The organism is Natronococcus amylolyticus DSM 10524, from assembly GCF_000337675.1.
GTDB classification, from domain to species: domain Archaea; phylum Halobacteriota; class Halobacteria; order Halobacteriales; family Natrialbaceae; genus Natronococcus; species Natronococcus amylolyticus.
Genome location: NZ_AOIB01000031.1, coordinates 53218 through 107973 on the forward strand (window position 1 = coordinate 53218; position 54756 = coordinate 107973).

Annotated in this window: 62 protein-coding genes and 1 pseudogene (2 of these 63 cut by a window edge); 40 read left to right on the forward strand and 23 right to left on the reverse strand. The window is 65.7% G+C overall.

Annotated features, from left to right (window positions below; all coding sequences use genetic code 11):
• A protein-coding gene (locus C491_RS15495; RefSeq protein WP_005557971.1) for a hypothetical protein crosses the window boundary here: on the forward strand, positions 1-57 show its end. 378 nt of this gene lie to the left of the window's left edge; 57 of the gene's 435 nt are visible here — the last part of the coding sequence; its start codon lies beyond the left edge, outside the window; the stop codon is at positions 55-57.
• Here the strand turns inward: C491_RS15495 and moaA are convergent.
• Entirely contained in the window at positions 54-1025 is a 972-nt protein-coding gene (moaA, locus tag C491_RS15500) for a GTP 3',8-cyclase MoaA (protein ID WP_005557973.1), read from the reverse strand. The two genes, C491_RS15495 and moaA, sit on opposite strands and share 4 nt — an antisense overlap.
• Before the next feature lie 139 nt (positions 1026-1164).
• On the opposite strand from moaA, the gene C491_RS15505 reads away from it, so the two are divergent.
• Positions 1165-1824: a helix-turn-helix domain-containing protein gene (locus C491_RS15505; RefSeq protein WP_005557975.1), complete on the forward strand. Its 660-nt coding sequence runs from the start codon at positions 1165-1167 to the stop codon at positions 1822-1824.
• A 46-nt stretch (positions 1825-1870) separates the two neighbouring features.
• Positions 1871-2098 (forward strand): hypothetical protein, encoded by a 228-nt coding sequence (locus tag C491_RS15510; RefSeq protein ID WP_005557977.1) that lies wholly within the window; start codon positions 1871-1873, stop codon positions 2096-2098.
• Here the strand turns inward: C491_RS15510 and C491_RS15515 are convergent.
• The 3 genes from C491_RS15515 to C491_RS15525 form a co-directional block, all read right to left on the reverse strand.
• On the reverse strand, positions 2095-3555 hold the full coding sequence (locus C491_RS15515; RefSeq protein WP_005557979.1) for an RtcB family protein: 1461 nt from the start codon (positions 3553-3555) through the stop codon (positions 2095-2097). The two genes, C491_RS15510 and C491_RS15515, sit on opposite strands and share 4 nt — an antisense overlap.
• A 48-nt stretch (positions 3556-3603) precedes the next feature.
• A complete protein-coding gene (locus C491_RS15520; protein WP_005557981.1) occupies positions 3604-4668 on the reverse strand; it encodes a DoxX family protein in 1065 nt (354 codons plus the stop codon).
• Positions 4669-4807: 139 nt separating this feature from the next.
• Positions 4808-5227, reverse strand: a complete 420-nt coding sequence (locus C491_RS15525) for an archease (protein WP_005557983.1) — start codon at positions 5225-5227, stop codon at positions 4808-4810.
• A gap of 153 nt (positions 5228-5380) precedes the next feature.
• Between C491_RS15525 and C491_RS15530 the strand changes: the two genes are divergently transcribed.
• The 5 genes from C491_RS15530 to C491_RS23340 all read left to right on the forward strand — a co-directional run bounded on the left by C491_RS15530 (position 5381) and on the right by C491_RS23340 (position 8952).
• On the forward strand, positions 5381-5857 hold the full coding sequence (locus tag C491_RS15530; protein WP_005557985.1) for a GNAT family N-acetyltransferase: 477 nt from the start codon (positions 5381-5383) through the stop codon (positions 5855-5857).
• A gap of 111 nt (positions 5858-5968) precedes the next feature.
• Complete coding sequence (gene priS / locus C491_RS15535) at positions 5969-7144, forward strand: DNA primase small subunit PriS (RefSeq protein ID WP_005557987.1); 1176 nt, start codon at positions 5969-5971, stop codon at positions 7142-7144.
• A complete protein-coding gene (locus C491_RS15540; RefSeq protein ID WP_005557990.1) occupies positions 7141-8142 on the forward strand; it encodes a DNA replication complex subunit Gins51 in 1002 nt (333 codons plus the stop codon). The genes priS and C491_RS15540 overlap by 4 nt, the downstream gene beginning before the upstream one ends.
• A gap of 58 nt (positions 8143-8200) precedes the next feature.
• On the forward strand, positions 8201-8686 hold the full coding sequence (locus C491_RS15545; protein WP_005557992.1) for a peroxiredoxin: 486 nt from the start codon (positions 8201-8203) through the stop codon (positions 8684-8686).
• Positions 8687-8814: 128 nt separating this feature from the next.
• Entirely contained in the window at positions 8815-8952 is a 138-nt protein-coding gene (locus C491_RS23340) for a hypothetical protein (protein WP_169331743.1), read from the forward strand.
• A 56-nt stretch (positions 8953-9008) separates the two neighbouring features.
• On the opposite strand, the gene C491_RS15550 is transcribed toward C491_RS23340, so the two are convergent.
• Both C491_RS15550 and C491_RS15555 read right to left on the reverse strand, forming a co-directional pair.
• On the reverse strand, positions 9009-11270 hold the full coding sequence (locus C491_RS15550; RefSeq protein WP_005557993.1) for a CDC48 family AAA ATPase: 2262 nt from the start codon (positions 11268-11270) through the stop codon (positions 9009-9011).
• Positions 11267-11515 (reverse strand): DUF7127 family protein, encoded by a 249-nt coding sequence (locus C491_RS15555; RefSeq protein ID WP_005557994.1) that lies wholly within the window; start codon positions 11513-11515, stop codon positions 11267-11269. The genes C491_RS15550 and C491_RS15555 overlap by 4 nt, the downstream gene beginning before the upstream one ends.
• Before the next feature lie 206 nt (positions 11516-11721).
• Here C491_RS15555 and C491_RS15560 point away from each other — a divergent pair, with 206 nt between their 5' ends.
• Positions 11722-12498, forward strand: coding sequence for an alpha/beta fold hydrolase (locus C491_RS15560; RefSeq protein ID WP_005557995.1), 777 nt, complete (start codon positions 11722-11724; stop codon positions 12496-12498).
• A 13-nt stretch (positions 12499-12511) separates the two neighbouring features.
• Here C491_RS15560 and panB read toward each other — a convergent pair whose 3' ends face one another.
• Positions 12512-13324: a 3-methyl-2-oxobutanoate hydroxymethyltransferase gene (gene panB, locus C491_RS15565; RefSeq protein WP_005557996.1), complete on the reverse strand. Its 813-nt coding sequence runs from the start codon at positions 13322-13324 to the stop codon at positions 12512-12514.
• A 96-nt stretch (positions 13325-13420) separates the two neighbouring features.
• Here panB and C491_RS15570 point away from each other — a divergent pair, with 96 nt between their 5' ends.
• Positions 13421-13654 (forward strand): DUF5822 domain-containing protein, encoded by a 234-nt coding sequence (locus C491_RS15570; protein WP_005557997.1) that lies wholly within the window; start codon positions 13421-13423, stop codon positions 13652-13654.
• On the opposite strand, the gene C491_RS15575 is transcribed toward C491_RS15570, so the two are convergent.
• The 3 genes from C491_RS15575 to C491_RS15585 all read right to left on the reverse strand — a co-directional run bounded on the left by C491_RS15575 (position 13655) and on the right by C491_RS15585 (position 16751).
• A complete protein-coding gene (locus tag C491_RS15575; protein WP_005557998.1) occupies positions 13655-14185 on the reverse strand; it encodes an HAD family hydrolase in 531 nt (176 codons plus the stop codon).
• 42 nt (positions 14186-14227) lie between these two features.
• Positions 14228-15352, reverse strand: a complete 1125-nt coding sequence (locus C491_RS15580) for an acyl-CoA dehydrogenase family protein (protein WP_005558003.1) — start codon at positions 15350-15352, stop codon at positions 14228-14230.
• A gap of 154 nt (positions 15353-15506) precedes the next feature.
• On the reverse strand, positions 15507-16751 hold the full coding sequence (locus C491_RS15585) for an HAD family hydrolase (RefSeq protein WP_005558004.1): 1245 nt from the start codon (positions 16749-16751) through the stop codon (positions 15507-15509).
• Positions 16752-16871: 120 nt separating this feature from the next.
• On the opposite strand from C491_RS15585, the gene gfcR reads away from it, so the two are divergent.
• Both gfcR and C491_RS15595 read left to right on the forward strand, forming a co-directional pair.
• Positions 16872-17522: a transcriptional regulator GfcR gene (gene gfcR / locus C491_RS15590; RefSeq protein ID WP_005558005.1), complete on the forward strand. Its 651-nt coding sequence runs from the start codon at positions 16872-16874 to the stop codon at positions 17520-17522.
• Positions 17523-17791: 269 nt separating this feature from the next.
• A complete protein-coding gene (locus tag C491_RS15595; protein WP_005558006.1) occupies positions 17792-18235 on the forward strand; it encodes a hypothetical protein in 444 nt (147 codons plus the stop codon).
• Positions 18236-18385: 150 nt separating this feature from the next.
• Here the strand turns inward: C491_RS15595 and C491_RS15600 are convergent, their stop codons facing one another.
• A complete protein-coding gene (locus tag C491_RS15600) occupies positions 18386-19348 on the reverse strand; it encodes a transcription initiation factor IIB (RefSeq protein ID WP_049892140.1) in 963 nt (320 codons plus the stop codon).
• Positions 19349-19510: 162 nt separating this feature from the next.
• On the opposite strand from C491_RS15600, the gene rnhA reads away from it, so the two are divergent.
• Both rnhA and C491_RS15610 read left to right on the forward strand, forming a co-directional pair.
• Positions 19511-20104 (forward strand): ribonuclease HI, encoded by a 594-nt coding sequence (rnhA, locus tag C491_RS15605; protein WP_005558008.1) that lies wholly within the window; start codon positions 19511-19513, stop codon positions 20102-20104.
• A 46-nt stretch (positions 20105-20150) separates the two neighbouring features.
• A complete protein-coding gene (locus C491_RS15610) occupies positions 20151-20924 on the forward strand; it encodes a DUF7108 family protein (RefSeq protein ID WP_005558009.1) in 774 nt (257 codons plus the stop codon).
• Between the two features lie 77 nt (positions 20925-21001).
• On the opposite strand, the gene C491_RS15615 is transcribed toward C491_RS15610, so the two are convergent.
• Positions 21002-21361 (reverse strand): PadR family transcriptional regulator, encoded by a 360-nt coding sequence (locus C491_RS15615; protein ID WP_005558010.1) that lies wholly within the window; start codon positions 21359-21361, stop codon positions 21002-21004.
• Positions 21362-21562: 201 nt separating this feature from the next.
• On the opposite strand from C491_RS15615, the gene C491_RS15620 reads away from it, so the two are divergent.
• From C491_RS15620 to C491_RS15680, 13 genes are all read left to right on the forward strand, one after another.
• Complete coding sequence (locus C491_RS15620) at positions 21563-22093, forward strand: inorganic diphosphatase (protein ID WP_005558011.1); 531 nt, start codon at positions 21563-21565, stop codon at positions 22091-22093.
• Positions 22094-22219: 126 nt separating this feature from the next.
• Positions 22220-22354, forward strand: a complete 135-nt coding sequence (locus tag C491_RS24020; protein ID WP_005558012.1) for a hypothetical protein — start codon at positions 22220-22222, stop codon at positions 22352-22354.
• Positions 22355-22561: 207 nt separating this feature from the next.
• Entirely contained in the window at positions 22562-23905 is a 1344-nt protein-coding gene (locus tag C491_RS15630) for an alkaline phosphatase family protein (RefSeq protein WP_005558014.1), read from the forward strand.
• Positions 23906-23995: 90 nt separating this feature from the next.
• Positions 23996-24703, forward strand: a complete 708-nt coding sequence (locus C491_RS15635; RefSeq protein ID WP_005558016.1) for a DUF6498-containing protein — start codon at positions 23996-23998, stop codon at positions 24701-24703.
• Positions 24704-24745: 42 nt separating this feature from the next.
• Complete coding sequence (locus C491_RS15640; protein WP_005558024.1) at positions 24746-25114, forward strand: hypothetical protein; 369 nt, start codon at positions 24746-24748, stop codon at positions 25112-25114.
• A gap of 45 nt (positions 25115-25159) precedes the next feature.
• A complete protein-coding gene (locus C491_RS15645; protein ID WP_005558026.1) occupies positions 25160-25573 on the forward strand; it encodes a DUF371 domain-containing protein in 414 nt (137 codons plus the stop codon).
• A gap of 133 nt (positions 25574-25706) precedes the next feature.
• Positions 25707-26012: a hypothetical protein gene (locus C491_RS15650; protein WP_005558029.1), complete on the forward strand. Its 306-nt coding sequence runs from the start codon at positions 25707-25709 to the stop codon at positions 26010-26012.
• Between the two features lie 120 nt (positions 26013-26132).
• Positions 26133-26945 carry an endonuclease III domain-containing protein gene (locus C491_RS15655; protein WP_005558037.1) on the forward strand — a complete coding sequence of 271 codons (813 nt, stop codon included), beginning with the start codon at positions 26133-26135 and terminating at the stop codon, positions 26943-26945.
• Between the two features lie 66 nt (positions 26946-27011).
• Complete coding sequence (locus tag C491_RS15660) at positions 27012-28688, forward strand: potassium channel family protein (protein ID WP_005558039.1); 1677 nt, start codon at positions 27012-27014, stop codon at positions 28686-28688.
• A gap of 404 nt (positions 28689-29092) precedes the next feature.
• A complete protein-coding gene (locus C491_RS15665) occupies positions 29093-30325 on the forward strand; it encodes an ABC transporter substrate-binding protein (protein ID WP_005558041.1) in 1233 nt (410 codons plus the stop codon).
• Between the two features lie 49 nt (positions 30326-30374).
• Positions 30375-31514, forward strand: a complete 1140-nt coding sequence (locus C491_RS15670; RefSeq protein ID WP_005558043.1) for an ABC transporter ATP-binding protein — start codon at positions 30375-30377, stop codon at positions 31512-31514.
• Positions 31515-31516: 2 nt separating this feature from the next.
• Positions 31517-32434 (forward strand): ABC transporter permease, encoded by a 918-nt coding sequence (locus C491_RS15675; RefSeq protein ID WP_005558046.1) that lies wholly within the window; start codon positions 31517-31519, stop codon positions 32432-32434.
• Complete coding sequence (locus C491_RS15680; protein ID WP_005558048.1) at positions 32427-33230, forward strand: ABC transporter permease; 804 nt, start codon at positions 32427-32429, stop codon at positions 33228-33230. The genes C491_RS15675 and C491_RS15680 overlap by 8 nt, the downstream gene beginning before the upstream one ends.
• Before the next feature lie 291 nt (positions 33231-33521).
• Here the strand turns inward: C491_RS15680 and C491_RS15685 are convergent, their stop codons facing one another.
• On the reverse strand, positions 33522-34496 hold the full coding sequence (locus tag C491_RS15685) for an EamA family transporter (RefSeq protein WP_005558049.1): 975 nt from the start codon (positions 34494-34496) through the stop codon (positions 33522-33524).
• A gap of 254 nt (positions 34497-34750) precedes the next feature.
• Between C491_RS15685 and C491_RS15690 the strand changes: the two genes are divergently transcribed.
• Complete coding sequence (locus C491_RS15690) at positions 34751-35746, forward strand: hypothetical protein (RefSeq protein ID WP_005558050.1); 996 nt, start codon at positions 34751-34753, stop codon at positions 35744-35746.
• Positions 35747-35851: 105 nt separating this feature from the next.
• Here C491_RS15690 and C491_RS15695 read toward each other — a convergent pair whose 3' ends face one another.
• Positions 35852-37786, reverse strand: coding sequence for a beta-CASP ribonuclease aCPSF1 (locus C491_RS15695; protein ID WP_005558051.1), 1935 nt, complete (start codon positions 37784-37786; stop codon positions 35852-35854).
• Between the two features lie 344 nt (positions 37787-38130).
• Here C491_RS15695 and C491_RS15700 point away from each other — a divergent pair, with 344 nt between their 5' ends.
• A complete protein-coding gene (locus C491_RS15700; RefSeq protein ID WP_005558054.1) occupies positions 38131-38613 on the forward strand; it encodes a hypothetical protein in 483 nt (160 codons plus the stop codon).
• 15 nt (positions 38614-38628) lie between these two features.
• On the opposite strand, the gene C491_RS15705 is transcribed toward C491_RS15700, so the two are convergent.
• Positions 38629-39321, reverse strand: a complete 693-nt coding sequence (locus tag C491_RS15705) for a hypothetical protein (protein ID WP_005558056.1) — start codon at positions 39319-39321, stop codon at positions 38629-38631.
• Positions 39322-39421: 100 nt separating this feature from the next.
• On the opposite strand from C491_RS15705, the gene nucS reads away from it, so the two are divergent.
• Positions 39422-40162, forward strand: coding sequence for an endonuclease NucS (nucS, locus tag C491_RS15710; RefSeq protein WP_005558058.1), 741 nt, complete (start codon positions 39422-39424; stop codon positions 40160-40162).
• A 31-nt stretch (positions 40163-40193) separates the two neighbouring features.
• Here the strand turns inward: nucS and C491_RS15715 are convergent, their stop codons facing one another.
• Positions 40194-40652 (reverse strand): YbhB/YbcL family Raf kinase inhibitor-like protein, encoded by a 459-nt coding sequence (locus C491_RS15715; protein ID WP_005558060.1) that lies wholly within the window; start codon positions 40650-40652, stop codon positions 40194-40196.
• A 101-nt stretch (positions 40653-40753) separates the two neighbouring features.
• Here C491_RS15715 and C491_RS15720 point away from each other — a divergent pair, with 101 nt between their 5' ends.
• Complete coding sequence (locus tag C491_RS15720; protein ID WP_005558062.1) at positions 40754-41230, forward strand: DoxX family protein; 477 nt, start codon at positions 40754-40756, stop codon at positions 41228-41230.
• Positions 41231-41264: 34 nt separating this feature from the next.
• Here the strand turns inward: C491_RS15720 and mutS are convergent, their stop codons facing one another.
• The 5 genes from mutS to gvpA form a co-directional block, all read right to left on the reverse strand.
• Positions 41265-43958, reverse strand: coding sequence for a DNA mismatch repair protein MutS (mutS, locus tag C491_RS15725; protein WP_005558069.1), 2694 nt, complete (start codon positions 43956-43958; stop codon positions 41265-41267).
• Between the two features lie 62 nt (positions 43959-44020).
• Positions 44021-44353, reverse strand: coding sequence for a CHY zinc finger protein (locus C491_RS15730; protein ID WP_005558073.1), 333 nt, complete (start codon positions 44351-44353; stop codon positions 44021-44023).
• Positions 44354-44460: 107 nt separating this feature from the next.
• A complete protein-coding gene (gene gvpO / locus C491_RS23800; RefSeq protein ID WP_005558075.1) occupies positions 44461-45000 on the reverse strand; it encodes a gas vesicle protein GvpO, halophile-type in 540 nt (179 codons plus the stop codon).
• A 4-nt stretch (positions 45001-45004) separates the two neighbouring features.
• The gene (gvpN, locus tag C491_RS15740) at positions 45005-46057 is read right to left on the reverse strand and encodes a gas vesicle protein GvpN (protein WP_049892144.1); all 1053 of its coding nucleotides are present in this window, start codon (positions 46055-46057) and stop codon (positions 45005-45007) included.
• A gap of 5 nt (positions 46058-46062) precedes the next feature.
• Positions 46063-46347 carry a gas vesicle protein GvpA gene (gene gvpA / locus C491_RS15745; protein ID WP_005558079.1) on the reverse strand — a complete coding sequence of 95 codons (285 nt, stop codon included), beginning with the start codon at positions 46345-46347 and terminating at the stop codon, positions 46063-46065.
• 232 nt (positions 46348-46579) lie between these two features.
• On the opposite strand from gvpA, the gene C491_RS15750 reads away from it, so the two are divergent.
• The 8 genes and pseudogenes from C491_RS15750 to gvpM all read left to right on the forward strand — a co-directional run bounded on the left by C491_RS15750 (position 46580) and on the right by gvpM (position 51180).
• A complete protein-coding gene (locus C491_RS15750; protein WP_005558081.1) occupies positions 46580-47206 on the forward strand; it encodes a GvpL/GvpF family gas vesicle protein in 627 nt (208 codons plus the stop codon).
• 2 nt (positions 47207-47208) lie between these two features.
• The gene (gene gvpF / locus C491_RS15755; protein WP_005558084.1) at positions 47209-47463 is read left to right on the forward strand and encodes a gas vesicle protein GvpF; all 255 of its coding nucleotides are present in this window, start codon (positions 47209-47211) and stop codon (positions 47461-47463) included.
• The gene (locus C491_RS15760; RefSeq protein ID WP_005558085.1) at positions 47463-47966 is read left to right on the forward strand and encodes an Hsp20/alpha crystallin family protein; all 504 of its coding nucleotides are present in this window, start codon (positions 47463-47465) and stop codon (positions 47964-47966) included. Before gvpF ends, C491_RS15760 begins: the two co-directional genes overlap by 1 nt.
• Before the next feature lie 613 nt (positions 47967-48579).
• Positions 48580-49005 (forward strand): annotated as a pseudogene (locus tag C491_RS24405) (hypothetical protein); the annotation flags it as partial.
• A gap of 134 nt (positions 49006-49139) precedes the next feature.
• Positions 49140-49646, forward strand: coding sequence for a gas vesicle protein GvpJ (gvpJ, locus tag C491_RS15770; protein WP_005558086.1), 507 nt, complete (start codon positions 49140-49142; stop codon positions 49644-49646).
• Positions 49647-49649: 3 nt separating this feature from the next.
• Positions 49650-49994: a gas vesicle protein K gene (locus C491_RS15775; protein ID WP_005558087.1), complete on the forward strand. Its 345-nt coding sequence runs from the start codon at positions 49650-49652 to the stop codon at positions 49992-49994.
• On the forward strand, positions 49991-50890 hold the full coding sequence (gene gvpL, locus C491_RS15780; RefSeq protein ID WP_005558088.1) for a gas vesicle protein GvpL: 900 nt from the start codon (positions 49991-49993) through the stop codon (positions 50888-50890). Before C491_RS15775 ends, gvpL begins: the two co-directional genes overlap by 4 nt.
• Complete coding sequence (gene gvpM / locus C491_RS15785) at positions 50887-51180, forward strand: gas vesicle protein GvpM (RefSeq protein ID WP_005558090.1); 294 nt, start codon at positions 50887-50889, stop codon at positions 51178-51180. Before gvpL ends, gvpM begins: the two co-directional genes overlap by 4 nt.
• A gap of 33 nt (positions 51181-51213) precedes the next feature.
• Here gvpM and C491_RS15790 read toward each other — a convergent pair whose 3' ends face one another.
• Both C491_RS15790 and C491_RS15795 read right to left on the reverse strand, forming a co-directional pair.
• On the reverse strand, positions 51214-51429 hold the full coding sequence (locus C491_RS15790; RefSeq protein WP_005558092.1) for a hypothetical protein: 216 nt from the start codon (positions 51427-51429) through the stop codon (positions 51214-51216).
• 842 nt (positions 51430-52271) lie between these two features.
• Positions 52272-53333 carry a zinc-dependent alcohol dehydrogenase family protein gene (locus C491_RS15795; protein ID WP_049892147.1) on the reverse strand — a complete coding sequence of 354 codons (1062 nt, stop codon included), beginning with the start codon at positions 53331-53333 and terminating at the stop codon, positions 52272-52274.
• 204 nt (positions 53334-53537) lie between these two features.
• Here C491_RS15795 and C491_RS15800 point away from each other — a divergent pair, with 204 nt between their 5' ends.
• Positions 53538-54756, forward strand: the 5' portion of a protein-coding gene (locus tag C491_RS15800) for an ATPase domain-containing protein (RefSeq protein ID WP_005558096.1). 230 nt of this gene lie beyond the right edge of the window; only the first 1219 of its 1449 coding nucleotides appear in the window; it begins with the start codon at positions 53538-53540; the stop codon falls past the right edge of the window.

Here is a 54756-nt window from a genome sequence, read left to right on the forward strand (position 1 = left end):
ACCGAGCATCACGTGTTCGGGGAGACGTCCTCGACGACCGTCGACGGACTGGATTAGACCTCCGCGTACCCCTCGACGTACTTGTCGTTGATCTCCCACTCATCGTCGTCGTTTTTGACCATGTACTCGCCGTAGTAGGGGACGCGGTTCGCGACGACCTCGCGGTAGGCCTCGCGTATCTCCGGTTTGGTCATCTCGCCCATCGGGCGAAGGTCGTCGCTGCGGTTGAGACAGCCCTTCAGGTACCCCTCGTGGGTCACCCGAACGCGGTGGCAGTTTGCACAGAAGGTCGGGTTCTCGACGGGGTCGACGATCTCGACCATTCCTCCGTCGACCCAGTAGCGCTTGCGGTCGTGCATCTCCCGGTGTTCGATCTCGTCGGCCTGCTCGGCGAGCCAGTCGTGGACCCGCTGGATGTCGATGTTCCACTCGGGGCGTCCCGTCAGTTCGGGCATGTACTCGATTAGCTGGAGCTGGAGCCCGTCGTTCTCGGCGACGTGGTCGACCATTTCCGGGACGTACCCGGCAGTGTGTTCGAAGACGACCATGTTGAGTTTGACCGGGTCCAGGCCGGCGTCGACGGCCGCCCGCACGCCCTCGAGGACCTTCTCGTAGGCGCCGCTTTTCGTGACCGCGGCGAAGTCCTCGGGGTCGAGCGCGTCCTGGGAGACGTTGACCCGCTCGAGGCCGGCATCGACGAGGTCCTCGGCCCGACCGGGGAGGAAGGTGCCGTTTGTCGTCAGCGAGACCTCCATCGAGTCGGGCGTGCGCCGGATGATCTCCTCGAGATCCTGGCGGAGCATCGGTTCGCCGCCCGTGAACTTCACCGAGTCGACGCCGAACTCCTCGACGACCTCGAGGAAGCGCACGACGTCGTCGGCGCTCATCTCGTCGTCCTGGGGGTCCATCGGTCCCCGCGTGTCGCCGAGCCCCTCGTTGTGACAGTAGATGCAGTCGAAGTTACACCGGTCGGTGAGCGAGATCCGAACCCCCGTGACCTCGCGCCCGAACTCGTCGGTCAACATACCACCCAGTTTCAGGTGAAACCGCTTAAGTTCGCCGGACGAAATCAACCTTCGTAACCAATTTCGGTTTCGTAAGCGGCGGTGCAGTTCCACCTCACGTGGTGTATGACTCTTGCAGCAGGCCGTCGTGTGACTCGGCATGAGCACGATCGCCGAGTTCACGATCCCCGCCGAGGCGTTCGCGCTCGGGCAGACGCTCGAGCGCGTTTCCGACCTCGAGGTCGAGGTCGAACGGGTCGTCGCGGCGGGTCCCGAGACGGTGATACCTTGCGTCCGATTCCTCGGCGACGAGGAGACCCTCGAGCGCGCCGACCACGCGCTTGCCGGAGATCCGACGGTCGAAATCGCGACGCCGATCCTCGATCTCGAGGGCGAGCGGTGTTACCGGATCCGATGGAACGAGGCGGTTGTCGACGCCGTTGACCTGCTTACCAGGGAGCACGCGACGGTGCTCGAGGCAGGTCTCGAGGACGATCAGTGGCGGTTTCGCGTCCTCTTTCCGGACCGGGAGGCGCTGGCCCGAAGCTACGAGTTCGCGACCGATCAGGGGGTTCCGATCGACCTCCGGAAAATAAACCGCCTCGAGGAGACCCGCCACGGTCGGTTCGACCTGACCGACCCCCAGTACGAGACGCTCGTCGCGGCCCTCGAGTACGGCTACTACGACATCCCTCGGGGGATCGACATGGAGGCGCTGTCGGACGAACTCGAGATCTCCCACCAGGCCTTATCCGAACGGCTGCGGCGGGCCCACCTGACGCTTGTCAGAGAGGCGGTCGGCACCGACGAGACGCGGTGAACGCGCCGGCAGAACACCTACCTCCGTCGACGGGCAACGGGCCTCCATGGACCGAGAGATGCTCGCGGATCAGCAGCGGCTCGTCGAACTCGTCGAGGAGGAGGGGTGGGACGTCACCGACCTCGAGATCTCGGCCTACGACAGCCCGTGGTCCGACGAGGACGATCCCGAGGCGACCGTGACGATCACGGCCCGAAAACCGTACGAGAGCGAGGACGACGGAAGCGACTCGGATCGCGACGGCGACGACGAGAACCCGTTCCGCGTGAACTAACCCTTGATGTTACAGACGGGGAAGGTTCGCGCGACCTTATCGCCGATGCCCAGCCCGTCGGAGACGCGGACGACCTCGTCGACGTCCTTGTAGACGCCCGGTGCTTCCTCGGCGACCGTCGCGCCCGACTGGGCCTTCACGTAGATCTGTTGCTGGTCCTGTAGTTCCTGCTGGACGTCCCCGCCCCAGTACTCGTTTTTGGCCTGGGTCCGGCTCATCAGCCGACCCGCGCCGTGGGCGGTCGACCCGAACGTGAGATCCATCGAGTGCTCGCCCCCGCGCAGGACGAAGCTACCCGCGCCCATGCTGCCGGGGATGATGACCGGCTGGCCGACGTCGCGGTACGCCTTCGGCACCTCGGGGTGGCCCGCGGGGAAGGCTCGAGTCGCACCCTTGCGATGGACGTAGAGTTCGCGTTCCTCCCCGTCGACGGTGTGGAGTTCCTTCTTCGCGATGTTGTGTGCCACGTCGTACAGCAGCTCCATCTCCATCTCCTCCCACGAGCGGTCGAAGACGCGCTCGAAGACCTGCCGGGTCCGGTGCATGATCAGCTGGCGGTTGACCCACGCGAAGTTGATCGCCGCGTTCATCGCCCCGTAGTAGTCCTCGGCGAGCTGCGATCCCGCGGGTGCGGCCGCGAGTTCCTTGTCCGGCAGCCGATCGAGCAGCCCCTTGTGCTGTTGCTCGATCTTCCGCAGGTAGTCGTTACAGGTCTGGTGACCCAGCCCCCGCGAACCACAGTGGATGAGGACGACGATTTGATCCTCCTCGAGTCCGAACGCCTCGCCCACGTCGCCGTCGAAGACGTCCGTCACGCGCTGGACCTCGAGGAAGTGATTCCCCGAGCCCAGCGAGCCGATCTGGTTCTTGCCGCGGTCCTTGGCCTTCTGGCTCACCTTGTCGGGGTCGGCGCCCTCGCGCATCCCCTCGTCCTCACAGTGCAGGAGGTCGTCCTCGACGGCGTGACCGTGCTCGAGCGCCCAGTCGACGCCTCGAGCGAGGATCTCGTCGACGGCGTCGATGTCAGCCTCGACGATCCCACCGCCGCCGAGCCCCGAGGGAACGTTGGCAAAGAGGGAGTCGACGAGCTCCTCCTCGCGGCCCTGGAGTTCGTCGTAAGTGAGGTTTGTCCGCATCATTCTTACGCCGCAATTGATATCGTAACCAACTGCTCCAGGGGAGATACAGCCGTTCTCGGCGTCGAGCGCGCCGACTCCCCCGACGGGGAAGCCATATCCCTGGTGGCCGTCGGGCATACAGATCGCGTTCGTCGTGATCCCCGGCAGGTGGGTCGTGTTCTTGAGCTGCTGGAGGGTCTTGTCCTCGCTGATCTCCTCGAGTAAGGCCTCGCTGGCGAGCACTCGCGCGGGGACGTTCATCTCCCCTTCCTGCGGGATCTCCCAGACGTAGTCGCGTACCTTCTCGAGGGTGATGCCGTCGGCGTCGAAGGTGGTCATACGCGATACTCCGACGGCGACGATGAAAGAACGTTCGCCTCGACGCCGTCAGTCGACCTCGGTGAGCCGGCCGTCGGCGGCGAGGGGGCCGCCGCCGGTGATCAGCAGCACCGATGCCATTCCGAACAGCGCGACGTGGGCCAGCACGGGGTCGTCGGGCAGCGCGAACAGCGTCAGGGTAAACATCGCAATCGCCGACAGCGCCGTCGCGCGGGTAAAGAGGCCGAGGATCAGGGCGATCCCGAGGGCGATCTCGGCCAGCCCCGCGCCCATCACCCACAGCTCCGGGCTGACCGGGACGACGCTCGTCAGGTCGTACTGGTTGACGACCGCCAGCGCGATCCCCGGCCGGAGGATCTTCTGGGTCAGCCCGAGGTAGATGAACGTCGCGCCAAGGCCGACTCGGACCACCGTCGGCAGGTACCGCTTGTGCGGCTCGTTCCACTCCTGGAACCGACGGGCGTGATCGTAGACGACGTCGATCCGGCCGTAGAGCGTTCCGTGCATCCCGGCCATCCGCTGGAGGACGTGATCCGCGCTCGGTTTGCCGCTCCCGACGAGCGCGACCGCGAGCAGTCCGCCGACGAACTCGAGCTGTAACAGCAACAGCGGGCGAAACGCCAGTCCGACGAGGTACGACGCGAGTGCCGCCAGCGCGACGACTCGAGTGCCGAGGCCGAACAGCAACAGGAAGCCCAGGCCGACCTGCAGGAGCCGGAGTTCGACTTCGACTGCGGGACTGATGAAGTAGCCGCCAAAGCCGGCGCCGATCAGCGGGATCCCGAACGAGATCCGCAACAGCCACGGGACGTACCTGGTGTACTCCCCCATCGCGTCCCTGAACGCGGCCACGTCCCGCGGTGCGGGCCGAACGTACAGGTAGCCGCCCAGGACGGCCAGGGCGGCCAGACCGCCGGCGACGAGCGGCCCGACGACGAAGGGATCGGTCAGCGCGTCGGTCAGAAACTCCGCGACGGGAACGTCGTACTCCTCGTCGGCGACGTACTCCTCGTGGGCGCCGGCCGACCCGGTTGCGAGCGCGGCGAGCGCGAGCAGCGAGCCGACGGTCGCGGCGACGGCCGCGACGGGTCGCGAGCGACGATAGTCGTCCATCGCGTAGTGTATCGCGGAGGCGACTGAAAAACATCCACCTGGCGGTTCCCAAACTCCCTCGGACGAACTCCTGTATATCGATTCCGGAGCGACCCAGGGCGGCTCGTGATCGCCCGGGACAGCGGTACAGCGGCCCGTCTCAGACGTCGAAGACCACGTACGCCTCCCAGCCGTCGCCGACCGCCTCGAGTCGCATCTCCGAGTAGGTGACGGCCTTGATCTCGCGGGCGGTGATCGCTTCGAGAGGAATCCCGCGAGCGCTGCCCTCGAGACGCCACTCCTCCACGCCCGGCTCGTCGATCCGTTCGACGCGGTGATCGACGGGCAGAGCGTTGCGAACGTCCCGCAGATAGATCAGTTCGTCCAGAAAGTCGAACAGCAGCGCCTCGCGGCTTTCGGCCGTCACCGACACCGAGAAGCGCTCTCCGGTTCCGTCCGGAATCGACTCACAGGAGGCGGCCGCGAGCCCGTCGGCGATAGCCGCGAAGACCGCCTCGAGGCTCTCTCCGGTCGCTTCGACCCCGATGTCGGCGGTGTGATCGCGAAGCTGGAATCCCATACTCTCCCGTTCTCGAGCCCGCGAGGTATGTCCGTCGCTTCGAGCCGCCGCCGTCGCGTCCCCGGCAGCACCGACGGCGGGTCGACAGGCGGTTCCCGGCGAACGACCGCGCTGCCGGTGGAATTATATTGGCGAGCCTGCTACACTGTGGTAGTGAGCGTCAACATCGACAGTCGCGTCGTCGCCCCGGGGAGCGACGAGTACGTCGACGAGGCCTGGCGGCTCAAGGAGCGCATCAACAGCCAGGAGGGCGTGCTGAAGCAGCGCCACGACTTCTTTACCGACGCGTACCGTCGCTCGACGGTCCACTGCTACCTGCAGGAGGACGATCTCGTGGGTTTTGCCGCGGTTCGCCGCGACGGCTACATTCTCTTTCTGGCGGTCTCGACGGAGTTTCGCGGCCAGGGGATCGGCAAGCGACTCGTCGCACGGGTCGCCGACGACAACGAGTCGATCACCTGTCACGCTCGAACCAGCAACGAGAACGCCCTCGAGTTCTACGAACATCTCGGCTTCGAGATCAAACGGCGGATTAACGGCTACTACGAGGACGGCGGCGACGCCTACTACCTCAAACTCGGCTCAGACTCCGGGCTGGCCGACCGAATTTCGGAGTTCGTTCGCCGGTAGACCGCCGTTATTTCGCACTCGCTGCCCCGTGAGCGGCCGCTCGGGAGGGGTCCCCACGGGCCGGGGTTTTCGGCAGGATTATACCGCCACGACGACGAGCACACGAGGCGCATGGAGGAGCGAACGAGGGCCTACCTTCGGGGTCGATTCCGCGATCACTACCGCCGCACGGAGCTGACGCTCCCACCTGCGGCCAACGAGCGCGAGTGGGGATACATCCCCTGGACCGACGGACCCGATACGACGATGGTCCGTCACCGTTCGCTGCTCGAACTCGGCGACCTCGAGGAGTTCCTCGTTCGCAAGCGGCCCCGCCACGTCTACTTCTCGGCGGGGCGGTTTCGCGACCCCGGCGCGAGCTCGATGCACGAGAAGGACTGGCAGTCCGCGGATCTCGTCTTCGACCTCGACGCCGACCACCTGCCGAACGTAACCCTCGGCGAGGACTCCTACGCCGAGATGCTCGCGACGTGTAAGGACGCCCTGCTCCGCCTGCTCGATTTTCTCGAGGACGACTTCGCGTTCGAAGAGCTGGAGATCGTCTTCTCGGGCGGGCGGGGGTACCACGTCCACGTCCGCGACGAGTCGATCCGACACTTCGATCGGGAGCACCGCCGCGAGGTCGTCGACTACGTCCGCGGAATCGGCCTCGAGTTCGAGGAGCTGATCGAGACCGAGACCGTCGCCGGCCTCGGCCGCAAGACCCCGACCGAGCGCCGCACCCTGCGAACCGAGGGCGGCTGGGGCGCCCGCACCCACGACAGATTCATGGCCTTCGTCGACGAGCTGCTCGCCCTCGAGGAGGAGGCAGCCCTCGAGCGGCTCCGAGAGTTCGACGGGATCGGCGAGGGGAAGGCGACGGCAACTCTCAACGCCGCCCGGAACAACCGCGAGCAACTGGAAGCGGGCAACGTCACGGTCCACACCGCCGTTTCCCAGCTGGCCGAACGGTTCGCTCACCGGGCCGTCGAAGCCGACAACGCCCCGATCGATGAACCTGTAACGACCGACACGAATCGACTCATCCGCCTGCCCGGGAGTCTCCACGGCGGCAGCGGGCTCGAGACGGTTCGCCTCGAGCGCGACGAGATCGACGCCTTCGACCCGCTGGTCGACGCCGTTCCGGAGACGTTTACGGGCCACGAGATCCGGGTCGACGTCACCGACGGCGGCGAGGTCGAGCTCGGAGGAGATAGCTTTACGGTTCCGGAGGGTGACCAGTCACTTCCGGAGTACGTTGCCGTGTTCCTCATGGCCCGCGGCCGAGCCGAGAAGGAGAAAGAATGAATCTCGACGAGCTACGATCCGTCCAGAGCAAGGAGCGCCAGAAAGACAGCCTCCAGAACCTGCGCCCCTCGTTCTACCAGGAGGTCGGCGAGTACATCGCCGAACTCGAGGGCGAACGCGATCGGGCGGCCGAACGGGCCGACGACCCCTTTTCGTCGCCCGAGGTGAGCCGACTCACCGACGAGATCGAGACGGCCAAGGACGTCGTCGAGGCGATCTACGAGCGACGAATGGGCAAACTCGTCAAGCAGGCCAGCCTCGCTGCGGCCGGGATGGCGGCCAACGACGAGGGCCTCACCGCCGAGGAGGCCGACCTCTTCGACGACCTCGTCGACCGTATCGACGCGAACAAGACCCGCGTGCTCGACGTCCTCGAGGGCCTCGAGGCCGATCCCGACCCAGAACCGGAGTCGGGGCCGGCGTCCGAACCACCAACCGACTCGACGAGGGACGCCTCGAGATCGGCCGTCGACCCCGACGCGTCGACCGACGACGCGCCGCCTGCGCCGCCGATGAAACCCGATCCGGCAGACGGTGACGCGGACGTCGACCCGACGACCCTCGAGCCCGACGACGCTTCTCAAGCGGCGGAGGCGAGCGAAGGCGAGAGCGAGGTCACAGCCGCCGACGTCATGGGCGGTGCCGGCCCGTCGACCGGCGACGCAAACGAGGAGGCGCCGCGACCCGACGGAGAGCCGACGTCACCGGTCGACGCTGCGGATGACGGAGTCGCCGAATCAGATCCGAGCGACGCGACGCCCGGCGAGTCCGTCGATCCCGGCCTCGAGGACGGAACGTCCGCCGACCCCGAGGCAGCCGCTGGAGCCCCCACCGAGGACACTGTCGATCGCGTTACCGTTCGGATGACCCGCGACGTCGGGTCGATCCTCGGCGTCGACGACCGGGAATACACGCTCTCCTCCGACGACGTCGTCACGCTCCCCGAACAGAACGCCTCGCCGCTGCTCGAGCGCGACGCGGCCGAACGGCTCGACTGACGGTCGGACCCGTCGGACGCAACCGGAAGGCATACGACGCCTCCGTCGAAGGAACGGTATGCTCGAAACCGGCGACGACGCACCCGAGTTCGCACTGCAAAACCAACACGGCGAGACGGTTCGCCGTTCGGATTTCGACGGCCGACTCGTCGTCTACTTCTATCCGCGGGCGGGCACCGACGGCTGTACGACGGAGGCGCAGGAGTTCGAGGCAGCTCGCGATGAGTTCGAGAATCGCGGCGTCGGGATCGTCGGGATCAGCGACGACTCGGTCGAGGACCTCGAATCGTTCGCTACCGACCACGACCTCGAGTTCGACCTGCTGTCCGATCCCGAAGGAGAGGTCGCAACGCTGTACGATTCCTACGGCGAGAAGCAGATGTTCGGCAACACCTTCGACGGCGTCTTCCGGACCACGTACGTCGTCGGTTCCGACGGCACGATCGAGGCGGCCTACGAGGACGTCGCGGTCGACGGCCACGTCGACCGCGTCCTCGAGGACCTCGACGAGCGACGGACCGGAAAAGCCGTTCCGGAGCGGTAGGCTTTCGGCGGCCTGCTCTTGGGAGGCGGCGACCGCGAGGCGAATCGGTTCGGCCGGCGGTTCCGATCTCGGTACCGTCTCGATATTTCTGGACAAAGAGTTTTGCACCGATAGCCGGACGCACCAGTATGGAGTTACAACGGCTCGTCGATGTGCTCGAGGGCGAGGAGCTGACCGGTCGACAGGCCGCGATCATCGTCGCCGTCTGGATGGCGCTCACGGCTGCCTTCGGGATCGTCATCTTCGTTGCCGTCTTCGTCTTCTGAAATAGCCGTTCTCTCGACCTTTCGACACCAAACCGGTGAGAACGAGGGCGCTTCCGTTACTGGAAGGTGCGGCCGAGCTGTTCTTCGCCCTCGGGTTCGGTGGCCTGGAACTGCTGTTCGATCTCCTCGTAGCGCTCGCGGGTCTCGGGGGTCACGCTCGGCTGGACCTCCTCGAGTGCCTGCTCGAAGTGTTCCTTGCTGATGCGGACGTTCTCGATCGTGTCCGGCATGTCGTCGGGGTCGACCGAGTTGATGAACTCGCGGCTGGCGGCCATCGAGGCCTCACGGGTGACGGCCTCGATGTCGGCGCCGACGTAGCCCTCCGTTTCGGCGGCGAGCCACTCGAGGTCGATCGCGTCGGCCAGGGGTTTGTCGCGGGTGTGGACCTCGAAGATCCGCTTGCGGCCCTCCTCGTCGGGGACCGGCACGTGGACGTGGCGGTCGAGGCGGCCGGGCCGCAGCAGCGCCGAGTCGATCAGGTCCGGGCGGTTGGTCGTCGCGATCACGACGACGTCCTCGAGCTCCTCGAGGCCGTCGAGCTCCGTGAGCAGCTGGGAGACGACACGCTCGCCGACACCCGAATCACCCTGGCGCTGGCCGCGTTCGCCCGCGATCGAGTCGATCTCGTCGAAGAAGATCACGGTCGGAGCGTTCGAACGGGCCTTCTCGAAGACCTCGCGGACGCCCTTCTCGGACTCGCCGACGTACTTGTTCAGCAGTTCGGGGCCCTTGATCGAGATGAAGTTCGACTGGGACTCGTTGGCCACCGCCTTGGCGAGCAGGGTCTTCCCCGTGCCGGGCGGGCCGTACATGAGGACGCCCCTGGCGGCCTCCATGTCCATCTGTTCGAACACCTCGGGGTAGTCGAGCGGCCACTGGATCGTCTCGCGAAGCCGTTCTTTGGTGTCTCCGAGGCCGCCGACGTGGTCCCACGTGACGTCCGGCACCTCGACGAAGACCTCCCGGAGCGCCGAGGGCTGGATCCCCTTCATCGCCTCCTTGACGTCGGTTTCGGTCACCTCGAGCGATTCGAGGATCTCGGCGTCGATCTCGTCGGATTCCAGGTCGAGGTCGGGACGGATCCGTCGCAGGGCGTTCATCGCACCCTCGCGGGCGAGGCTCTCGAGGTCGGCGCCGACGAAGCCGTGGGTGTTCTCGGCGTAGTGATCGAGGTCGATATCTTCGCTGAGGGGCATCCCGCGGGTGTGGACCTGCAGGATCTCCTTGCGGCCGCCCTTGTCGGGGACGCCGATCTCGATCTCGCGGTCGAATCGGCCGCCCCGGCGCAGGGCGGGGTCGATCGCGTCGACGCGGTTGGTCGCGGCGATGACCGTGACTCGGACCCGCTCCTCGAGCCCGTCCATCAGGCTCAGGAGCTGGGCGACGACGCGTCGTTCGACGTCGCCGCCGGCTTCCTCTCGTTTGGCGGCGATGGAGTCGAGCTCGTCGATGAAGATGATCGCGGGGGCGTTCTCCTCTGCCTCCTCGAACACCTCCCGGAGCTGCTCCTCCGATTCGCCGTAGTACTTCGACATGATCTCCGGGCCGGAGATCGTCTCGAAGTGAGCGTCGATCTCGTTGGCGACGGCTTTCGCCATCAGGGTCTTCCCGGTGCCGGGTGGGCCGTGCAGCAGGACTCCCTTCGGCGGTTCGATGCCGAGTTGCTGGAACAGCTCGGGGTGGCGCATCGGCAGCTCGATCATCTCGCGGACCTGATCGAGCTCGTCGTCGAGTCCGCCGATGTCCTCGTAGGTGATGTTCGGCACGCCCTCGGGGGACTCGCCGGCCTCGGAGCTGACCTGCTCGGCCGGCGTCTCGGAGATCTCGATGTTCGTCGAGTCGGTGATGACGACCGTCCCGGAGGGATCGGCGCTGGCGATCTTCAGCGGCACCGACTGGCCGGAGCTGGCCATCGGACCGAACGACAGCGAGAACGGCACCGTCTGCCCCTCGGCGACGGCCTGTCCGGACAGCTTGTCGCGCACGAGCGGGCCGATGTCGCCGCGAATGCGGAGGTTCTGCGGGAGTGCGACCGTAACCGAGTTCGCGGGCTTGACGTCGGCCGGCTCGACGCTGACGTTGTCGTCGATCCCGACGTCGGCCTCCTGGCGCAGGCGGCCGTCGATACGAACGATGCCACGACCCTCGTCCTCGGGGTAGCCGGGCCAGACGCGCGCGACGGCCTGGCTGTCGTCCTTGCCCTCGATGACGATGTAGTCGCCGTTCTCGAGGTCGAGCTCGCGCATCGAGACGCGGTCGATTGCGGCGAGTCCGCGGCCCGCGTCCTTCTGTTTTAGGGGTTTGACGGTGAGTTTCATTGGTTGCCCTCCAGTTCGACAGTGAGCACGCCGTTTCTGATAAACGTGTGCGCGTCAGCTGCGCCGTCGGGCAGCTCGAACTCGTACTGGTCGTCGCCGTCGACGACGATGACCGTGCCGTCGGCGATATCGGCGGCGGCGTCGGTACTCGCCGTGCCGAAGTCGACGGCCAGCACCGATCCGTCCTCGTACTCGTAGCGACGAGCGATCTGCTCGTCTTCACGAGTGAATTGATCGAGTGTCATGGTGATACTAACTATGGGTAAGTGCTACTAGTATATAAGTATTCCCCCATAAAACCACGGTACTGAATCGGGGTGCCATAGAAGAGGCTTGTTCGCAGTTCAACGTATGGACTCCGGATGCAGGACCCTATCGGATCCGTCCGTTCCTGCCGGTTGTATCGGCGCCGGCTCGAGCCTTTATACCGGTTCCCCGCGTCCGGAGGAGTATGGAAACGGTTCGACACCACGGCCGGGAGACGGCCTACGAGGTCGCCGATCGAGGGGGAACTGGGCCGACGATCTGTTTTGTCCACGGGAGTGGGGGCTCGCGAGCAGCCTGGAAGGCACAGCACCGCCTCGCCGACCGATACCCGGTCGTCGCCGTCGACCTCAGCGGGCACGGCGACTCCGGGGACGTCGACGCCAGCGCGGGGTACACGGCGCTGTCGGCGTACGCCGACGATGTCGCGGCCGTCCTCGAGGCGACGGATGCGAGTGTACTGGCGGGTAGCTCCCTTGGCGGAGCCGTCACTATGCAGCTTCTGCTCGAGCGGGAGCCCGACATCGACGGTGTCGTGCTTGCCGGGACAGGCGCCAAGCTGGGCGTGCTCCAGGACCTGCTCGAGTGGCTCGACACTGACTTCGATCGGGCCCTCGAGTTCCTCCATGGGTCGGATCGGCTCTTTCACGATCCCGACCCCGAACTGCGCGACGAGTCGATCGAACGGATGCGCGAGTGCGGACAAGCGACCGTGCGCCGGGACTTCCGAACCTGCCACCGCTTCGACGTCCGCGACGACGTCCACCGGATCGACGTTCCCGCACTCGCGGTCTACGGCGAGCACGACCAGCTGACGCCCCCGCAGTACCACGAGTACCTCGCCGACGAGATCGGCGAGGGCGACCTCGTCGAGATTGAGGGCGCAGCTCACCTGGCGATGCTCGAGCAGCCTGTGGCGTTCAACGAGGCCGTCGCGGAGTTCGTCGGCGGACTCGAGGAGTAACCCGTCTCGAGGATCAGTACAGGTCGTCGAGATCCCGCTCCTCGTGGCTGTGTTCCTCGGCCGGGAACTCGCCGGACTCGACGGCCTCGACGTAGCCCTCGACGGCCGAGCTCATCTCCTCGCGGACGTTCCCGAACTGCTTCGAGAAGGAGGGCGACCAGTCGCTGAGGCCGACGGCGTCGTCGACGACCAGCACCTGGCCGTCGCAGTCGGGGCCGGCGCCGATCCCGATCGTCGGAATCTCGAGCGCCTCGGTGATCTCGGCCGCGAGGTTCGACGGGACGTGCTCTAGGACGAGCGAGAACGCGCCGGCCTCCTCGTGGGCAACGGCTAGCTCGAGCATGCGCTCGGCGGCCTCCTGATCGGTCCCCTGGCGCGGGTAGCCGCCGTACCGGTTGACGTGCTGGGGCGTCAGCCCCAGGTGGGCCATTACGGGGATTCCGAGCTGGGCCATCGTCTCGGTCAGCTCGACGGTGTGGGGACCACATTCGAGTTTTACTGCGGCGGCACCCTCCTCTTTGAGCATCCGCCCGGCGTTCTCGAGGCTGTCAGCCTCGTCGACGCCGAAGGAGAGAAACGGCATGTCGGCGACGACCAGTGCCTCGTCGGTCGCCCGCGAGACCGCGCCGACGCGAGCCGCGACGTCGTCGACGGTTACCGGGAGCGTCGTCTCGTACCCGAGTGAGGTGTTGCCGACGCTGTCGCCGACCAGGATCATGTCGACGTCTGCCTCGTCGACGATTTCGGCCGTCGGTGCGTCGTAGGCCGTCAGCATCGTGATCGGTTCGGTTCCGGCCATCGACTGCAGCTCCCGTACGGTAGGCATACGTGTGGGTTCGGCTCCCGCGAGTAAACGTCATCGTTCCGCACCGACGACCTGCCACCCGCGACCCTTAAGAGGACCCGGTGAACACGTTCGAACGTGCCAGAACGCGTCGAAACAACCTCGCCGGACGGGGTCGACTTCGGGTGGGTGATGCAGACGACGTTCGTCGTCACGATCCTCGTCGGCGCGCCGATCGTCGCCCTGCTGTCGATCGGCACCGAGCTCCCGACCTGGGGCGCTCGAGCCGAGTTCGCGATCCGAGTGGGTGCCGTCGTCTGGCTGCTCGTGGCGCTGTCGGTGTTCGCATACGCGAAGCGAACGCAGGAGTAGCTACTCGCTGCCCTCGACGTACTCGAAGTCGACGCCGGCTCGGTCGGCCGTTCGCTCGTCGCGCTCGGTGTCGCCGACAAACAGCGTGGACGCCGGCTTCGCGCCGAGCCCACGGACGGTCTCGAGCAGCGGCTCGGGGTCGGGCTTTCGCGTCTCGACGGTGTCCCGACCCACGACGGCGTCGACCGCGGGCTCGAGGTCGTGTTCCTCGAGCGCGATCCAACAGGCGGCCTCACAGTTGAGCGAGCAGACCCCGACGGGAACCCGCCGCTCGAGGGCCTCGTCGGCGCGGGTCAGGCGACGCGACAGCCGCGCGCCCTCGCGTTCGTGGTCGGCGATCGTCTCCTCGACGGCCGGTGCGATCTCGAACTTGCTCGCAGCCTCGAGCAGCTCCCAGAGGTTCTCGCTGGGTGGCTCGGTCGCGGCCCGGGCGTACACCGCGATCACGTCGATCGCAACGGCGTTCCAGTCGACAACGAGGTCGACGAGAGTCCCGTCCAGGTCGTAGACGACGGCGTCGTATTCGGTCACGACGGATGATACGGACGGGAGTAGAATAGCGACTTCGGTCCGCTACTCGAGCAGGTGGCGCGCGATCACCTTCTTCTGGATCTCGGTGGTCCCCTCGTAGATCTCGGTGATCTTGGCGTCCCGGTAGAGCCGTTCGACCTCGCCCTCGGTGACGTAGCCGTAGCCGCCGTGGATCTGGACGGCCTCGTTGGTGACGTGCATAGCCGTCTCGCTGGCGAAGTACTTCGCCATGCTCGCGGTCAGTCCGGCGCTGCCCGACGCTCGCTCTCGGGCGGCCTCCCGAGTCAGCAGCCGGCTCGCCTTGATTCGGGTCGCCATCTCGGCGAGCTTGTGGCGAATCGACTGGAACTCGCCGATCGGCTGATCGAACTGCTCGCGCTCCCCGGCGTACTCGAGCGCTTCGTCCATCGCACACTGGGCGAGACCGACCGACTGCGCCGCGATGGCGATCCGGCCGCCCGTAAGGATGTGAAAGGCGGCCGAGAGACCGCGTCCCTCCTCCGTCAGCCGGTTCTCGGCGGGGATCCGGACGTCGTCGAAGGTGAGACTGGTCGTGTCGCTCGCGCGGAGGCCGAGCTTGTCCTCCTTCTCCCCGACCGAGAGCCCGTCGACGTCGCCGGGGACGAGGAACTGGGTCACCGTCGACGGATCGTCGCGGTCGGTCTTTGCAAATAGCACGTAGACGCCCGCCCGCTTTCCGTTCGTGATCCACTGCTTCTCGCCGTTGATGACGTACTCGTCGCCCTCCCTGCGGGCCTCGGTCGACATCTCAGCGGGGTTCGAACCGGCATGGGGCTCCGAGAGCGCGAACGCGCCGACGGGGCGGCCGTCGGCCATATCGGGGAGCCACCGCTCCTTGAGCTCCTCGCTGCCGAACTCGGCGATACAGGAGGTCGCCAGCGAGTGGACCGACAGCGCCGTCGCGACCGCCAGCGCACCGTAGGCGACCTCCTCGTTGACGACGGCGGCCGTCACGGGGTCGGCGTCGTAACCGCCGTACGCCTCGGGAACGGTGAGGCTCGTCAGGTCGAGCTCGGCGAGCCCGTCCCAGACGTCCTCGGGAAACTCCTGGCTCCGGTCGGCCTCGAGCGCCGTCGGTCTAATCTCCTCGCGGGCGAACTCGCGGACCACGTCGCGAACCGCCGCCTGCTCGTCGGTGAGTTCCATACGACCCCATTCGAGCGCGGTGGCAAAAATGGCCACCACTCGAGCGCCCGATCCTTACCGGTTCGCTCGGTCGATTTGCCGTCGTTGTGTCGTCGGGCCGTTCGTTCCCGCCGAGACGGTCCGTCCGTTCCGGCAGTGTGAGTGTCGGCCTCGCTCACCCGAGGCTCGCGAGGCGATTGAGCGCGTACGCCGTCTGGAGGACGTCGACGCTCTTTCCGCGATCGAAGACGAGTTCGTCGGTGCCGAGGACGTGCTCGAGGGTGTCCTGGGAGGCGTGTTCTGGCGCGGCCGCGATCCCGGCGTCGTTCTCCGCAACCCACTCCATAACGCGGCGATCGCTCTTGGAGTCGCCCATCACCAGCGCGAACGGGTCGTCGATCCCGAGCACCTCGAGCGCGCGCTCGACGCCGACGACCTTGTTCAGCTCGAGGCTCCCGATTTCGGCGGCGTCGGCCTCGTAGTAGGCGACGTCGATCCGCTCGAGGACGGCCGCGAGCTCGTCGGGAATTTCCTCGTCGTCTCGATCGGGGTAGGCGCCCTCCTCCTCGAGGACGGTCCTGATCTCGGGATCTTGATCGGCGTAGAACGCGCGGGTCCGGTCGCGGATCTCCTCGCCGTCGAACTCGATCGCCTCACTGACGGCGTCGGCCAGCAGGTCGATCAGGTAGACGAGCGCGTCGTCGATGATCTCGCGGGCGTCGGCCGACCCGGTTTCGTAGTTGGGTTTCATCGTGACGTTGAACTCGTTGCCCTGCAGGTGACAGCCCCGCCTGAGCGCGTCGGGAGCCTCCGTCAGGACGCGAGCCCGCAGGTCGTCGAACACCTCGCGGATCTCCTCGTCGAGTTCCTCGTACAGCAGCTGTTTGGTCTCGGCGCCGTGGCCCGGCGTGAACACGCCGGTTCCCGCCTCGTAGACGATCGACAGCTCCCCGGAGTGGACGATCTCGCTGCCGAGCCCCTGGATGGCAAAGCCCTTGACGTTCTCTAAGGTCTGGCCCGTACAGATCACGATCGGGACGCCGGCCTCGTGAAACTCCGTCAGGACGTGCAGGGTCTCGCGCGGGATCTCGTTGTCCGTACTGCCGGCCGAGCGCAGCGTCTCGTCGACGTCGAGGACGAGCACGTTTACGCCACGGCCGTACTTGGCCTCGAGGTCGAGCGCGGTAAACGCCTGATCGCGGGTCGCCCGCGCGGCGATCTCCGCGAACGTCTCGCCGGCTGCGAACGCCGCCCGGATCTCGTCCTTGCGGTCCTCGAGCTCCTCGTTTGCCGACTGCCAGTGCTCGAGGGCGACCCGGGAGTCGACGGCGGGGAAGACGTCGACGAACTCCTGGTACTCTCGCAACGTCTTCGTGTCGTACTCGTCGTAGAGCTGGTAGACGAGATCGTACCGTTCCATACTCGAGATACCGGAGAGACGAGTGATAATCCTTGCCAATACTGAGAGTCTTTCCAGGGAGTCGAGGCGACGTTCGTCGGCTGCGACACGACTATAAAAACGGCGTGCGAACTCCGAGCCATGAAAAACGTTGACGACCTTATCGAGAGCGCCGCCGAGCTCGCGGGCCAGGGCCTCTCGAAGGGCGAGATCGCGGACGAGCTGAACGTCTCCCGGGAGACCGCGAGCTGGCTGGTCGAGCGCGGCGACGCGACGACCGACCTCTCGAGCCAGTCGACCCAGCAGTCCGCCGAGAACGGCGGTCCACAGGACATCCACGTCGACTGGTCGGCGATTGGCCGGGACAGCAAACGGATGAGATCGATCGCGGAGGCGATGGCCGACCTGCTCGCCAAACACGGCGAGGACGTCGATCTGACCGTCGGGATCGAGAAGGCGGGGGGGCCCATCGCGACGCTCATCGCGAGCGAACTCGAGACCGACCTCTCGACGTACACGCCCGCGAAACACCAGTGGGAAGAGGGCGACATCGAGGAGCTGGGCGGGACGTTCTCCCGGAACTTCGCGGGTATCCGCAACCGGGAGTGTTACGTCGTCGACGACACGATCACCAGCGGAACGACGATGCGCGAGACGATCACGGCGATCCGGGCGGAAGGCGGCGAGCCGCTGGCGTGTGTCGTCCTCGCGGACAAGCAGGGCGTCGAGGAGGTCGAGGGCGTTCCCGTCTACTCGTTGCTACAGGTCATCAGCGTCGGCAAGGACGAGTGACGGCTCCGACGGACGAGCCCGACCGATTCGTCCGTTCGAAACGGTAACTAACGTTTTCGGCGTGCGGACGTCCCGATTACGGTCGGTCGATCTCCCGTTACCGCCGCCGACAGGGGTGTCCCGGTCGCCGGACTGGCGGCTCGAGTGCCCGCGATTTTCTCGCCCGGGAACCCGTTCGACGTAACTGCAGTTTGTGTTCGACGGAGCGAGAATAGGCAGCGCATTCTCTTTACTGTAGACTTCTCAAACCCGATTCGGAGTGACCGATCATGGAGGACCATCTCACACGCCGGCGTCTGATCGCACTGAGCGGCACAGTTAGCGCTATCGCAATCGCAGGATGTAACGACGATCCGGAAGACGATCCCGAAGAGGAGGAACCGGACGACGAGGAAGAGGATCCGATGGAAGACGACGAGGAGGATCCGGTAGATGACGAAGAAGACGACGAAGAGGATCCGGTAGACGACGAGGAAGACGATGAGGAGGACGACGAGGACGACGACATGATGGACGACGAAGAAGATGACGAAGAGGATCCGGTAGACGACGAGGAGGACGATGAGGTGGATGATGACCCGATGGACGATGAAGAGGATGATGAGGACGACGATATGATGGACGATGAGGAGGACGACGAGGACGACGACATGATGGACGACGAAGACGACGAGGACGACGATATGATGGACGATGAGGAGGACGACGAGTAACCCGCCGAACTCGTCCTCGAGCGGCCGCAGGGACTTGCACCGACGTTCGGCAGCGAGCATCCACGGAGACGGCGCCTGGATCAGCGACAGTGCTGACGAACGGTAGGCGGCGGTGGTCGAATAAAAGAGGTGGTGTTGGTGGTGTCGGTGTTAGCCGTGGATTCCCATCGCTTCGATCTGTTCCTGGTAGCGGTTCCGGATCGTGACTTCGGTCACCTGGGCGACGTCTGCGACCTCGCGTTGGGTCTTCTTCTCATTACACAGCAGCGAGGCGGCGTAGATCGCCGCCGCGGCGTACCCGGTCGGGGATTTGCCCGAGAGCAGTCCTTCCTCGGCCGTCTTTTCGATGATCTCGTTGGCCTTGGTCTGGACCTCCTCGGAGAGTTCGAGTTCGGAACAGAAGCGGGGAACGTACTTTTTCGGGTCGACGGGGCGCATCTCGAGGCCGAGTTCCTGCGAGATGTACCGGTACGTACGACCGATCTCCTTTCGCTCGACGCGTGAAACTTCCGAGATCTCCTCTAAGCTTCGCGGGATCCCCTCCTTGCGACAGGCAGCGTACAGCGCACTGGTCGCGACGCCCTCGATCGATCGGCCGCGGATGAGGTCCTCCTTGAGCGCGCGCCGGTAGATGACCGACGCCACCTCGCGAACCGACCGCGGCACACCCAGCGCCGAGGCCATCCGATCGATCTCCGAGAGCGCGAACTGCAGGTTGCGCTCGCCAGCGTCCTTGGTTCGGATGCGTTCCTGCCACTTGCGCAGGCGGTGCATCTGACTGCGCTTCTTCGAGGAGATCGAGCGACCGTAGGCGTCCTTGTCCTTCCAGTCGATCGTCGTCGTCAGTCCCTTGTCGTGCATCGTCTGTGTCGTCGGCGCACCGACGCGGGACTTCTCCTGTCGCTCCTGGTGATTGAACGCCCGCCACTCCGGACCGGGGTCGATCTTCTCCTCCTCGACGACGAGCCCACAGTCTTCGCAGATGAGCTCACCCCGATCGGAGTCTTTCACGAGATTATCCGATTCACACTCGGGACAGGCACGTACCTCGTCCTGTTCCTCGGATTCGTCCGTTTCACGCATTCGCTCCCGCTGGCGGGTGGACCGTGTCATCGCGCTTTTATAGTAGTACTACTATGATATATAAGTTCTGGGGTCCTCCTCCCAACACTTTCCTGTTATCCGTCGAAAACGGCATTTACAGACGTTCAGCGAGATGGTTTACGATTTGAAACCGCAAAACCTTTATCCGACTCTCCTCGAGCACAGACACGAATGCCGGTTATCGAGTGCGACGTCGACGACGCCCGCGAGCGCCTCGAGGAGGCGGGCGTCGCCGTCGATTCCGGAAACACCGAACACGAACGCTGGCGGGCGAGTCGCGAGGGTGCGACGGCCGTCGCCTACGACGACAAGGTCGTGGTTCAGGGCGAGACGCCCCGCACGCTCGAGTCACTGCTTCGCGAAGGCGGCGGCCGAGCCCACGTCTACTTCGACGGTGCCAGCCGCGGTAACCCCGGCCCGGCATCGATCGGCTGGGTGATCGTCACGAGCGAGGGAATCGTCGCCGAGGGGGGCGAACGGATCGGACGAACGACGAACAACCAGGCGGAGTACACCGCGCTGATCACGGCCCTCGAGGCGGCAGAGGAGTACGGCTACGGCGAGGTCCACGCCCGCGGGGATTCCGAGCTGATCGTCAAGCAGGTCCGCGGGGAGTACGACACCAACAATCCCGAGCTGCGCGAGCAGCGGGTTCGGGCCCTCGAGCTCCTCTCTTCGTTCGACGACTGGACCCTCGAGTACGTTCCACGGGAGGTCAACGACCGCGCGGATGGACTGGCCAACGAGGCGCTGGACCAGGGGTAGCGCCGAAAACGGCAACGGAAAGGGCGTCGAGCGCGAACGACGGGTAATGAGCGACCTCGCGGACGAGAGAGGCGATGAAGAGAGGCCGCCCGGGGAACTGCCCGACGACGTCGTCGACGAGGCCGAACGGCTGACGCGGCTGGCCCGCACCGCGACCGACGAGAACGAGCGCGCGGCCCGGCTCGAGCGTCGTGACGACCTGCTCGCAGAACACGAGTTCACCGCCCGCGTTCGGGACGAGGAGGACGCGACGCTCGTGCTCCACCCCGAGGAGTGGCATGCCGACGGCGTCATCAGGACCGATCGCATCGAGGACATCGACCGGGCGATCGAGATCCAGCTCGAGGGCACCGAGGATCCCGACGACTGGCAGGCGGTCGACGAGCGAAACCGCGAGCTGGTCGCCGAGGTCAGGGCGGCCCACGGCGATGTCCACGGCGACAACGCGGTCGCCCTCGCGGACTTCTTCGGGAATCACTACGCGAAGCCGATCGAATCGGCGACGCCGACGGAGCTCGAGGAGTTCCTGACTGAGTACTTCGTTCGGAACGCCTGGCCCTCCGAAGCACNCAGGGCGGCCCACGGCGATGTCCACGGCGACAACGCGGTCGCCCTCGCGGACTTCTTCGGGAATCACTACGCGAAGCCGATCGAATCGGCGACGCCGACGGAGCTCGAGGAGTTCCTGACTGGGTACTTCGTTCGGAACGCCTGGCCCTCCGAAGCACAACAGGACGCGGTCGAGGAGTCGATCGATCTGGTCTTCGAGGCGGCCGACGAGCCACACCCGGAGCTCCGGGAGTCCTCAGCCGTCGAATAAAACGGAAACGGTTCGGCGTCGATCACACCCGCGTGCGATCGACCGCGAACGGAGGTTCTGACACCCTGGTTTGCTGTTTAGTAGCTCTCGTCGACGAGCTGGCGGATCTCGTCGGCGCGGTCGTCGTCCGTGACGATCTTCGAGAGCGACCACTGGACGCCGTCGAGGACGGCCTCGTAGCCTTCGTCGGTCAGCGAGTACTGGTTCGTCCGCTTGTCGAGTTCGCTCTTCTCGACCAGCCCGAGCTCGACGAGTTCGTCGAGGTTCGGGTAGAGCCGGCCGTGGTTGACCTCCGTTCCGTAGTACTCCTCGAGTTCGCGCTTGATCGCCAGGCCGTACATCGGCTCCTTGGCGAGGATGGTGAGGATGTTGGTCTGGAACGCAGTCAGCTCGCGTGCGACACTCTGATCGCCGCTGATTGATTGTGCCTCTGACATAGTTGTGTAACAGTCATCGGACTATTTAAGACTTCTCAACTATTTTGCCCGATCGTCCCGCAGACCCCGTCCAGCAGCCGATACCGGCTCGAACGTCGTCCCGACGAGCCACGTACTCGGCGCTCCGTCGACGGTCGTCGGCCATACCGTCCGATACGATTACGAAAGGACTTTTTGACCCACCGTGAACGTTCGAAATACATGGTCAATCTCTGGGAAGACCTCGAGACCGGACCGAACCCGCCCGAAGAGATCTACGCGGTCGTCGAGTGTCTCAAGGGCGAGCGCAACAAGTACGAGTACGACAAGGACGTCCCCGGTGTCGTCCTCGACCGCGTGCTCCACTCGAACGTCCACTACCCCTCCGACTACGGCTTCATCCCGCAGTCGTACTACGACGACGAGGACCCGTTCGACGTGATGGTCCTCGTCGAGGATCAGACGTTCCCCGGCTGTATCATCGAGGCCCGTCCCGTCGCCCTGATGAAGATGGACGACGACGGCGAGCAAGACGACAAGGTCATCGCGGTCCCGAGCGAGGACCCCCGCTACGACCACATCGAGGACCTCGAGGACATCACCCAGCAGCAACTCGACGAGATCGACGAGTTCTTCCAGACGTACAAGAACTTAGAGGAGGGCAAGGAGGTCGAGACCCAGGGCTGGGAGGACCGACAGGCCGCCTACGACGCGATCGAACACGCCCAGGATCTCTACGACGAGAACTTCTAGCGGCGACCCCGAGCCAGCGTTCGATTTTTCTGCCAACGGATTCGTCGGAGTTATCGCCACCCGTCCGCCGTATGTGTTATGAGCATGGGTAATTTTATTGGGTGAGCCGTCGTACTACCGTCCGTCATGGCAGCAACCAACCCGTCCCCACGAGAGTCCGCGTCGACCACCGAGTCGGTCGAATCCGGTACCGGGATGGCCCACCTGACGGTCGTCCCGACGAACTTCCGCTCCGAGAGCGCGGACGAGGAGACGGAGTAGCCCGGTTCCCGATCGCCCGCCGCGAGAGCGACCGGAGATCCTGCCGGTTTCTACGAGCACCTCGAGGACCTCCGCCGCTGGCGTCGGTCCGCAGCACCGACGCAACAGTCGGCAACGCCGAACGCGAAACCGAGACTATCGTCACCGGTTCTCGAAAACAGTGTCCGGAAACGAACCTTCTTGTATGCGGTCGGACTACGGCCCCGCATGGGTTTGTTCGACCGGTTGCGGGGCGACGACTCCCCCCGAGTCGCGTTTATCGGCGTCGACGGCGTGCCGTACAGTTTACTCTCCGAACACGAAGACCGGTTCCCGAACTTCGCGTCGCTGGCAGCAGACGGTACTGCGAGCGAGATTTCGAGTATCGTCCCACCCGAGTCCAGCGCCTGCTGGCCGTCGCTGACCACCGGGGTCAACCCCGGTGAGACGGGCGTCTACGGCTTCCAGGATCGCGAGGTCGGCACCTACGACACCTACGTCCCTATGGGACGAGAGGTCCAGGCCGACCGCGTCTGGGACCGCGTCCAGGACGAGGGGCTCAAGGCGACCGTGATGAACGTCCCCGTTACGTTCCCACCACAACGAAACGTTCAGCGCATGGTGTCGGGCTTTCTCTCGCCCGACCTCGAGAAGGCCGCCTACCCCGAAGACGTTCGTGAGTACCTCGAGACGCTCGATTACCGGATCGACGTCAATCCGAAACTCGGTCACGAGGAGGAAAAGGAGGCGTTCATCGAGGACGCCCACGAGACGATCGACGCCCGCTTCGAGGCGTTCGAACACTACATCGAGGAGGACGACTGGGACCTCTTTTTCGGCGTCTTCATGACGACCGATCGGGTCAACCACTTCCTGTTCAAGGATTACGAACGCGACGGCCGGTACCGGGAGGAGTTTCTTGACTTCTACACCAAGGTCGACGACTACGTCGGCCGCCTTCGGGAGGCCCTTCCCGAGGACGTCACGCTGATCGTCGCCTCCGACCACGGCTTCACGAGCCTCGACTACGAGGTCCACTTCAACGAGTGGCTCATCGAGGAGGGGTGGCTCTCCTTCGAGGGCGACGAGCCCGCGGAGCTGGGCGACATCGCCACGGAGACGACGGCCTACTCCTTCATCCCCGGTCGGTTCTATCTCAACCTCGAGGGCCGCGAACCGCGAGGTTCGGTTCCCGAGGACGAGTACGACGAGGTTCGCGACGAGCTCAAGGCCGACCTCGAGGCGCTCGAGGGCCCCAACGGCAACAAGGTCGTCGACCGCGTCGTCGAGAAGGAAGCGGCCTTCCGCGGCGATCACGACGACATCGCGCCGGATCTGGTCGCGATTCCGAACAAGGGCTTCGACCTCAAGTCCGGCTTCAAGGCCGACTCCGAGGTCTTCACCACCGGCCCGCGAAACGGGATGCACAGCTTCGACGACACCTCGCTGTACATCGACGACCCCGACGCCTCGATCGGTGAAGCCGACCTCTACGACATCGCCCCGACGATCCTCGATCTGATGGACCTCGAGTACAACCGCGGCGAGTTCGACGGCGCGAGCCTGGTGTAGTCCCAGCTGTCGACACCCGGCTTCGGACGGTCGCCAGTCGTTCTCGGAGACGCGACAAGAAATTTAATCCAGTGAGAGGAACCGGAGCCCGTGTACTCCTCGTGGAGCGGCTCTCGGACGGCCGCTGTCGGTCTGGTCCTCGCGAATCTCGTCCCGCTAGTCGGGGTCGCGTTCTTCGGCTGGACGCTCCACTCACTGCTGGTGATCTACTGGCTCGAGAGCGGCGTGCTCGGCGCGGCGTACGTCGCGAAGATTCGACGCGCAGCGGGTGAGGACGATCCCGACAGCCTTCCCGAGTGGGAGATCAGTTCGCTCGGCGATACGGAAGCCCGGACGCTCGAGTCGTTCGTCGGGAAGCCGAACCGAACGATCGCCAGGTACTTCGCGGGCTACTTCGGCGCGTTCTGGGTCGCCCACGGCGTGTTCGTCCTCGTCGGCTTTCCCGACATGTTCCCCGAGGTGGCGATCGCGTCGCCGTTCGCTGTCACCGTCGCAGCCGTCGCCCTGACGCTTCAACACGCCCTCTCCTACCGGCTCAACTATCTCGGTAACCGGGAGTTTGAGCGGAACGGGCCAGTGACGCTGCTGGCCGAACCGCTCAATCGGATTGTCGTCCTACACGTCACAATCTTGCTCGGCGCGGCCCTAATCGAAGGAGCCGGCGGGCCGATAGAGGCACTCGTCGTGATGATACTCGCGAAGACCGCCTTCGATCTCGAGGCGCACCGTCGTGAACACGAACGGGCGCAGCGTCAGTCAGTCGAGACCGCGACGACGGAAACGGTCCCCGCGGAGTGAGGCGGCCGAAGCGAATATCTTGTTTTGCTGTCAACACCCCGTATGAACGGACGACTCGTCGGCATCGGCATCCTCCTCGCAGTGCTTTCGAGTGGTCTGGTAAGCTGGCACACGGGCTCGATGGCCGTCCTCGGTGCCACGCCCGCCGGAATCACAATCTACCTGTTCGTCGGCGTCGCCGGCCCGCAGTACGTTCTCTCGAGACGGCTCGACGACCCGCTCCGGCTGAGGGTAGCCGTCCTGGCCGCTGTCGGTGCCCTTCTCGCTCTCGGCTGGGGCGTTCTCGGTGCCGATCTCCACGGCGAGGTCGGCGTCGGCCTGACGGCTGTCCTCGCGGTCGTCGTCTTCGGCGTTCTCGGCGGGGCCGTCATCCGTGAGCTCCGCGCCGGCTATCGGGGGGAGACGGCGTAGCGCCGAGTCGATCCCGTTTTCCGAGCCGCTCGACTCTGTCGAGTTATGGAGGAAGTGATCCGCGCTCGAGGACACGAGCACGTCAGCGCCGCACACGCGAGCACGTTCGAGGTGACGACCGACGACTACCTCACACCTGCCGGGGACTGCATCCTGGCGATCGACGCCGATCGGGCGCCCGCCGACTTCGACCCCGAGTTCGTCGAGGCCTGCCGGGACGAAGCGGCGACGATCACCGTCGAGATCGAGGCCGACGGCCGCCGCGAGTCGGTCGAGGGACGCGGCGATCCCGACCTCGAGTTCACGAACGAGCGCAGCGCGGTCGGCCGAACCAGCGACTACGTGGACGACCGAACGATCGTGGTCGGCGCCGAGCTCGCGGCGGAGGGGTTCGACCGAGAACTCGTCGACGCGCTCGCCGAGGGTGCCGAGGCGACGGTGACGCTGACGGTCGAGTAGCGAGGCTGTCCTACGATCGACGGGTTCCGTGGCCTCGACCGACGGTGTCGTTTTCGGATCGTCCGTCGCGGACGACTATTCCGGGCACCGAACTATTTTCCCGCGGAACCAACGATTGGTACCAAGAGACACGATGCTCGATATACAAACCGCCGACCACCTCGAACAGCGACTGAACAGCGTCGACTCGCTCGACGAGCTCCAGGCGTTCGTCGCCGCAACGTCTCGAGAACTGGAGGAGCCGTCGACCGAACCGATCGACACCCAGCGAGAGGAGCGAGTGATCGGCGGCCTCGAGCGACTGCTCGGCGGTATTCGGGAGAAACTCGAGACGCTGGCCGCCGAGGAGGGCGCGGAGAGCTACCAGCTCAGCGTCGCCGGCGGGACGACGGGGCTCTCGGTGACGGTAACGGTCTCGTACACCTCTGGGAATCCGTAGCCGAGGAACTCGCAGGCGACGGGGAGGCGACCGCTCGAGCGAGGGGTCTCGATGAACTGGTGTTCGAGTCGGATCACCGCTTCCACGGCGGTTTTGCTCCTCGAGCCCGAATCCTGGCGCATGAGTGACGACAACGAGCCGTCGGTCAACATCAGCGGCGGCGAAACGGGCGGTGGAGCCGCCGCCGAGTTCGACCCGGCGACCGCCGACACCCGCGCCGAGCGCGTCGTCGACCGCCTCGGCGAACTGTACTGGGAAAAAACGTACGGCGGGCAGGACGCCTTCACCTGCCTCGTGCGGACGATCCTGAGCCAGAACACGAGCGACGTGGCGAGCCAGCCGGCTCACGACGCGCTGGTCGACAGATACGGGGGGCTGGATCGGGATCTCGCGGAATCGCTCGCCGACGCCGAGCAGTCCGAACTCGCCGAGACGATCAGCTCCGCCGGTCTGTATAACCAGAAGTCGGCGATGATCGTCGGTGCCGCCGAGGAGATCCTCGAGGAGTTCGACTCCGCTGCGGGGTTCGACGACTTCGTCAGGGAAGCGGAGCCCGAAACCGTCCGCGAACGGCTGCTCGAGATCCACGGCGTCGGCCCAAAAACTGCTGACTGCGTCTTGCTGTTCGCGGGCGGGCGCGGCGGCGTCTTCCCGGTCGACACGCACGTCCACCGGATCTACCGGCGGCTGGGGATCGCCCCTGCGGACGCCGACCACGAGGCGGTTCGGGCGGTCCTCGAGCGGGACATCCCCGCCGCGAAGTGTGGCTTCGGCCACACCGCCTCGATCCAGTTCGGCCGCGAGTACTGCACGGCCCGCAAGCCGGCCTGTCTCGAGGACCCCGACGCCTGTCCGATGGCCGACGTCTGCGATCAGGTCGGCGTCTACCCGGAGACGAACGAGGTCGTCGATCCGGCCGAAGCTGCCGACTGACAGCGATTACCACGGCGCATATGCAACTCCAATAACTACACGTCCGAGTCATCTAGCTCGGGCTACATGGAGTTTCGAAAACCGTCTCCGTTCCAGTGGATCGGTCGGAACAGACGTCTCGTGATCTTTCTGCTCTCGTTCGTCGTCGTGGTAGCCGTTCAGACGCTGCTGTATCGATGGGGGATGGCCGAACTGGAGGGGCGACCGCGGTCGCTGCAGGACTCGCTCAACGTTATCGTCCAGTCGCTGACCTCGACGGGGTACGGACAGGACGCGCCGTGGACGTCCATCGGAATGCAGGCGCTGATGGTCGTCGCGCAGTTTACGGGGATCGCCTACATTGCCGTCGCCGTCCCTCAGTTCGTCGTCCCCTGGGCCAGGGAGGAGCTCACCGAGACGAGGGTCCCCGACGCCGTCGAGAGCGCCGAGGACCACGCCGTTATCTGGGGATACACCTCGCTCTGTGAGAGTCTGGTCGACGATCTGGAGGCCCGCGAGGAGCAGTACGTCATCGTCGAGGACGACGAGCAGCGGGCCGAAACGCTGTTCGAGGAGGGACGGAACGTCGTCCACGGGACGATCGAGGACGAAGAGACGCTCGAAGCGGTCAACATCGAGAACGCGGTCGCGGTCGTCGTCGGCGCGAAACAGCAGGAGAACGTCATCGGCACGCTCCTCTCGCTCGCGGAGACCAACCCGGATCTCGAGATCATCTGTCTGATCGACGACCCCGAACAGTCACGATACCTCCGGTTCGCCGGCGCGACGACCGTCATCTCGCCGAAACACCGTCTCGGGAAGAGTCTCGCGGACAAGGCCCAGAACGTCGTCAGCACCGCACTCGAGGATATCGAGGACTTCGACGTCGACCTCGAGATCGCCGAGTTCCCGGTGACCGACGACAGTCCACTCTACGGTCAGCGCCTCGACTCCCTCGACCCCCTCGAGCGGACGGGGGCGACGCTCGTCGGCGTCTGGCTACGCGGCGAGTTCGTCACCGATCCCTCGAGCGAGGCGGTCGCCGACGAGAGTACCGTCCTCGTCGTCGCCGGTACCGAGGGACAACTCGAGCGGATCGAGCCGATCACCCGGTCCGGCGGGCGGTCCGCGACGGCTGGTCCGGTGATTATCGCCGGTCACGGCTTCGTCGGCACGACCGCCGAGGGAATCCTCCGGAAGGCCGACCAGCAAACGACGGTGATCGACACCGAGCCCGGAGAGGGCGTCGACGTCGTCGGCGACGCGACGGAGACGACGACGTTCGACGAGGCGGGGATCGACGGCGCCGAAACCGTCATCCTCGCGTTGCCCGACGACGACGACGCAACCCTCGCGACGCTGGTCGCCCGCGAGGCCGACGACGACGTCGAGATCGTCGTTGCGGCCAACGACGCCGAGAGCGCGAGCGACCTCTACCGGGCAGGCGCGGATTACGTCCTCGCGCTGCCGAAGGTCGCTGGCCGGATGACGACGCTCGGCCTCTACGACGAGGACGTGATGACACTCCGCGAACAGATCCAGCTCACCAGAACACGGGCACCGGAGCTCGCCGGACAGCACCCGGACACCGACGAGGCTCGAGAGCGGACCGACTCTACGATCGTCGCCATAAAACGAAACGGTGAGATCGTCACGGCGTTCGACGACGACTTCGGGCTCGAGACCGACGACGAGGTTCTCGTCGCGGGCACCGATCGGGGCGTCTCCAACTTCAAGACGGAGTTCGGCGACGGCGAGGACTGATACGGTCTCCGGTAGCTCGTTATCCACATTCCAGGGACATCTGCCGGGTGTGTCGGTAAACGGTTACAGCAGTCCGTCTGCTCGCCCGTTACCCACCGATTACCGGAGAGGAGCGCCGATTCGATTCCCGGCGGTCGCTGTCGTCGACTGTCACCTGCTCGTGAGCCCGCCGAACGTCGGCGGTCGAACTCGAGAGCGAGACCGGGTCCGCGTCCGAGGGCGGATCCCCCGGCGACAACTCCGAGGAGGACGGCCTCGGACGGTCGGCGGACGGATAGGAGCGTCCGTCTGGCGGTGATTCGCCCGCGAACGCTCGATGCGGCGACCGATCTTCGCGATTTTTATCGGCTATTATTACTACATCATAACGCCTTTATGTCGCAATCCGGGTTTACCGGGTACTCATGGCTGCAGGCCCACACCGGGATGCAGAAACCGACGACGCGAAATCGGCGACCGGATCTTCAACCGACTCTCGAGCGAACCCGACCTCGAGACGGCGATTTCTGTCCGCAGCGGCAGTCGGCTCCGCAACGGCGATCGCGGGCTGTGCCGAACTCGCAGGAGGTGAGGAGACGCTGCGCGTCAGCGTCTGGAGCGGGAACTACGCCGACCGCTTCGAGGAGGGGCTCGTCACGCAGTACGAGGACGAGCACGACGTCGAAGTCGACGTCCACCGCGGCTGGGACGATATCCTCACCGACATCCAGAACGCCCCGGAGGACGAGCCGCCGTTCGACGTCACGGTGGCGGAGGGGAACTTCTACTACTACGGCCGTCAGGACGACCTCTTCGAGCCGATTCGCGAGGAGAACGTCCCCAACGCCGATGGGATTATCGACTACTACGCGGAGATGCGGGGGACGGAGTACGGGCTGCCGGTCGACGGCGCGCCGTGTACGATCATCCACCGCGAGGACGCCGACGTCGACCCCGAAACGTGGGGCGATCTCTCGGAGGACGCCGTCGCCGACAGCGAGGGGATCGGCGTCGACACCGGGTTCTGGTGGTACCCCCTCTACGCCGCCGCGATCGCGATGGACGACGCCGAGGGTGCAGAGGAGATGCACGACGAGGAACTCCACGACGACGTCCTCGAGACCCTCGAGGAGTGGAACNCGATCGCGATGGACGACGCCGAGGGTGCAGAGGAGATGCACGACGAGGAACTCCACGACGACGTCCTCGAGACCCTCGAGGAGTGGAACGTCGAGAGCTGGGCCAGTTCGGGCGAGGACATCTGGCAGGCGTTCGACAACGAAGTGATCGACGTCGCCCAGTGGTACTACGACCAGACGGCCGCCGACATCGACGACTACGAGGGGCTCACCCACACGATGCCCGAGGAGACCACCGGCTGGTTCAACAACTGGTGTGTCGTCCAGGGGACCGACCGGCGCGACGAGGCCGAGGAGTTCATCAACTTCCTGCTCGACGCCGAGGTCCAGTCCGAGTGGGCCGAAACCCACCCGATGATGTTCAGCAACGAGGAGATCGACTACCCCGAGGAGCTCGAGGACGACCTCCCGACGACGACCGAGGAGGCCGAGACCATCGCCTTCCCCGACTGGGAGTACCTCGCCGACCACGACGACGAGCTCTCGGACGCGTTCTCGAGTATCCAACAGAGCTCCTGATTGCCGCCTACCACCGTTCTACATCCGATTACCGACCACACCGTCACCAATGTCAGAAATCACGTTAACCGAACTCGAGAAGCGCTACGGCGAGACGACCGCCGTCGAGGACGTCTCGGTCGAGATCCGGGACGGCGAGTTGCTCTGCCTGCTCGGCCCCAGCGGCAGCGGCAAGTCGACGACGCTGCGAATGATCGCCGGCCTCGAGACGCCGACCAGCGGCGAGATCACGCTCGCCGGCGCCGACGTCACCGACCAGCCGGCGTACGAACGCAACACCTCGACCGTGTTCCAGGACTGGGCGCTGTTTCCCCACAAGACGGTCCTGGAGAACGTCGCGTTCGGACTGAAGATGCGCGACGTACCCAAAGAGGAACGCCGCGAGCGCGCCGAGGCGATGCTCGAGCGCGTCCAGATGGGCGGCTACGGCGACGAGGATCCGACGACCCTCAGCGGCGGCCAGAAGCAACGCGTCGCGCTGGCCCGCTCGCTCGCGGTCAACCCCGACGTCCTGTTGCTCGACGAGCCGCTGTCGAACCTCGACAAGCGCCTCCGCGAGGACATGCAGATCGAACTCCGCGAGATACACGAGGATCTCGAGGAGACGTTCGTCCACGTCACCCACGACCAGGACGAGGCGTTCACCCTGGCCGACCGCATCGGGATCATGGATCAGGGCGAACTGATCCAGGTCGGCGAGCCCACCGAAGTCTACGAGAATCCCGCGAACCGTTTCATCGAGGGCTTTCTGGGTGATACGAACTTCGTCGACAGCGAGGTCGTCGGCGTCACGGACGGAGCCATCCGCGTCGAGACCGAACTCGGGTACGAGCTCGTGCTCCCGACCGACCGCGACCCCGACGTCGTCGAGGGAACGGAGCTGACGCTGTCGCTGCGTCCAGAGGTGCTCTCGATCGAACGGGATCCGGCCGCCGACGCCGTGGAGGGGGACGAACAGCCGGTACTCGCCGACGGCAGTACGCTTAACGCCGTCGTCGGCACCATCGAGAACGTCCTCTACCGAGGGTCGACGGTGCGGTACTCCGTCTCGGTCAACGGGACTGCGATGTTCGCCGAACGGACGGGTGCGAGCACCGACGCGCTGACCGCGGGCGAGGAGATCCGCATCGAGTGGGACGGCACCGACGTGCTCGCGTTCCGCGCCGACGGCTCGCGGGTGACGCTCTAACGATGGCCGAGACGAACTCGCAGTTTCCACGCTCGCTCGAGGGCGTTCGGGAGTCACTCGGCCAGCAGTCCGGCTCGAACCGGGCCCTGCTGCTCATGGCGCCGCTGCTCGCCTTCGAGCTGCTGGTGTTCGTGGTCCCCTTCTTTATCCTCCTGCGGATCAGCTTCGCGGAGGAGTCGAGCGACCTCGTCTACGCCGAAGGGACCTGGACGCTCGAGGCCTACTCGAGCGTCCTCACGAGCGACCTCCTCTGGAGCATCGTCGGCTTCTCCTTCCTGCTTGGAGTCGTCGTCACGGTGCTGTCGGTCCTGATCGGCCTGTTCTACGCCTACGCGATCTGGCGGTCGACCGGACTCGTCAAGTCGCTGTTGCTGTTCTCGGTCGTGCTCCCGCTGCTGACGACGCTCGTCATCAGGACGTACGCGTTCAATCCCCTGCTGGCGCCGTCGGGGACGCTCAACGAGCTGCTGCTCTCGCTGGGGCTCATCTCGAGTCCGATCCAGTTCGTCCCCGGGACCGTCGGTGTCGTCGTCGGCCAGCTCTACATCGTGCTTCCCTACGCCGTGCTGGCGATCTACAGCGTGCTGGCGACGATGGACTGGCACGTCGTCGAAGCCGCCCGCGACCTCGGCGCGAGCCGACCCCGATCGGTGCTCGAGGTCGTCGTCCCGCAGGCGATGCCCGGCATCATCGTCGCGGCGGTGATCTCCTTCGCCTGGAGCGTCGGGGCCTACGCCGCGCCCGATCTGCTGTCGGGCAACATCACGTTCGCGATGCAGGTCGAGGGGCTGATGCTCTCGGACATGCGCTACCCGCTGGCGGCCGCGTTCTCCGTGGTGATGCTCCTGTTGATGCTGGCCAGCATCGCGATCATGTTTACCCTGCTCAACCGACTCGGAGGTGAGTTCGAACTTGCGTAGAGAACGCCTCGAGACCGCGGCGTTTCGCGCCGGCTACCTAGCTCTGCTGGCGCTCATGCTGTTGCCGCTGCTGGTCGTCGTCGTGACGTCGTTCTCCGGGACGGGTCGGCTCGCGTTCCCGCCGGAGAGCTACTCGCTCATGTGGTACGTCGAGTTCCTTGACAGCGTCCGCTGGCTCGACGCCTTCACGAACAGTATCGTCATCGGCGTCGGCACCGCGCTAGTCGCGACGCTGCTGGGCGTGATGGGCGCGTTCGGCCAGGAGATCGACGACGGCTCGCTAGGGTCGATACTGGCGCCGCTGGTCCTGATCCCGCTTCTGATCCCGCCGGTGATACTCGGCATCACGCTGCTGATGTACTTCAACGAGGTCGGGCTCCGGGGCTCGTACGCGAGCATCGTGCTGGCCCACACGCTGTGGGCGACGCCGCTGGTCTACTTCGTGATGCGGTCGGTGTTCAGCCGGTTCGACTGGCAACAGCTCGACGCCGCACAGGACCTCGGCGCCGGCCCGGTCCAGTCGTTCGTCCACGTCGTCCTCCCGAACGTGAAACACGGGATCTTTGTCGGCGGACTGCTCGCGTTCATCATCAGCCTCCAGGAGTTCGTGATGGCGCTGTTCCTCTCGACGCCAAGCACCGAGACGATCCCCGTCCTCGCCTGGACCGAGATCAGGCAGGCGCTGGATCCGATGGTCAGCGTCGTCTCGACGTTCCTGATCGTCATCTCGGTCGTCGGGATCCTCCTGGCGGTGGTCGCGACGAACCTCGAGTGGCTGTCGAAACAGCTCTCCTAACAGGGGAGAGTGACCCGGATTCGGTATTCAGAATCTGCGTGAGACTCGCCTTCAGTAGAGGGGGAGTAGGTAACGCTGCGGTGCCGTTCAAGCACAGCACCCGCGAGCGACCTTCGGGAGCGAGCGGCTTTTTAGCGTAGATTTTTGCGCGAGTGGTTCCGCGCGAAGCGCGGAATCCCGACGCGGAAAAAGGTACGTGTGCACGCTCTATGTAACGACTCGAGCGACTCGTAGTCACAGCCAGACCGAACAACAAACCCTATTATCAACTACTGCTAGCGATCCGCCGCTTCAGTAGCTGAACTGGATCAGCGCCGACCCGGCGAGGACGATCATCGACGCCGAGGCCTTCTGGGCCAGCGTGAACGGATCGAACTGCTCCTGAAGCAACGCGGGCGCGAGCTTCGAGAGCGCGAGCGCGCCGACGAACACCATCATCACGTCGAGCTTGGTGATCGCGGTCGCCAGCGAGACTGGGCCGTGCTCGAGCGCCCGGATGAACGTGAAGAGTCCGACGGCGTTGAGCAGGCCGCCGACCAGCAGCAGCTTCGTTCCCTTCGTGAGCCGCACGCGGCCGGCCAGCAGGTCGGCGGGATTCGGTTCGACCCCGCCGCTTCGAAACGGGACGACCGCGGCGATCGAGGCCAGGCCGCCGAGGCTGATCCAGAACAGGATCTCGACGGTACCGAAGCCGTCCGTGAGCACCTTCATCCCGGTGTTGAACACCGCGAAGGCGATCGCGGCGAGGACGGCGACCCCGACCGTCGAGAACGTCAGGCTCTCGCGGATCGAGCCGGCCTCCCGGTCGTACGAGATAAACAGCGCGCCGAAGACGACCAGCCCGACCCCGGCGTAGACGCCCGACGGGAACGCCTCGTCGAGGATCAAAAACCCGAGGACGAGCACGAAGACGGTCTCGAGCGACAGCGCCGGGACGAACCGCGAGACGTCGCCGTTGACCAGCCCCCAGTAGTAGATCCCGTAGGCGATCGTCGAGACGACGCCGAACCCCAGCGCGACCGCCACCGGCGCGGGCTCGGCTCCCGGAACCGGGCCGCCGCCCGCCCCGGTCAGGCTGTTTCGGATCGCCGGCCACTCGAGGGCGAGCCCGACGAGGACGTAGACGGCGTAGAAGGGGATGCAGTTGTAGATCGCCAGCGTCAGCGGATCGTCGATCTCGACGCCGCTGACGACCTTCGAGAGCAAGGCGATCACGGCGTAGATCCCCGCGGTCAGAAGGGCGTAGAGAAACCAGGTCGACATCATAGACGGGACGCCCCCAGAACGGCGTCGTCCGCGGACGACTGACCGGCGTTACAACCTTCGAGGCGGCGACCGCCCTCGTCGCGTTCCATCGTTTCTGATCGAATGTCTCGAGTCCCAAGAGTCTCACGTACGGAGATGCTGGTGTCACGCGCTCGCACGGTACGCAATGAGCCGATCGCACGTACCTGATACCGGTCGAGACTGTACACGAACGAGGGGAGAAGCTTCAGGTAGGTGATCCCTGTAGGCGGGCTATGACCGACGACACCAGTCGGCGTCACTCGGTGTTTCGGTGGACAGTTATCGAGGGCAACCGGCTCACCGTCGCCGGCGTGCTGCTCGGCGGGATCACACTGTTGTTGCTCGCCTTGCTCGTCGTGAACCTGTTTCCGCGGGCGCCCGGCGAACCGCTGTATCTCCTGTTCAGCTCCTTTCTCGGCGGAAACCTCACCCTCATCACGGTCGTCATCGCGATCAACCAGCTCGTGTTCTCTCGAGAGCTCGGCTCGCCGGGGGATCTGGAGGGGCGAACCCGAAACGCCGTCGAGTACCGGGATCAGGTACAGGATGTGATGGACCGGGCGGTGAGCCCGGTAATGCCGGGGTCGTTCCTGCTCGTCCTCCACGAGAACCTCGGCAAGCGAGCCCAGGCGCTGCGCGAGACGGTGACCGACCCTCTCGACAGGGAGCTCTCCGCGGAGATCGACGAGCTCGTAGGGGCGCTTCGGGGCGACGTCAGGGCCGTCACGAGGGCGGTGGACACGCCCGATGCAGACGAACAGATCTTCGGCGCGATCGCGGCGACACTGGGAACGACGCAGGCCGAGCAGCTGTACGACCTCGCTCGGATCGAGACGGAGTACGACGCGCAGCTGACCGACGAGCAGCGCGAGCTGTTCACGTCGATCCGCGAGCACCTGCTGCACATCGACGTCGCCCGGAAGTACTTCCGGACCGTTTACATTACGAAGGAGCTCTCCTTTCTCTCGCGGGTCCTGCTGATCGTCGGACTCCCCGCACAGCTGTTTCTCGCCGCGACGCTCGCCGTGTACGATCTCGCGGCGATCGAAGCGCTCCCGGCGGCGGGGATCGTCGCCGTAACGCTCGTCGCCATGGTCGCCTGCTTTGCGCCGCTTTCGATCCTGGCGTCGTTCGTTCTCCGGCTGTCGTGGGTCGCACAGCGAAACGCGACCGTGATGCCCTTCGCGGCCTCGGAGAAGGATTACACGCTGTTTTCGGCCGACGAGTGAGCGATAAGACGGAGCCGCTTGCTGCTCGCTTCCGCTTCCGAGCATCCCAGGCAGTTTTCGCGGCCGAATCGCGTTCGCTCGAGCACTGAAACCGCGTTCTCTCGGTTAGAGGAAGCGGAACGTCTCGAGGTTCTTCGGTGCGAACGTCCGCATGTTGTAGTCGTGGTACAGCGCCGAGGAGAGGTCCTGCGTGGAGCGTTCGTCGCCGTGGACACAGAGGACCTTCTCGGGACGGGGATTCATCGTCTTGACGAAGTTCTCGAGGCCAGCCCGGTCGGCGTGGCCGGAGAAGCCGTCGACGGTCTCGACGTTCATGTTCAGCGAGAGCGTGCCGCGGCCGCCGCCGTTGCCCGCCGCGCCGACCTCGCTGGTCGGGATCTCGTCCCAGCCGTTCTGGATGCGTCGGCCGAGGGTTCCCTGGGCCTGATAGCCGACGAACACGAGCGAGGAGTCCGGGTCGGGACCGAGGTGGCTCAGCCAGGACATGATCGGGCCGCCGGTGACCATCCCCGACGTCGAGAGGATGATGCAGGGGCCGCCGTCGGCGACGTCCTGGCGTTCTTCCTCCCCGGCGTCGATGTGGTTGAACTGCTCGGCGAGGAACGGGTTCTCGTCCTCGTGGAAGATCCGATCCCGAAGGTCGTCGCGGAGGTACTCGGGGTAGGTCGTGTGGATCGCCGTCGCCTCCCAGATCATCCCGTCGAGGTGAACCGGCATCTCGGGGATCTTGCCCGACCGCATCGCCTCCTCCAAGACGAGCATGATCTCCTGGGAGCGACCCACGGCGAACGCCGGGATGAGGACCTTCCCGTCCCGGTCGTGGGCCTCGTTAATGACGTCGACGAGCTTTCGTTCGGAGTCCTCCTGGTCGGTCTGGTAGTCGTTGCGACCGCCGTAGGTCGATTCCAGGACCAGGGTTTCGACGCGCGGGAAGTCGTTGACGGCGCCGTTGAACAGGCGCGTGTCGTCGTAGTGGATGTCCCCCGAGAACGCGACGTTGTAGAGGCCGTCGCCGATGTGGAAGTGGCTCACCGCGGAGCCGAGGATGTGGCCCGCGTTGTGGAAGGTGAGCTTGACGTCCGGGGCGATGTCGGTAACGTCGCCGTACTCGAGCGGGATGCAGTGTTTGATCGCCTCGCGAACCATCTCGGACTCGTAGGGCGGGGCGCGTCCCTCCTTGGAGGCGACGTCGAGGTAGTCGAGCGTCAGCAGACCCATCAGGTCCCGCGTGGGCTCGGTGCAGTAGATCGGGCCGTCGTAGCCGTACTTAAAGAGTAGCGGGATGAACGCGGAGTGGTCAAGGTGGGCGTGCGTGAGGACGACGGCGTCGATCGTCTGGGCGCCGGCGCCGAACGCCTCGGGGGCGTGGAGGTAGGGCACTTCCCCTTCGGCGCCGGGCTTGTCACCACAGTCGATGAGGATGCGCGTTTCGGGCGTCGAGAGGATGAAGGAGGCGCGACCGACCTCGCGACAGCAGCCCAGCGTCGTGATCCGGACGTACTCGTCGTCGGACATCTCCTCGCGGTGGATCTGTCGGCCCACGCGCTCTAAGATATCCCGGCGGTCGTCGCGTTCCTGCTTGAGGAAACTCCGAACGTTCGAGACCGTCGAGGACTCGATCGGCGGCGTGCGGACGACTTCGGGCGTCCAGCCGACGCTTTTGGTGATGTCCCGAAGCGTCGAGCCGTGACGGCCGATGACCATGCCGGGTTTCTCGGCCTCGATGACGACCTCGCCGGTGTCGGCGTGGAAGTCGAGGTCGGTGACGCCGGCCTCCTCCGGAATGACGTTCGTGATCTGCTCGCGGGCCTCGTCGGGCCGCGAGAGAACGCTCGGGTCCGGACGGACGGTGATCCGCTTGCGGAGCTTGCTCGCGAGCTTCCGGATGAGGTCGCCCTGCTGGGCGAACTCCTTTGGGTCGCGCGTGTACACGACCAGCTCCGGGCCTTCGTACTTCACCGAGGAAACCGAGATATCGTTCGGTAACTCGCTCGTGATCTCTGCTTTCAAATCGTCGAGTTGCTGCTCTACAGTGCTCATAATCGCCAGTTATCGATTGCGTGAACTCGCCGACAGGGGGGACGCCGGAGTCGCCGAAGCGAACGCACCACCGCGGGGACCGTCGACGGATCGCCGGGCGGCCGTCGGCCGCTGCAGTGATACTGCCGACGACCTCGAGTGACGGTGCCATCGGACGACGGAGGATCCGTTCCGTCCGGTGTCCCGAATCATTGTGTGATGGTTCGTCCAACGAAGACGTACCCAGGTCGGTTATCCTGGTTCGTGCGGGAAGATTCCAGGGAGAACCCGCTTACCCGTGGCTATTCTTTGCGTGGTATAAAAGCCTTCGCAAAACCCAGGGTGGTTCGGCCCGAAGCGACCGTATGCACCTCACGCCGGACCGCGTCGCGGCCGAGTACGAGTGGGTCATCGAGCGAGCCGACACCGTCGTCCCGGTCATCAACGACGTGCGCGACGATCTGGGATCGATCTTCGAGACCGACGTCGATTCGGTCACCCAAGACGCCTACCGGAGGGAGGTCGACGCCGTCTTCGGCGACGGCGACCTCGCGGTCAACGTCGCCGCGATGGTCGCGATCCTGCGGGAACTCGACGTCGAGGGAGACTACCCGGGTTTCATCGTCGACGAGATCATCGGCCGAGAGCTGGCGGCGACGATCGCCGGCACCCAGCCCCTGCGAACGCTGGGCGAGGCGACGTTTCACTACGCCGACCTGCAGGTCCACGGCGACGCCGAGGAGAACGCGGGGATCGACGACTGCGAGGCCGCGCTGGCCGCGGGCTTCCAGGAGCGACTGCCGGGCTGGAACTGGACCGAACGGGAGAGCCCGTTCGGCGTACGCTAATCTCTCGAGGAGCGGTCAGTCGTCAGCGTCGCCGTTCTCGTCCTCGAGGTCGCCGTTCTCGTCATCGGCGTTGGGGTCGGCCTCGTCGGTTTCGTCCTCGTCGTCGGTCTCGAGATCCTCCGGGTCGTCGTTGTCGGCCGGCTCGTCACCGTCGTCCGCGCCGTTTTCCTCGTCACCGTCGTCGGCTTCGCCGTCTTCGGGCTCGTCGTCCTCGACTTCGTCGTCCTCGGGCTCCTCCTCGACGTCGATGTCTTCCTCGGGGTCGGCCGGTTCGGGCTGTTGTTCCTGCTCCTCGAGGATCCGGTCGTAGGCCGCGCCCTCGGAGAGCGATGCGATCGGCCCCCCCTTGAGCTCGTCAACGATCGCCTCGGCCTCGCCGTCGATCCGGTAGATGCCGTACTCGGGGCTCGAGTCCTCGATCGTGATGTCGTCGTCCTCCTCGGCCCGAGACTCGAAGTCGTCGATCGCCTCCTCGACGAGCTCCTGCTGGCGCTGCTGGGCCTCCATCATGTCGATCTCCTCGTTCTCGACTTGTTCCTGGAGCTCCTCGATCTCCGCGGAGTCCGGGCCGATGACGGCCGTCAGAACGTCGGCGTACTCGCCCTCGTCGTCGCCGAGCAGGCCGAGATCGCTGCAGCCGGCCAGTGCCGCGGCGGTCCCGGTTCCGGTGAGCTGAAGGAATCGCCGTCGATCGTGTTCGCTGGTCATTGGTGGTTCGAACGCGTCTCCGCACGAAAATAAGGGTTTTCGATCGCCCCACACCTGCGGTCCGGATCCCTTTTGTCCGTCAGCCCGCTACCACGGGCCAGTGACATCCGGAATTCGGCCTCCGCAGGCGACGACGCTCGAGCGTCCCGCCCTCGAGGACGCCCGCGAGGCGATCGCCGACGGCATCAACCGGGGAGCGATGATCACCGTGTTCGGCCGCTGTTCCGTCGACTACGACGGTCGGGCCTCGAGCCGGCTCGAGGCCGGCGACCGTCACCTCATGCTCAAACCCGATGGCGCGGTGCTGGTCCACACCGACGAGGGCCAACAGCCCGTCAACTGGCAACCGCCCGGCTGCGACCACGCGGTTCGCTGCGAGGACGGCGCGCTCGTGATCGAGAGCCTGCGTTCCTCGCCCGACGAACAACTACTCGTCAGCTTCGAGGAGGTGCTACAGGTTTCGACGTTCGCGGGTTCGGATCCGACGGAGCTCTCGGTCGTCGGCACCGAGGAGGACCTCCGTCGGCGGATCCTCGAGGAGCCGACCCTGCTCGAGGCCGGCTTTACGCCGCTTGCGACCGAGCGCGACACGCCCGCGGGAGCGGTCGACATCTACGGCGAGGACTCGGCGGGCCGATCGGTCGTCGTCGAACTCAAGCGTCGCCGCGTCGGCCCCGACGCGGTGAGCCAGCTCCGCCGGTACGTCGACGCCTTAGAGCGGGACCTCCACGCCGACGCCTCGGTCCGGGGGATCCTCGTCGCGCCCTCCGTGACCGACCGGGCGGATCGGCTGCTGGCCCGTCACGGCCTCGAGTTCGTCGCGCTCGAGCCGACGGCGTGAACTACGTTGGCGACGCCCGCTCCTCGAGTTGTTACGTCGACGGATAGCGTCCCTCGAGCTGGCCCTGTGCGAGGACGTGGCCGCTCATCGCCGATCTGAGGCCGTCGGCGTCCGTCTTGGGATCGAGCTCGAGGGTCGTGTCGAGCGCGAAGACCGCGAACCGATACGCGTGCTCCCGATCGGGCGGACTCGGACCGCCGTAGCCGACGTCGCCGAAATCGTTCGTCCCCTCCGCCGCGTCGTCGGCGTCCCAGTCCTCGGGGATCGTTTCGGTCTCCAGGGGAACGTTCCAGACGATCCAGTGGTCCCAGATCTTTCCTGCGGGTTCGACCGCGTCGGGATCGTCCACGATCAACGCGAGCGACTCGGCCTCGTCGGGGACGCCCTCGATCTCGAGGGGCGGGTTGACGTTTGCTTCGCCGTAGCCGTACCGGTCGGGGATCCGTTCGCCGTCGTCGAACGCGGGACTCGTAAGGGTAAGCATCGCCATTACCTCGACTCTCCCACCCGACCCACGAAGTACGTTACACCGGAGCGCAGTGACATCGGTGTCAGCGCGGACTTATCCCGCTCAATCCCCTATCGCTGTTGATGACAGTTGCCTCTCGACTCACGAGCCGTAGCGATAGCGACGACGACCCCCTCGAGCGCACCGAGGCGGTCTCGGAGCCGACCGACAACGACTCGGTAACCGACACCGCCCTCTTCCGACTCGGGCGCGTCCTCTTCGGGGGTGTCCTCGCGTTCAACGCGATCGACAACCTGCGCAACCTCGAGGAGCGCATCGGCTACGCCGAGTTCAAGGGCGCGCCCGAGCCCGACCGCACCGTCCCCGCGGCGAGCGTCGGCCTGCTGCTCGGCGGGCTCGGTATCGTCCTCTGGAAGCTCCCGGCCGCGGCCGCGCTGGGGATCGCGGGCTTCCTGGCCGGAACGACGCCCGTGATGCACGACTTCTGGAACCAGGACGACGAGGAGTCGAAACAGCAAGAACAGATCCAGTTCCTGAAAAACACCGCGCTGTTCGGCGCCGCGCTCGCGTTCGCGCGGGTCGCCCGTCGTTCGAAGTAACGCTCGCTAACTGAGTCGGTTTTCGGCCGTTCACTTACTCCTCGAGCAGCCGCTGTAACCGATCGAGCTCGGTCAGCGCCTTCACGGGCGTGAGGTGGGCCAGCTCGAGCGAGCGAAGCTCGGTCGCGACGTCGTCGGGAAGCCCCTGACTTCCGCCGTCGGTCGAGGCCGGAACGCGGGAATCGTTCGCTCGTCCCCCCGGATCCAGTCCGTCTCCCTCCGGCTCGTGGGCGTTTTCCGCGACGAGCTCCCGGGAGCGTTCGACGACGTCCTCGGGGACGCCGGCCGCGGTCGCGACCTCGACGCCGTAGGAGCCCGTCGCCGCACCGGGAGCGATCTCGTGGTGGAAGACGACCTCGCCCTCGCGCTGTTCGACCTCGAAGTGTAGCGTGAACGCGGCCGGGAGCGCCTCGGCCAGCTCCGTCAGCGGGTGGTGGTGGGTCGCGAATAGCGTCGTCGCGCCGACCTCGTCGTGGAGGTGTTCGGTGATCGCCTGTGCGATCGCGAGCCCGTCGGCCGTCGAGGTTCCGCGCCCGACTTCGTCCAGCAGGACCAGCGAGCGCCCGTCGGCCTCCCGGAGGATGGTCGCCAGCTCGTCCATTTCGATCATGAACGTCGAGCGCCCGCCCGCGATGTCGTCGCTGGCGCCGACTCGAGTAAAGATCCGGTCGACGGGCGAAATCCGGGCCGACTCGGCGGGGACGAAGCTGCCGACCTGCGCGAGGAGAACGATCTGGGCGACCTGGCGCATGTACGTCGACTTTCCCGACATGTTCGGTCCCGTGATCACCGCCAGCCGTCGATCGGCCGAGAGACTGGCGCCGTTGGGGACGAACGACTCTTGGGTGCGCTCGACGACGGGGTGGCGCCCGCCCTCGATATCGATCTCGAGCCCGTCGCTTGCCTCCCCGCTGTGCGCTGTGATCTCTGGTCGGCAGTAGTCGTACTGGGCCGCGACGGTCGCAAGCGAAACCAGCGCGTCGACCGTCGCCAGCGCGTCGGCCAGCGCCTGGACGCGCTCGACCTCGTCGGCGACTGCGCTTCGCACCTCACAGAACAGCTCGTACTCGAGTTCGTCCGCGCGCTCCTCGGCGCCGACGATCTCGTCCTCGCGTTCCTTGAGTTCGGGCGTGACGAACCGCTCGGAGTTCTTCAGGGTCTGGCGGCGCTGGTAGTCTTCGGGCACCGCCTCGAGGTTCGGGTTCGTCACCTCGATGTAGTAGCCGTGGACGGAGTTGTAGCCGACCTTCAGCGAGTCGATCCCGGTCCGCTCGCGCTCGTTGGCCTCGAGGTCGTCGATCCACTGCTTGCCGTCGCGTGCGGTTCCGCGGAGGTCGTCGAGGTGGGCATCGTACCCCTCCGCGACGATCCCGCCCTCGGTGATCTCGATGGGCGGGTCCGAGACGATCGCGTCGTCGATCAGCTCGCGGACGTCGGCGAGGGGGTCGAGCTCGTCGCGTAGCTCCCGAAGCCGCGCGCAGTCGGCATCGACGAGTCGCTCCCGAATTTCGGGGACGACCGCCAGCGTGTCCCGGAGCGAGCGCAGGTCCCGGGCGTTGGCCCGCTCGCGGGAGATCCGCCCGATCAGGCGCTCGAGGTCGTAGACGTCCCGCAGCAGCTCGTGGAGGTGTTCGCGGGTCTGGACCGAGCCCGTCAGCTCCTCGACGGCGTCGAGGCGGGCCTCGATCCGATCGGGCTCGAGCAGCGGCCGGCGGAGCCAGTCTCTGAGCGCTCGCCCGCCGAGCGCGCTCGCAGTCTCGTCGAGGACCCCGATCAGCGTCGCGTCCTCCCGGGCGCGGACCGCGCGAGGTTCGAACAGCTCGAGGCTCCGCAGGGCGACGGCGTCGAGCAGCAGGTACTCGCGGGGATCGTACCGGGTGAGGTGAGTGAGATACTCGAGCCGCCCCGTCTCGCGGTCGGTCGCCTCCGCTCCCTCGTCGGCCGCGCCCTCGCCGTCACCTGCGCCCCCACGGGCGTACTCCGCGTACTCGAGCAGAGCCCCGCAGGCCCGGATTTCCGCGTCGCCGGCCAGCAGGGCGTCGGGCTCGCCGAAGTACTCCGAGATTGTCTCGATCGCACGCTCGAGGGCGAACGCGTCGGGGCTGAACGGCGTCACCATACAGCCCTCCGGGAGGGGGTCGGCGGAGGTGTCGGGGCCGACGACCGCCTCGGAGGGGTCGAATCGGCTCACCTCGTCAGCGATCGCCTCCGTCGACGTCGAACTCGTCGCCAGAAAGTCGCCCGTCGAGACGTCGAGCAGGGCCAGTGCCAGCGTCCGTTCGGCCCCATCGGCGCTGGCGAGCGCGGCCACGAAGTTGTTGTCGTCGCTCGCGAGCAGCTCGTCCTCGGTGAGCGTGCCGGGCGTGATGACGCGGGTGACGGCCCGCTCGACGACGCCCGGGGACTCGCTGGGCTCCTCGATCTGGTCGGCGACGGCGACCCGGTAGCCGGCCTCGAGCAGCTCCTCGATGTACGACTCGGCGTTGTCGACCGGAATCCCGGTCATCGGGTACTCCCCGGTGCTGTCCTCTCGGCTGGTCAGGGTCACCTCGAGCAAGCGGGCCGTGCGCTCGGCGGCGCCACAGAACGTCTCGTAGAAGTCCCCCACCTGAAAGAGCACGAGCGCGTCGTCGTAGCGCGCACAGAGGTCGTGGTACTGACGCATCATCGGCGTCAGCTCGTCGCGTTTCTCGGCCATCGCGTCTGGCGAGCCAAGCGCCGGATCCATACCCGCACTCGGCCGCCCGACGGGGAAATAGCTTGCTTCCCGGCTCGGTCGAGCGCGGGCTGCTAGCGCTCGAGGTAGTACTCGAGGTGATCCGTGCAGCCGGGGTTGAACGCGGTTTCGCAGTTCGGACACCGCGAGTCCGAGTCGAGGTACGCCGGCGCCGTCATCGCCGCCCCGCAGGCGCCACAGAGAACCGACGGCTCGTCGAACCGCTCGCGGGGCCAGACGACCGCCTCGTGGTCGGCGACGGCTTCGTGGCAGCGAACGCAGGGGTAGTACCGCTCGCAACAGTCGAACCGGAACGCAACGACGTCGCGCTCGGTGTGGTAGTGTTGACAGCGCGTCTCGGAATCGACCTCGAGTCCGTACACTGGGTGTTCGCCGACGAGTTGCACGGTCGCCTCGAGGGTGGGGACTGGCTTCGTCGTTTCGACGTGTCGCGGCGAAAAACGGTAGACCGGGGAGTGATCGACGGAAGCTGTCCGACTCGAGAGCGACGGGGCTACTCGAAGGCCTTCGTGTCGCCGCGGCGGTAGCGACCGAGCCGTCGGTACCCCTGAACGACGCCGTCCTCGTCGAGTTCGATCTCGTAGCGGCCGATGATGTCCTGGGTGTCGGGGACGGCCGACCGTTCGACGACCTCGACGACGGCGCGCCAGCCCTCGTCCATCGGCGAGATCTCACTGACGCCGTCGAACTCGTGACCGATGAGCTTGCCGGCGGTCGACTGAACGATCTTCCGAATCGCGAGGACGCCCTCGATCTGGTCCTTTCCATCGACGTCACCCGTGTCGACGTCCTCGGGGTCGGTCGCCTCTTCGTCGGCCATCTCGGCCGACTTGACGTCCTCCGCTGACTGGTCTTGGTCGTCGTCCTGGTCCTCCTGTTCCTGTTCGTCGGCTGATTGGCTGTCGCTCACGGTTGGATCACTCTCGTCGTGTTGATAACAGAACCCGTCGTCCTGAGCCGGACGGGAGCACCGCTCCCCGTCCCCGGTGCGCGCCCGACACTGGTCCGCTGTGTTCGATTCGGCTTCGGCCATCGTCCTAAAGTGCGTCGCTGATTGCGTCGCGGAGCTCGTCGATTCCGTCGCCCTCGCCGGCGATCTTCGGTGCGAGTACGTCCGTGAACACGTCGACCAGCAGTTCGTCGCCGAACTCCTCGGCGCCGTCCTCGGCGAAGACCGACAGCCCCTCTGCCGCGGTGATCGCCGCGCGGGTCCCGACGACGACGTCGAGTTCGTCACGGAGCGTTCGGATCGCGTCGACCACCTGCTCGATCGTCTCCTCGGGTACGTCGACGTGGGCGGCGACGATCTCGCGCTCGGTCTCGGCGTCGTAGTAGTCGACGTTGACGCCGACGAACCGGTCGAGCAGCGCGTCCTGCTGTTCGTGGACGCCCGCGTACTCGACGTCGTTCGAGGTTACGAGCAGCCGGAACTCGGGGTGGACGTCGATCGTCCGATCTTCGCCATGTTTCCCCGGTCGCTCGAGGATCCCCTCCTCGAGTACCGACAGCAAGACGTTGTGAGCCGAGGGATCGCTCCGCGAGAACTCGTTGTAGACGAGCGTCGCGCCCTCCTTGACCGCGACCGAGAGCGGGTTGTCGACCCACCGTTCGCGGACGACTTCGGTCGTCTTGCTGACGCCGCTGACGAACTGGTCGCGCTCCTCGTAGCGCTCGCCGCCGGAGTGGGTACCGACGAGTTCGGCGGTGCCGACGGCCTCGTCGCCGTTGATCCAGACCACCGGACGGCCGCGCTTGGCGGCCGCCGACAACGCGAGCGCCGTCTTCCCGCAACCGGTCGGACCGATAAGGTGGACCGGCTGGTCGGCCTCGAGCCAGCCGGTAATCCGGTCTCGAACCGATGCGACCGCGTCGGTCTCGATGAACGGATCGGGGGCGATCTCCTCGGGGCTCGAGAGCGGTGATCCGTCCGAACCGCCGGAACCGCCGGAACTGCTGGAGCCGCCGCTCGTCCCGTTCGACGCGCGTTCTTTCTTGGCCATCTTCTTCGCCTTCCGACGTTTCTTCTTGCTTCGATCCGACCTGATCTTCCGGCCACGAACCTTGCGGTCCCGCGAAGACGAATCCCCCATGTGGATTATTCGGAGGCGGACTGTGGCGAGGACTCCGGTCGCTCTTCGATCTCGAGTTCCTCGAGGTCCTCGAGATCGCCCTCTGCGGTCGCTTGCTCAATTTTTGAGATCTCCTCCGCGTAGTGGAGGAAGGTGTCGACGGAAGCGACGACGACGCGGGCTTCGATCGTCAGGAGCTCGATGCCGACGACCGAGACGCGCGCCCAGACGTCGATGACGACGCCCTTGTCGAGAACACGGTCCAGTACTTCCGCGAGACTCGAAGCATTTGGTCGCTGTTGGGATGCCATTGTATCCCGGCGTTCTCGTGCGACCCGTACAAACACTGTCGCTGCGCATGCAAGCTGACCCTCGCTCCGAGGGGTGTACTCGCCGACGCTGCGTCTGCAAGCAGCACCATAACGCGCGCGGGAACCCTACCGACACAACGAGTTGTCGATTCAGTAGGTCTTATCTTATGGTACGGACACACACCTCGTTCGGACGGGACGACCGATCGCAGCGGCGGACGGTGATGCAGCCGTGAGTCACAAGTACGTCTACGGCGTCGTCGAGGCGAGCGACGACGTCGAGTTCGAGACGGACGCGGTTGGCGACGCGGACCGCGTTTACACGATCTCTCACCGCCGTTATGCGGCGGTCGTCTCGGACATCGACACGACCGAGCCCGAGGAGACCGACGAGGACGCCCAGCGCCACGACGACGTGCTCCGAGAGATCATGGAGTACGAGGGCGGGCAGACGATCGTTCCGATGCGGTTCGGGATGGCGTTCGAGGGGAACCGCGAGCTGAAAAACGTCCTCCGGAACGCACAGCCGGCGTTTCGCCGCGCCCTGCGGGATATCGACGGGAAGATCGAGCTCGGCCTCAAGCTCGTCGAGGAGGAAGACGCCGACGTCAATCGCGAAGCGGTCGAGGACGACGTTGCCGACCGCTTCGAGCCGATCGCCGAGCAGTCGGTGCCGAACGACCTGTTCAGCGACCGGCTGGTGTTCAACCGGTCGTATCTGGTCGAAAAGGACGACCAGGAGGCGTTCGGCGACGCGGTCGGCGAGCTCGAGGAGGAGTACGAGGATCGACTCATCGTCCAGTACACGGGCCCGTTCGCGCCGTACAGCTTCGTCGACGTCAAGATCGGGGCCCAGTAACCATGTTCGTGCTCGACGATCTCCTGTTCCGGCCGTTCATCGGTATCGTCGACGCGTTACACTCGATTGCGCTCGACGAACTGTACGACCTGAACGAACTCGAGGACCAGCTCAAGGAGAACCAGCTGCTGTACGAACTCGGCGAACGGCCCGAGGCGGAGTACCGCGAACGCAAAGAAGAACTCGAGGAGGAGATCGAGATCGCTCGAGAGGTCCACGAGCGGTTCTCGAGCGGCCGCGTAGAGGTGAAACGATAATGCCCGACCACACCGACGATCCGATCGAACCGAACGACGACCGCGACGACCGCTCCGGCCACTGGCTGACGAGCCTGCTGTCGGCGCTCGAGTCGCTCGAGCGCCGCGACTCGTCGGCGACCGGTCGCCGGCGGCGACGGTCGATGAACCTGAACTACGACGTGTCCGTCGGCTCCGGGCTCGACCGGGCGATCAACAGGGTTCGGACGCCGACCGACGGCAACCGGATCCGGGAGCGAACACGGCGCTCACGCAGTTCGCCCTCCCCGGACGGCCACGTAACCTCCCGGCTGCACGACGACGAGTTGCTTGTCACGGCCGACGTCGCCGGAACGGACTCGAGCGACGTCACGGTCGGGTTCGACGGGGACGAACTCGTCGTCGCCGTCGCCGGGAACGAGCTCGGCCGGGTCGACGTCCCCTGGGCGGATCGAACCTCGAGAGCGTCGTTCAAAAACGGCGTCCTCACCGTCGCCGTCGAGCCCGAGGAGGACGATCAATGAGCGAGGACGACGAAACCTTCGAGCAACTGCTCTCGGAGGCCGAGACGAGCCTCGAGAACCTCGAGGAGGCGCTCGATGGCGTCGACGCTCCCGACGAACTCGGCAACGGCGAACTCGAGGAGCTGCTCGGCGACGTCGACACGCTCGTTCGGATCGCCGAGGAGACGACCGAGCTGCTCGACTCGCTGGACCTGAGCGAGCTGCCGGAGGCCGTCGACCGCGACGAGCTGCTCGAGGCGATCGAGACGGGCGAGATCCCCGATGCGCTGGCCGACGAGGAGACCGACGCGAGCGACGCCGTCGACTTCACGCAGCTGTTCTCGGCGCTCGACCTGCTGAGTATGTGGGACGCCGCCGACCTGACCGAGATCTGGGAGGAAAAACGCGAACTCGACGAGGCGACCGACGAACTCGGTGACGGCGAGGACGACGGTGCCCTCGAGGACGCCGCCGAGACGATCGTCGACGAGGGCACCGACCTGATCGGCGACGAGGACGGCGACGGCCTCCNATCAGAGATGTGTATAAGAGACAGGACGAACTCGGTGACGGCGAGGACGACGGTGCCCTCGAGGACGCCGCCGAGACGATCGTCGACGAGGGCACCGACCTGATCGGCGACGAGGACGGCGACGGCCTCCTCGACGATATCGACGCCAGGGAGGCGGCGATGGAGGCGTTCGAGAAACCCGACATCGAGGAGGATCCGGAGGCCTACCAGGTGTTCATCCAGCAGCAGGCGATGCGCGGGATCGACGCCTTCCGCGACGCCCTGCTCGAAACCCACGAGACGTTCCAGGGGCTCTACGAGACCAACCGGGAGAAGATGCGACGGGAGGACACGAGCCCGTCCTCGCGAAATCCGACCGCCGCCTCGACGCTGCCGACGGAACGACGCGACATCGGCACCAGCGACACGCGCCACTCGACGGTCCCAAAGCAGGTCAAGCTCTCGACGGCGCCGACCCGCAGGCGAATCTATGGCCGTCGGTTCGAACTCGAACTCGAGCGAAAACGACGCCAACAGAACAATGACTAACACCCTATCCAACAGCCGACCGAAGCAACCGAGTATCGCCGACCGATCCTCGAGCGGCAACGCTCGCGCGATCGGAACGGTCGCGGCTGAACGGCCGAGCGGAGACAGCGAGCGACACGGCGGGGGTGATCGGTATGGTCGATGAGTTCCAGCCCAGCCGACAGAAGGCCGACCTCGCGGAGGTCGTCGAGATGCTGCTCGACAAGGGGATCGTCATCAACGCCGACATCGCCGTCTCGATCGGCGACACACAGCTGCTCGGCGTTCAGCTCCGGGCCGCGATTGCCTCCTTCGAGACCGCGGCGAAGTACGGCCTCGAGTTCCCCGAGGGGACGGACATGCAACGCCTCGCCGAGGCCGTCGACGACCCCGAACTCGCCGAGGAGCGACAGTCGACCGCCCCGATCGATCCGACCCGAGGCGTCAACGTGACGGCCGAATCCGACGGGGAGGAAGGCGATTCGAACGGCGAGGCCGAATCCGACGGTGGAGACGGCGTCGTGGCGGCCGACCACCCCGGGCTGAGTCCCGACCCTGATCAACCGACCAGCGGCGGGTTCGACCTGCTCAGCGACGACGCCGACGACGAGTCGGCGGACGAATCGACCGACGAGGAGACCGAGGAAACGGAGGAGGACTGATCCGTGTCGACGATCGACGTCGGCGACGGCGAGAACGCGCGCGACGGGCTGTTGACGCTCGTCATCGCCGTCGTCGAGATCCTGATCGAGGCCCTCGAGGGCGAGGCCGTCCGACGCATGGAGTCGGGCGACCTCACCGACGAGGAGATCGAACGCCTCGGCGGTCAGCTCGCGACGATCGAGGCCGAAATCGAACAGCTCAAAGAAGACGAGGGGATCGAGGACGGCGTCGACGACCTCCGCGGCGAGCTGGACGGACTCGTCACCGACGCGATCGAACAGCTCCAGGGCGAGACGACCGCCTCGAACAAGCCCGGCTACTCCGTGTTCGGGGGTGAAGAGCAGTGAGTTCCGACGACCACGACGACCGGTCCGAACGCGCAGATCCGGAGCCGGGGGTCGACGCCGACGAGGTTCCCGAGATCGACGAGGGGCGCTACCTCTACTGTCTCGTGCGGGCGGACGCGAACGCCGACCTCGAGCTGACGGGGATCGACGACGAGCCGGTCTCGATCGTCGTCGAGGACGGGATCGGCGCGGTCGTCCACGCCTGCGAGGGGATCTACGATTCGGCCGATCTCGCGCAGGTCAGACGCTGGCTCGTTCGTCACCAGACGGTCATCGACGAGGCCAGCGAACGGTTCGGGACGCCGATCCCGTTCCAGTTCGACACGATCCTCCGGGGCGACGACGAACGCGTCCGGGAGTGGATCGACGGCGAGCGGGATACGCTCGAGCGCGCTCTTTCCGGACTGGCCGACCACTGGGAGTACCGCGTCGAGGTCGTCGAGGTCGACCCCGTCGACGACGAGACGCTGATCGAACGGGACGATCGACTCCAGGAACTTCACGGCAAGATCGCCGACTCCGAGGAGGGGACGGCGTTCTTGCTCGAGAAGAAACTCGATCAGCGTCTGGCCGCGGTGCGGGCGAACCGTCGGGAGTCGGCGACCGACGACCTCGAGGAGCGCCTCGCCGCCGAGGCCCGGGAGGTTCACTCCCTCGAGCGCTCCCCTTCGGCGTCGCTCTCCGACGAGGTCGCCGACGAGGACGACGGTGAGGGAGAGACCCTGTGTCGACTCACGCTGCTGGCCCACGAGGACGACGAGGAGGCCATCGGCTCGATACTCGACGACGTGGCGGCGACCGACGGGCTCGAGGTCCGGTTTACGGGGCCGTGGCCGCCGTACACGTTCGCACCGGAGCTCGGCAGCGGCGAGGCCGAGGGGGGACGGCAGCCATGAGACCGCGAAAGGACGAGGACGCGCTGGTGGACGTACTCGACGTCGTGCTCAGAGACGGGGCGATCCTCCGGGCCGACGTGATCATCTCAGTCGCAGACGTGCCGCTGGTCGGGATCAAACTCTCGGCGGCGATCGCCGGGATGGAGACGATGACCGAGTACGGACTGTTCCAGAAGTGGGACGTCGACCGCCGGGCCAGAGCGGTCGAACGCCGGCAGTACGGTCGGGGGCGCGACGACGATCGCGAGTCGATCACCGTCAACGGCCGCGAGCGAGACGAACTCGAGTAACGGGACGCCCGATCCGGAGGAGGTACCGAGCGGTCAGGCGAACGTCGGTCGCTCGGTCGTAAGTTCGACCTCCCCGGAGACGGTTTCCTCGTCGCGGTCCTCGTCGTAGACGTACTGTCCGGAGCCGCCACAGAGCGTACACTCGTAGTTCTCGGAAATCTCGTTGATCATCTCGCCGTCCTCGAAGTAGACGCGGCTCTGGACGATCTGCAGGAACTGCGGCGTCTCGCAGTTGGCACAGGTGATCATATCGGTGAGGTAGCCGTGACCGGTTGTAGTTATCCGGCTTGTAACCAATGGATCGGGACCCCCTATGGACGTCTTACCTGTCAGGCGTCGACTGGCAGAGGGCCCGGCTGGACACCCTTCCTCTCGAGCAATTGTGAAGCGGCGCAAACTCCGAGTAAACGAGTCATAATCACAAGACGGGAGCGGGATCGTTCGGGTATCGAGAGCCGAATTAGTGACCGAACAACCGTCGGTATGCCGGACGCGAACGACGAGATACTGACGTCGGACCGAACCATCGGCCGGCGACTCCGATCCCAAACCACCGACCGGAGCGAACCCGGCTGACTGCAGGTCGAATCGGTCGACGGCGCGGCGGAGAGAGCGTGTTTCCGCACCGGAGTCAGCCCCCCGTCGGAGGGGCGGTTCGCCCGTCAGTTCACACGCTGCTGGCAGCAGATCGCCACCGACCGGACGTTCGCTCCCGTAGCCGAGTACTACGTCTGCGGTATACGCCCCCTGTCGAGAGTTCGGCCGTACTAGTGGGTGACAAGCCGCCGCATAACAATGTCGCTCTCGAGCGAGTCTTCGTCCGCGGGGATACCCCCCGCCGGGTGCGCGCTCGGCCCGGACGCCGACGCGCTGACCGGCCGACTACGTGCGGTCGTACCCGGAACGCTCGGATGTGGACTCGCCCCCGCTTCGAGTACGCTCATGTCTCTCACGCCAGGGTGGGTTTCCCGCCCCCACCCGGTTCCAATACACTCGTGAGCCCCGGGCTCATACGGTCCGCCGTACGTCACTGCCGAAGCGACCGTGAGGCGGCATCCGGTCGCTCCGGCGAACAGGTACGGCAAACCGCATCAGAACTCGGTAACGACCGGAATGCCGATCGTCCCGTAGTCGTCCATCGCGGCCAGGGTCTTGGGCAACTCCTCGAGCGAGAGTCGCTCGCCGATGATCTTGCTCGGCTCGAGCGTTCCCGCCGCGATCAGCCGGAACAGTTCCTCGTAGCGAACCAGCGGCATGCCGAAGGAGCCGTGGAAGTCGATCTCCTGCATGGTCATCGCGTCAACCGGGAGGGAGACTTCGCCGCCCTCCTCGCCGGTAGTGAGGCCGACCTGGACGTGGTGGCCGCGTTTGCCCAGGCTGCCGATCGAGTTGCGGCAGGTCTCGGCGATTCCGAGCGCGTCGATCGAGACGTCGGCGCCGCCGTCGGCGAGCGCCTTCACCTCACTGGCGGGGTTGTCGGCCTCGGCGGCGTTGACCGTATCGGTCGCGCCGAGCTCGCGGGCGCGCTCGAGTTTGTCCTCGCGAACGTCGACGGCGATCGGGTGTGCACCGAGTGCACTCGCGATGTGGATCGCGGAGAGTCCGACGCCACCGCAGCCGTGGACGGCGACCCGATCGCCCGGCCGCAGATCGGCGCGATCGGCCAGCGCGTGGTAGGCGGTCATGAACCGACAGCCGAGCCCCGCCATCTCGGCGAACTCGACGTCATCGGGGAGTTTCACGCAGTTGAAATCCGCCTCCCGGACCGGGAACGCCTCCGCGAACGCGCCGGGGGCGATGCTCGTAAACCCGAGCGGAACGACCGTCTCACAGACGTTTGCCCGTCCCGTCTGACAGTGTCGGCAGCTTCCGTCGGCGAGGTGAAACGGGACGGTGACGCGGTCGCCTTCCGCGAGGGTCTCGACGTCCTCGCCGACTGCCGCCACGACGCCGGCCGGCTCGTGACCCAGAACCTGTCCCGGCTGGGCCTGCGCGCCGACCCACCCCCAGTCGCCCTGCCAGGCGTGCCAGTCGCTTCGGCAGACCCCGCAGGCTTCGGTCTCGACGACGACCTGATCGGGCTCGGGTTCCGGGTAGTCGACGGTTTCGATCTCGAGCGGTTCGCCGTACTCCGCGAGCACTGCAGCTCTCATATGCAGGGAGTACACACACCGCGTACAAAACTGTACGCGAACCGACCGATCGCACGCCACTGCGTTACCGGGTTCGTCCCGATCCGGTGCCGTTCGTGATCGCGTCGGCTCCGGTGACATTCATACAGACCATCTTACAGGGAATCAATTGATTAATACCTCTCAATTTCGTTTGGTTTGGCTGTGGCATCCGATATTACGCTGATGAACAGCGGGATCAACGGCCTGGACGAGATCCTTCACGGAGGGCTCGCGAAGGGACGGATGTATCTCGTCCACGGCCAACCCGGTACCGGGAAGACGCTGCTCGGAATGCACTTTCTGGAACGAGGCTTGCAAAACGGCGAGACGGTGCTGTTCATCCACGGAGAGGAGTCCAGAGCGGAGATTCTGGCCAACGGCAATGCGGTCAACATCGATGTCAGCGATGCCGAATTTCTCGATCTGGGTCCGGAGTCGGACTTCTTCACCGACGACGACTCGTACGACTTAGTCGAGCCGAGCGACATCGAGCGCGATCGCTACACCAAGCGAATCCACGAGGCGATCAGGGAAATCAACCCCTCCCGCGTCGTCGTCGACCCGATCTCACAGCTCAGGTACGTCGAGGCCAACGAGTACCAGTTCCGCAAGCGGATCCTCTCGTTTATGCGGTTTCTCAAGCAACACGAGATCACCGTTCTCGTCACGGCGACGCTCAACTCCAAACCCGAGTACGACACCGAGTTGCGCTCGCTCAGCGACGGCATCATCAAGCTTACTCGCAACAAGGAAGGACGGCGCGTCGAGGCGACGAAACACCGCGCGCTCGGTCAGATGGGCGGCGATCACGGGATGGCGATCCGTGAGAACGGTCTCGAGATCTTTCCGCGGATTATCCCCGAATCACACCACCACACGTTCAAGCCCAAACGGATCCACTCGGGGATCGACGAACTCGACGAGCTGCTCGGCGGCGGGTTCGACCAGCGCACCGTCACGTTCATCAGCGGACCGACGGGTGCCGGCAAGACCTCGACGGGAACGCAGCTGCTAGCGCAGGCGGCCAGAGACGGGCTCAACTCTGCGATCTATCTGTTCGAGGAGAACATGGAGACGTTCACCCATCGCTCGGAGTCGATCGACATCCCCGTTACGGAACTGCGTGAGGAGGGGACGCTCTCGGTAAACGAAGTCGAACCGCTCGCGCTCTCGAGCGAGGAGTTCGCCCACATGGTTATCGAGCAGGTCGAAGCGGAGGGCACCGACATCGTGATGATCGACGGGATCGACGGCTACACGATCTCGATCCAGGGACAGGAGTCCGAACTCGTTCGAGAGCTCCACGCGCTGGCGCGCTACCTGAAGAACAAGGGCGTCACGGTGTTGATCACGAACGAGATCTCCGAGATCACCGGCATCACGGAGGCGACCGACAATCAGC

What these genes read in the sequence shown, in the direction of transcription:
- moaA (WP_005557973.1), bottom strand. Translation starts at nt 1,025, where the DNA reads ATGTTGACCGACGAGTTCGGGCGCGAGGTCACGGGGGTTCGGATCTCG.
- C491_RS15505 (WP_005557975.1), top strand. Translation starts at nt 1,165, where the DNA reads ATGAGCACGATCGCCGAGTTCACGATCCCCGCCGAGGCGTTCGCGCTC.
- C491_RS15510 (WP_005557977.1), top strand. Translation starts at nt 1,871, where the DNA reads ATGGACCGAGAGATGCTCGCGGATCAGCAGCGGCTCGTCGAACTCGTC.
- C491_RS15515 (WP_005557979.1), bottom strand. Translation starts at nt 3,555, where the DNA reads ATGACCACCTTCGACGCCGACGGCATCACCCTCGAGAAGGTACGCGAC.
- C491_RS15520 (WP_005557981.1), bottom strand. Translation starts at nt 4,668, where the DNA reads ATGGACGACTATCGTCGCTCGCGACCCGTCGCGGCCGTCGCCGCGACC.
- C491_RS15525 (WP_005557983.1), bottom strand. Translation starts at nt 5,227, where the DNA reads ATGGGATTCCAGCTTCGCGATCACACCGCCGACATCGGGGTCGAAGCG.
- priS (WP_005557987.1), top strand. Translation starts at nt 5,969, where the DNA reads ATGGAGGAGCGAACGAGGGCCTACCTTCGGGGTCGATTCCGCGATCAC.
- C491_RS15540 (WP_005557990.1), top strand. Translation starts at nt 7,141, where the DNA reads ATGAATCTCGACGAGCTACGATCCGTCCAGAGCAAGGAGCGCCAGAAA.
- C491_RS15545 (WP_005557992.1), top strand. Translation starts at nt 8,201, where the DNA reads ATGCTCGAAACCGGCGACGACGCACCCGAGTTCGCACTGCAAAACCAA.
- C491_RS23340 (WP_169331743.1), top strand. Translation starts at nt 8,815, where the DNA reads ATGGAGTTACAACGGCTCGTCGATGTGCTCGAGGGCGAGGAGCTGACC.
- C491_RS15550 (WP_005557993.1), bottom strand. Translation starts at nt 11,270, where the DNA reads ATGAAACTCACCGTCAAACCCCTAAAACAGAAGGACGCGGGCCGCGGA.
- C491_RS15555 (WP_005557994.1), bottom strand. Translation starts at nt 11,515, where the DNA reads ATGACACTCGATCAATTCACTCGTGAAGACGAGCAGATCGCTCGTCGC.
- C491_RS15560 (WP_005557995.1), top strand. Translation starts at nt 11,722, where the DNA reads ATGGAAACGGTTCGACACCACGGCCGGGAGACGGCCTACGAGGTCGCC.
- panB (WP_005557996.1), bottom strand. Translation starts at nt 13,324, where the DNA reads ATGCCTACCGTACGGGAGCTGCAGTCGATGGCCGGAACCGAACCGATC.
- C491_RS15580 (WP_005558003.1), bottom strand. Translation starts at nt 15,352, where the DNA reads ATGGAACTCACCGACGAGCAGGCGGCGGTTCGCGACGTGGTCCGCGAG.
- C491_RS15585 (WP_005558004.1), bottom strand. Translation starts at nt 16,751, where the DNA reads ATGGAACGGTACGATCTCGTCTACCAGCTCTACGACGAGTACGACACG.
- gfcR (WP_005558005.1), top strand. Translation starts at nt 16,872, where the DNA reads ATGAAAAACGTTGACGACCTTATCGAGAGCGCCGCCGAGCTCGCGGGC.
- C491_RS15595 (WP_005558006.1), top strand. Translation starts at nt 17,792, where the DNA reads ATGGAGGACCATCTCACACGCCGGCGTCTGATCGCACTGAGCGGCACA.
- C491_RS15600 (WP_049892140.1), bottom strand. Translation starts at nt 19,348, where the DNA reads ATGACACGGTCCACCCGCCAGCGGGAGCGAATGCGTGAAACGGACGAA.
- rnhA (WP_005558008.1), top strand. Translation starts at nt 19,511, where the DNA reads ATGCCGGTTATCGAGTGCGACGTCGACGACGCCCGCGAGCGCCTCGAG.
- C491_RS15615 (WP_005558010.1), bottom strand. Translation starts at nt 21,361, where the DNA reads ATGTCAGAGGCACAATCAATCAGCGGCGATCAGAGTGTCGCACGCGAG.
- C491_RS15620 (WP_005558011.1), top strand. Translation starts at nt 21,563, where the DNA reads ATGGTCAATCTCTGGGAAGACCTCGAGACCGGACCGAACCCGCCCGAA.
- C491_RS24020 (WP_005558012.1), top strand. Translation starts at nt 22,220, where the DNA reads ATGGCAGCAACCAACCCGTCCCCACGAGAGTCCGCGTCGACCACCGAG.
- C491_RS15630 (WP_005558014.1), top strand. Translation starts at nt 22,562, where the DNA reads ATGGGTTTGTTCGACCGGTTGCGGGGCGACGACTCCCCCCGAGTCGCG.
- C491_RS15640 (WP_005558024.1), top strand. Translation starts at nt 24,746, where the DNA reads ATGAACGGACGACTCGTCGGCATCGGCATCCTCCTCGCAGTGCTTTCG.
- C491_RS15645 (WP_005558026.1), top strand. Translation starts at nt 25,160, where the DNA reads ATGGAGGAAGTGATCCGCGCTCGAGGACACGAGCACGTCAGCGCCGCA.
- C491_RS15650 (WP_005558029.1), top strand. Translation starts at nt 25,707, where the DNA reads ATGCTCGATATACAAACCGCCGACCACCTCGAACAGCGACTGAACAGC.
- C491_RS15655 (WP_005558037.1), top strand. Translation starts at nt 26,133, where the DNA reads ATGAGTGACGACAACGAGCCGTCGGTCAACATCAGCGGCGGCGAAACG.
- C491_RS15660 (WP_005558039.1), top strand. Translation starts at nt 27,012, where the DNA reads ATGGAGTTTCGAAAACCGTCTCCGTTCCAGTGGATCGGTCGGAACAGA.
- C491_RS15670 (WP_005558043.1), top strand. Translation starts at nt 30,375, where the DNA reads ATGTCAGAAATCACGTTAACCGAACTCGAGAAGCGCTACGGCGAGACG.
- C491_RS15675 (WP_005558046.1), top strand. Translation starts at nt 31,517, where the DNA reads ATGGCCGAGACGAACTCGCAGTTTCCACGCTCGCTCGAGGGCGTTCGG.
- C491_RS15685 (WP_005558049.1), bottom strand. Translation starts at nt 34,496, where the DNA reads ATGATGTCGACCTGGTTTCTCTACGCCCTTCTGACCGCGGGGATCTAC.
- C491_RS15690 (WP_005558050.1), top strand. Translation starts at nt 34,751, where the DNA reads ATGACCGACGACACCAGTCGGCGTCACTCGGTGTTTCGGTGGACAGTT.
- C491_RS15695 (WP_005558051.1), bottom strand. Translation starts at nt 37,786, where the DNA reads ATGAGCACTGTAGAGCAGCAACTCGACGATTTGAAAGCAGAGATCACG.
- C491_RS15700 (WP_005558054.1), top strand. Translation starts at nt 38,131, where the DNA reads ATGCACCTCACGCCGGACCGCGTCGCGGCCGAGTACGAGTGGGTCATC.
- C491_RS15705 (WP_005558056.1), bottom strand. Translation starts at nt 39,321, where the DNA reads ATGACCAGCGAACACGATCGACGGCGATTCCTTCAGCTCACCGGAACC.
- C491_RS15715 (WP_005558060.1), bottom strand. Translation starts at nt 40,652, where the DNA reads ATGGCGATGCTTACCCTTACGAGTCCCGCGTTCGACGACGGCGAACGG.
- C491_RS15720 (WP_005558062.1), top strand. Translation starts at nt 40,754, where the DNA reads ATGACAGTTGCCTCTCGACTCACGAGCCGTAGCGATAGCGACGACGAC.
- mutS (WP_005558069.1), bottom strand. Translation starts at nt 43,958, where the DNA reads ATGGATCCGGCGCTTGGCTCGCCAGACGCGATGGCCGAGAAACGCGAC.
- gvpO (WP_005558075.1), bottom strand. Translation starts at nt 45,000, where the DNA reads ATGGCCGAAGCCGAATCGAACACAGCGGACCAGTGTCGGGCGCGCACC.
- gvpN (WP_049892144.1), bottom strand. Translation starts at nt 46,057, where the DNA reads ATGGGGGATTCGTCTTCGCGGGACCGCAAGGTTCGTGGCCGGAAGATC.
- gvpA (WP_005558079.1), bottom strand. Translation starts at nt 46,347, where the DNA reads ATGGCATCCCAACAGCGACCAAATGCTTCGAGTCTCGCGGAAGTACTG.
- gvpF (WP_005558084.1), top strand. Translation starts at nt 47,209, where the DNA reads ATGTTCGTGCTCGACGATCTCCTGTTCCGGCCGTTCATCGGTATCGTC.
- C491_RS15760 (WP_005558085.1), top strand. Translation starts at nt 47,463, where the DNA reads ATGCCCGACCACACCGACGATCCGATCGAACCGAACGACGACCGCGAC.
- gvpJ (WP_005558086.1), top strand. Translation starts at nt 49,140, where the DNA reads ATGGTCGATGAGTTCCAGCCCAGCCGACAGAAGGCCGACCTCGCGGAG.
- gvpM (WP_005558090.1), top strand. Translation starts at nt 50,887, where the DNA reads ATGAGACCGCGAAAGGACGAGGACGCGCTGGTGGACGTACTCGACGTC.
- C491_RS15790 (WP_005558092.1), bottom strand. Translation starts at nt 51,429, where the DNA reads ATGATCACCTGTGCCAACTGCGAGACGCCGCAGTTCCTGCAGATCGTC.
- C491_RS15795 (WP_049892147.1), bottom strand. Translation starts at nt 53,333, where the DNA reads ATGAGAGCTGCAGTGCTCGCGGAGTACGGCGAACCGCTCGAGATCGAA.